This is a genomic window from Candidatus Thorarchaeota archaeon, from assembly GCA_013388835.1.
In the GTDB taxonomy this organism is placed as follows: Archaea; Asgardarchaeota; Thorarchaeia; order Thorarchaeales; family Thorarchaeaceae; genus JACAEL01.
Window position 1 is genome coordinate 57672 of record JACAEL010000026.1, and the last position, 57671, is coordinate 115342.

Below are 57671 nucleotides of genomic sequence, written 5' to 3' on the forward strand. Positions count from 1 at the left end.
CTGCTTTGCCCGTTCGATGTCGCGCTCTCTCTGTGTCAGACCATCGTCGGACTCCTCCTGTTGGTCAGACTCGACCGCCGCCAGTATGGCGTCTCTGACCTTCTCGGGCTCGGGGTCTGTTGCTTTCCGCTCTTCGTCCATAGTGGTTCACCAGCGTCTTTACGCCTCGACATATAAGCCTCCGCATCTACGAAGCCTGCATACGGGGACTCCGGCAGACCGCCACAACATCTGGCATGGAGAAGACTCTATCGACATGTCGTAGAGTGTCATGATGATGCAACGCCCTCGGGAGCGCATCGGGCTCCTCTGCGTGTTCGGTCACCAGACCTTCGAGTGCTAATGCGAGGTCGGCGTCCTCAGACAGGTAGGTCTCATATACCAGCGCATCAGCGACCTTCACAGCATGCACGAATTCCGAGTGCGCGTGGGGGTCATGCGAACCATTGACAGATGGTGCAAGAGTGCTAAGATAGTCAAATAGGCCTTCGAACACCGACGGCGTGCGCGGGTAGACGATGGGCAGCTCTTCCATGATGCCAGTGTTCAGACATGTGGTCAACTGCGAGTAGTTTGTGAGGTATCTCACACAGATGTACCGTATCATGAGCGAGTTCAAGATCACCCCGATGACCTTCGGGTTCATGCTGTCTTTGAGTTCAATTCGGACCACCCCTCCTCCGTGGAGTGTGCCGCGAGGCTTCATGACCACTCTTGGAAATGGGAGGTTCTTCGTGGCCACCAAGAACTGGGTGTTGAATGACTCGACAAGAATCCTGTTGTCAGTGAACGTCTCATCTGCGTACCTAAGGTGTTTCGGGTCTATCCAGTACTGCTTGATGCTGCGGCCTGTTGTGGCATAGTCCGTGCAGAATCGGTCTGTCCTCCGATTGCTTGTATGCGCTCTTGGAAGGTCGCTCCCTCGAGTGGCAGACAAGACACCTCTCCTGCCTCTCGCCTCGACCTCTTCCAGCAGCGAGTCCCTGTAGAGAGAGATGATTCCTCCACCTGAGGACTCTATCCTGACAGCGCCGTCCCTTGAGATGTCTGGTCTCTTGCTTGTCACAGTGGCCATGCCGCCCCCACTCTGCGTCTTCTCAGCGATGATGCTCACCATCTCCAGAGTGACGCCTCTGAATGGACTTCCCTCGTCAACAATCTCTCTGATGCTGGCCTTCTCGCGCAAGAGCTGTCGCACACCAGAGAACTGGGCGGTTCGAAGAACGCTGTTTGGCAGCAGCAGACCAATCCAGCCTCCGTCTGACGCCAACATGAGCGTTCGAGCAACGAAGAGCGCGGCGCAGTTCCAAGTGCCCTGACCGCGCTCTATAGTCTCTGCGGGATAGGTCTTACGAATCAGTCGTTTCTCTTCCTGCGACACAATGTTACCATAGGGGGGGTTGCCAACTATCACATCGAAACCACTGGGCTGCCTATTGAATACACCCGGGAATGACAGTGTCCAGTGGAACGTCTGTGGACGCGCGAGGTCTTGCCTGTCCAAACGGAGTGAGTCGAAGGAGTGAACGGGACTGCCGGGTGCGAGGCCAATCAGACTGTTTCCCAGGCGTAGTGAGTCGACGGAGATGTCACCTGGTGACCGAGTCCGACCTGATTCACCGGCCGCGCACCACCAGCGGAGCAGAGTCGCGCATGTGCGCAATGCTTGATCTGACAGGTCAACCCCATGGAGGTTGTTGACGACAATCCGCGTTCGACGTTCACTGTCGCTCTCCCTCCCTTCGAGGACTGTGTACAGACCGTCCAACCAGTTGGCTGCTGCCAGCAAGAACGCTCCCGCACCCATTGCAGGGTCAAGTATGCGAAGGTCTCTCAGAAGGGCCATGAGAGTCTTCCTCTGAGTCGCTGTCATGACATGATTTCGGATGGGTTCTGATGCGGGTAGTCCTATCCGGCTCCGGACCCATCCCGAGAGAGTCCTGCAGGTAATGTCATGCGCTATCTCCTCCGGAGTATAAGCAGTTCCAGTGGCGCGATTGCTCTTCCGTAGTCGAACAAGACTCACGGTAGTATCCCACTCGGCTTCACCGTCGAGTATCCCGTTCAGGTGCTCATTCATTGCGGCTAGCAGACTTGGCGTGGCAGAGTCGCGCTTTGCAGCCCATGGGTCCGCGCTCCAATGAGTGCCGAGGAGCACACTGACGAGACGTCCAAGGTCTTTCCTCAGTCTGTCTGTGCTGTTGGACAGTGCGGTCTGCCACGCTGAGTCAGAGTCTTCACACCACGAACAGGGGGGTCTCTCAGCAAGCGATATGCGGTGGTCCTGAGGCCACTCCCCCTCCTCTTTGGCATTCATGATGGCGCGGACCACTGCCTCGATGACAGGCCATTCCCGTGTGTTGCGGTCATCATTGACTGAACCGACGACAGCCACCCTCTCTGATGCGGGCAGAGTGAACCCGGAGAGCATGAGCTGTACTGAGCGGGACACGAGCCAGTGAGCTGCCCTGACCCTGAAATGTGAGTCCATTTCTGACGGCAGGCCTTCTGCCAAGCGAAGTGTCAGCTCAGTCAACTCAAGTGAGAGCCCCCCTAACCTCTGAGCATTGCTGAACAGCAGGGGCAGTGAGGAGTGACTGAGGTCCTCCAGAAGCGCTCTGCTGTGCGCGTCGGGCTGGACATCATCGACTGCAAAGACTCGAACGTCACCGTATGTCCTGAAGACATGTAGCGAACTTGGAGTGGTGATCCACACATAGTCCACCAGCATCTCCCTTCGAATGGCTCTGAAGATGTCCCAAGCCGAAAGAGAAGAACACTCGACGTATGTGAGTCTGGAGGAAGTGTCATACAGGTACCCAATGTCCAAGCCTCGGACTGTGACTGTCCCCTGCACCGGCCTTGGGGTGACTATCCCCTTATCGAGAAGAAAGGACCAGTCGTATCTCATGTCTGAAGTCACCCGGAGTCTGCTCACTAATCTTCCTTTCGGGTCCCGTACGGTGGGTGTCAACTTAGGCCCTTGATGAATCCCTCTTGAGAGAGATGGTAGCAGCTGACAAGGCTCTCTCTATACAACTGTTCTTGGGGGTCAGTAGAACTTCTCTCCCCCTCGGTCTTTCTAGCTTGACCTCCTCCCGGTCCGGATATGTCTAGCAGCACAGAAACACCACTCAGTCTCGTGTACCTCTGTGCGCCTGAAGCAGTCTGGGTCTAGTACGTGTCAGAACGGACTCGCCAACCTTCATAGTATCGAGACCTTCCACTGCCGTCTGACATTGTGGAATGCTGACAAAAGAAGAGGCAAGGGAGCTGTTGCTCCCTCTGGAATTGTACTACGCCGAGTGACTGACTAGCCTATCCTAGTGCCGCAGTTCGGGCAGAACTTGGCACCCTCAATCTTGGTACCGCAGTTCGGGCAGAACTTGGCACCAGCCGGAGCTGAGGCACCCTGTCCCTGTCCCGTGACCCCGCCCATTGCACCCATGAATCCCATTCCTGCGCCGAAACCAGCCCCGGGGCTGCGCCCCAGAGAGTCTGCTGCGCTCTTCATGGTCTCCATGCCTGCCAGCTGGCTTCCTCCGACTCCACCGGTCCTTAGCCAGAAGAGTCGTTCGCGGTACTTCTCATCCGTGTCGATACCTTCGAACTTCAGGTCGACCAGCTCAAGACCAATCCTCTCGAAGTTCATTCGGATGGCTGTCTTGACCTTCATTGAGGTCTCGTCCAGCTGTGTGAACACCGCCTGCAGGTCGTAGTGCGCGAACTCGTCGATTATCCGTTCGTTCATGAATGCGCGCAGATAATCGTTGACCTTCTTGGTCGAGAAGGCGTTCTGATTCCCGACTACCTCGTTCGTGAAGATCTTGACCTCTTTGACCCTGAACCAGAAGCTACCATGGAACATCAGTGGCGCAAGGTCACTTGTCTGTCCTCTTCCTCCAAACTTCCCCTGGAACTGTCCTCTTGAAACAAAGATACAGGTGGCCTCGAACACATCACCCTTGAGACCCTTCTGAATCCAGCCAACAAGACCTGGCATTGAGCTTGTTGTGAGCTTGTGACGGCCCGCGAGGAATGTGTCCAGTGCCTTTCCGTCTCTGTAGAAGATAGCAGCTTGGTTCTCCAAGACAATGAGCTGAGAACCCCACTTTATTCTATTGTCAGGATAGCGCCAGACAATCTCATCCGGTCCGGCATTTGTCCATTCAATTGCATCTGCCATGAAAATCATCTCGCAAATGTCACGAGTACTTGCGAGCTAATCGGTCCAGATGGTTTTAAGGATTCGCCTGTCGTGGTGGGCTCAGAGAATGACACGACTGCTCTTGCCCGAAAAGCCCCAGTTAATAGGTGCCGAGTCAAAGCCCATGAGAGGTCTTCATTTGGCTGAAGGAGTTCCAGGGAAAGAGACAGAACGGGATGATCGTGCCCATGTTGAACGACTGCCATTCAATCCGATGTTCAACTATGTCTACTTGGCCATCGCCATTGTCATCACGTACGGGTCTTACAGCCTCGCCGGTCTCGAAGCGCTTCTGATTGCTGCCACCTTCTTCATGGTGCTGCTCCTACGCGAGACCGCCCAGGTGTTGAATACCATCGAGTATGGTTTTGCAAGGAAGGCGTCCTATTACAATGCAGGTGTTGGATTGTCCTGCTTTGTGGTCCTCGTGCTCAACTCGTACTGGATCATCCAGTTTGGACTGCCACTTGTTCTGCCTCAGTTCGACGGGCTGACTCTCATTTGCCCAGTATTCATCCTCATGTCACTCTTCGGATGCCGGAACATTCGGATGATGTATGCTCCATCCAAGGCAGCGAGGGATTAGATGTCAATGGTCATCAGATCTTCGCCGAGCCTTACCGTACACTCTGATGTCCCCTTGACAATCGCCAGTGTCCTCTCGCCATCCTCGATGACCTCCGGATGCATGTGAGTCAGGACCACCGCCTTCGGCTTGGCGCGGTTCACCACGACACCGAGTTCAGTGGGGCTCGTGTGGACGTTCGGGGGATGATTGCCATCACACCACGTACACTCATGTATCAAGAGGTCGACTCCGGCCGCAAGCTGTGCCACTTCATCTGATGGGGCCGTGTCGGAAGAGAACACCAGCGACTTGCCCCCATGGTCGATTCGTATGGCTCTCCCGTTTGTTGTGCCATGAATGGTGCGGCAAGTTGAAACCGTTGCTTCGCCAATCTGTACCACATGACGGTCCGGCTCCTCCAACACCTGCACCTTCACCTTTGACCTGAGGTACGGATAGACCATGTCCATCAATTCATTGAACCATGCGATTATGCCGGGTGGACCGTATATGCTCAGCGTGTCATTGTAGTCCTGCATCCACGCAGTCTGAATCAATGGTGCTAGGTCAGAGCAGTGGTCTACGTGGGTATGGGTGATGAAGATGTGCTTGATGGACTTGACGGGGCACTGCATCTGATTGAGTCTGAAGAGCGTCCCAGAGCCCACGTCTAACATTATTGCTCCACTGGGTATCTGCACGAGAATGCCTGACTGCACCCTGTGCTGACTTGGAATTGATGTGCCTGTCCCGAGCAGTGTGACACGCATGGTTATCAGCTGCGGCTCTGGCGGTCAGGGTAATCAGTCTTGCCCTTCAGTCCTGAGGGCCCGCCCCTGCCGCCGAATGAGGCCTTGTTACGTTTTCTAGCAGATTGATCAGTAGCCGTATCTCTCGGAGCACACGCGGGTGTTTCATGATTGGCTCAGCAAGAAGCCCCCACAAGTCGGGTGCGTTGATGTACCTGACAGCACGGAGGACTTGGACCGAATCCACCACAACCGAGCCACTCTCGACTTCGCGCCATGTGTCAATGATGGCATGCATGAACTCGCGGTGCAGTCTGAGTATCGCCATGCGGTTGGTTCCCCTGTAGTAGTCCTCCTCAACAAGATGAGCTATCTCCCTGAGCTTGGCGAGAGCTCTCTGAGAGGACTGACACTGGACCTCAAGTTGGGAGGAGAACGTTGAGACTATCGCTCGTCCAGACAAGGGCTTCACGTAGATTCTTCTCACACTGCACTATATAAGCCGCCACAACATGCTACGACATGTTTCTGGGCACTTCTGGGCACTGCAAGTACTCCTCGCACGAGTGCAGTTCACAGCAAGAATGACTCCAGCTGTCTCATTAGCCCCTGTGCCTCAATGCAAGTCATGACTCCGGAAGATGACCTGAAAGAAGCTCTCGACCTGTTTGGAAGGCGCGAGTACAAGAAGGCTGCAAAGGCAGCAGAGAAGGCACAGAAGAAGTTTGAGAAGGATGGACTCCACGCGAGGGCCATAGAGGCACAACGAGTCATGGCAGACTCGCTTCTCAACGCAAGGGATCTGAAGGAGGCCAGCAGAGTCTACGAGTCAATGCTGAAGACTTCTCAAGCACGTTCGATGGTCTCTTACCAGGCCGCAGCGTGCTGGGGTCTTGGGGAGATTGCTGCATTCGGAATGGACTACGCAAAGGCGGTGTCGCACTTCAAACTGGGGCTCGACTTGGCGCGCAAGATAGCCGACAAGTGGTACACGGCATGGAATGGATTTGGTCTCGGGAAGGCCTACAGAGGGACAGGCAAACTGACGGAGGCAAGGGAGGTACTTACGGAAGCACGCGACCTGTTTCGAGAGCAGAACCAGTCGGTATATGCCGGATGGGTTGAGCATCTTCTGGGTGAGATTGGCGGCGAGGTGAGCTCAAGGAAGGGCGAAGCCAAGATCTGGCTCTGTCCAATGTGTGGCTCCAAGTATCCGGCCGAAACCGCGCAGAGGCTCTCCGCCGGCAAGATGGTCACATGCGAGTATTGCGGCACTACCGTGGGATGAGTCTCACGTGTGGTAGTCACACACCCCATCTCCACCACCCGAGCATAGTGGTGCCCGGTGGGATGAGTCTCACGTGTGGCAGTCACACCGCACGGACTCAAGGAACCACTCCTTGATGGCCTCCTCGGTTTCAGTTCGGCATGTCATGTCGTCGAGATTGTGTGTGGCCCCATCAACAACGAACATGCGTTTTGGTTCTCCTGCGAGGTCAAACAGACTCCTGACACCATTGAGATCAATGAGCGTGTCTGCAGTGCCCGTTGTCACAAAGAGGGGTCTCGGCGCAATGTCAGATATGTCATGGATGGGGTTGAACACTCTGGCATCGCTCAGCAGAGCTTCCGAGAGTGAGTCGATTGTCGCGCGTTCGTCGGCTTGACGGAATTGGCCGGCGCTGTACAGTGAGACCTCTTCCATGACGACACGAAGCAGTCCTGACTCAGCGAATCTGAGAGTGTCATATACCGGGGCGCGGACAGCCACAGCTCGCACTCTGCTGTCTCTGGCCGCCGAGCAGATAGCTACAGCCCCACCGAAGCTTGCGCCATAGACTCCGACCCATCCATTGCAAAGCTCCGAGTCGAGCAGAAAGGAGACCGAGTTCCTTGCGTCCTCAATCTGACCTCTGAGGCTGAACACTCCCTCGCTTCGTCTCACCCCTCTGAAGTCGAAGGTCAGGACTACAAAGCCTGCTTGAGCGAGTCTCGTCGCAATGCCGCTGACCTGGTCAGCAGAACCGGGAAGACCATGATACTTCACGATGCCCGGATGCGGTCCTGTGCCTGACGGAATGACGAGGTCTCCACGTACTCTCTGGCCAGCGCTCACAAACTCTACAGTCCTGAGACGCACGCCATCTGATGAAGACTCGGACATTGACCTGTGCTTCGAGTCTATGGTGGATATATGCGTCACGAGGTATGCAAAAGCTACCTACAGGTCTCACAATCTTGGACATCGCTTCGTGGTCCTGACATATTCCCGCTCGGAAACGCGGAGCTTGAGGGCGGCTCAGTAGTTGGTGAGACCTCGAGGAGTGACTACCGTACCGTATCTCGGGTGACAAGACTCCTGTGCCCAACTTGTCCACCTGAAGATGAAGGAATCGAAGAAGTCGGTAGGGGGACTGGTAAGCCTCTGGGATGTGATGCCGTACTATTCTCAGTCTCATGCCACGCAATGACGGGTGCTGGCTGGATGTCAGCACCCGCTAGCGGCAAGGATCCTACCATCGTTGATATCTTGGTCTCTCCGATAGGTATGCCAACAGCACAAGAAGCACGAAGGATACCAGCACTAACGCCGCGTTCTGGTATCCTGTCAGACCTTCTGCGAAGAACCAGAACCATGCGATGATCACGACAAACCAGAGGAATAGTAGTCCCAATGGTCTAGTGCCCTGGATTTTCTCATCACCAACGGTCACCTTCACGCTCCCGATGTTGACCAGCAGTAGTACCAGTATGAAGCCCATCATTATTGCGACATTGTGATATCCTGTGTGCCCGTCAGCAAAGAACCACAGCCAGACAACGACGAGAATCGACCACAGGACGAACATTGCTGCCACAGCTTGGACCCTCCCGGGGAGAAACACCACTGGCCCAGCGGTCATCCAGATTATGGGGATGACTGTCAGGAAGGAGAGGATGACTGCCGCAACCACAGCCCACCCCTGATAGTACCCGAAGTACTGAGAGATGAACGCGGGCCACATGATCAGGAACACAATCAGAAGCGTTGTGAGTCCAACTGTGGCCTTAATGCGCCATCTTGTTCGACCGAACTCTTGCCCTGAGTATACCACGGCGACAAGTCCAACATCCAAGAAGAATGAAGCGACAACCACCGCCGCGTTCTGCGCGAACTCGAAACCACTGGCATAGATCAGCAGCCAGAGCACCAAGAAGACAATCCATGCCAATAACGCTCCTCCTGCAGCATAGGCCTTCAACCGATTCCTGGCATGTCTACTGAGCCTTTTCTTCTTTACAGTTGTTGATTCATGTCCGTCTTCAGGAGTCTCATCAAACCGCTCGCTGCCGTTGTCATCCGATGCCATGACTCTATCACCTCTACGAAACCCTCTACTAGACAGAGTGGCCTGCTGGAATATCGACCGCTCTTCAGAAGGTCTCAGCCACTGCTTCATCTCTCGACTGCACATATAACCGAATGCCACGAGATGAGGTCACAAAATGAGTCCTCAACAGGTTACTCTCGGTCCTGCTGCAGTCCATGTCTGTCATGTCAGTCTCTGTCTGACTGGCACTGACCAGACTGTGAGTTCGAGAAAGATAAGCATGGGCCATGAGCCCGAGAAAAGGAAGAAGAACCCGGGGATCCTCGCCCCGGGTTTGGGATTCGACTATTCCTGGTATCCCTTCATGTAGCCCTCGCGCTGATTCCACTTCTCCTCGAGGCGCTGCATGATGGTCCACATGCGATAGGTGTATTTCCACGCGTCGTCGAACTTGCCCTGGTTCATCACATCGAGAAACTCCTCAACCACATCGTTGATCTCGCCGATGTCATCAATGATTACCGAATCGAACTCGTACATGCGGTCGAGCGCATCGTTGCCAATCTTCTCCTTGGAACCCCAAGCTGCATAGCCATAGTCTGCGTAGCGAATTGCGGACTCAATCTTGTCAGTAAGAGCCAGCATTCGGTCGAAGGTCTCCCATGTCTTCGTGAGGTTGTAGTCCACCACCATCATCTGGAGCTTCTCAAGGTCCTGCTTCACAAGCCTGAGCTGGTCCGCAAGAAACTCACGGAGCACCTTGTCCGCGGCACGTCGCTCTTCCTTCTCCTGATAGCCGTGCCATCCCGGGATGTAGTGTGTTATCTTTCCGAAGAAGCCGCCCTTGATGTCCTTGGCGGCCTTCATCCGGATACGCTTGGCGATTGGGTCTTTGATTTTTCCCATTGGATGTAGTCTCCTTAGCGTCAGCAACCCGATTAGTCTTGCATCTGGGTTGTACTGAGAGTCTTCTTGGATTGTCGCCTAATAAAACATCGCACCACAACTGGTTCGAAATTCGGGTGATGATTGGTGGTCACGGAACGAGCCGGTGACCATGCTGTCCATCCTGAGTTGTCTGAGGTTGTCAAGGGGGTGCGGAGACCGACTCACCTACAATCTTTGGATGCCTGCGATGGCGAGGAGACGTGACAAGCCCTCTGCACCGTTCATTCTCAGTTGGACCGAGTTGGACACAGGAGTCCTGTCACTCCGAGGAGACGGCACTGGGGTCACTCCTTGAGGTCTCGTGAGGTGTCGGACCGACCTCGAGCTCTCCGTTCCCACACGGAGGTATACATGCACCACGCAGCGATGTCCAAGGCCGTCCAACTTCTGGGCAGCTGCTGCTCACCCCTCGCGTGTCTCTTGCGGCGATGCACTGGTGACCGGAAGCCACAAATCTCAGCCGCATCCGGTCCTCCTCATGTACTATGGCGAGAAGGTCAAGCTGCGCGCACTGGAGATGACAGACCTGCCCATGATCATGGAGCATATCAATCACTGGGATACCCGCATGTTTCTGGGAAATGCGCTGCCGATCTCTGAGCGGGCTGAGGCAGAATGGCTACAGCGAGCGATGACTGCCACTCCATGGAAGGACGGCAACCTGTATCTCGCCATCGAGGACAAGAGGACCGGACTCTTCATAGGGACCACCGGCCTGCATGATATATCACCGCAGACCCGACATGCGGAGTTGGGCATCTTCATCCACAATCCTGACAACTGCGGGAAGGGATACGGGACAGATGCGGTACGAGTCATGCTATGGGTTGCATTTCACGTCTTGGGTATGGAGGCCGTCATGCTGCGCCATCTTGACATCAATGAGCGAGCGCGGAAGGCCTATCTCAAAGCTGGTTTCAAGCCCGTCGGAGTCATGAGGCGAACGGCATTCATCGGTGGTCAGTTCCACGACTTGGCAGTGATGGACATCACTCGGGAGGAGTTCCTTGAGCTATACCCGCCCGGTTCATTTGTGGGCAGCCCTAGCTGCGGTCGGACCGAATCCTAGAAGCAAGATGACATCGTCAGAATGAGACCGAGCAGATGCCTCCTGTCTCCCATCGGACGCTGACCATGGGAGTGGCCGGGCGCTGTGACAGCTCCCGGCGCTGCCTGGTCTACCACAGCTGATAGCGTCGCTTCACAAAGCCCTTCCAGAGGTCAGGCAATGTGTCAATCACTTCTCTTGCAATACTCTCAACAGAGGCCTTGACCGCACTCAGATTGCAGTCGCCGTACAGCTCGACGTTCACAGCCTGGGGCCGCGTGATGGGTGCCCCAATCTGACTGACGACATAGCAATAGACTTGGGTAAGGTCCGGGTGTTCCTTGGCGACTCGCTCGACTATCTCACGAGCCGCAACATTGTACGTCTTCCCGACGTGCGACACCGGGTTCTTCCCACCCGCAGCCTCCAGCGTCATTGGCCTGTATGGCGTGATGAGACCGTTGGCCCTGTTCCCACGACCGACTTGACCATCGTCTCCATGCTCGGCTGATGTGCCTGTCACCGTCAGATAGAACAGACCCTCTTCTGGGCAGTCGGCGGTGTTGACATCCACTTCAACTGGCAAATCCGTTATCTTAGGTGCGAGGTCCAGCAGCATGCTCTTTATGCCCTCCATCACATTCCCGTATTCGTGAGCATCCTTCGTCTCAGTCGAGATGATTGCCGCTGCCACCTGCAGGTGTATGTGGTCTCCCACGCGTGTCCCCATCACCTTGATGTCCTCACCAATCTGAGGCCACTTCTTCTTGGTCTTGGGGTCGTTGAGCAGATGCTCCGACTGCAGCACTAGCTGCTCAGTGGGTGACAGAGGCGCGTATGCGACACCAAAGCTTGTGTCGTTGCATCTGGGCACCTCCACGCCGACATCGAAGTTACCCACGAGGTCGGTGCTTCCGGATCGGATCTTGTAGTCGATGATTATGTCGCTGTTCACATCGAGATGAGGCAGGTCCTGACGAAGCCAGTCTCTTGTGTGATGAACTGCGAACTTGCCGACGGGAACCTGCTTCTCGAAGTCCTTGCCAACAACGTCAACCGCCCTGCCACTGAGTAGCAAGTATATCGGCTCAATGACATCGCCGCCACCGAAGCGTGCATTCGACTGTCCTCCTGCCAACAGCACCTTGTCGACGTTGTGGTGCAGCACTCTTCCGAAGGTTTCGAGGTAGTACTCAGAGAGCTTTATTGACAGCTCCTCTGCAGCCTTGTCGCAGAGCGTGTCTGGATGTCCCTTTCCCTTTCTCTCTACTATTTCCACCCTCCGTTGAATAACCGGAAGGCCTTCACCACGAGTGATCTCGATGTTCATGGTTCATAGCTCCTGTGCTTTTTCAGGTCGCGCCCGGTCGAACGTGTTATATACTTTGTTGTCGTTATTACCTGTAGTAATACTTGGTATCATCAGCGTGACCAGCAGTAATAGGATGATGAAGATGTACGTCAATCTCGAAGACCTTCCGCTCAGAAGAAAGAAGGCTCGCATGACGCAGAGCGAGCTTGCACACGCTGTCGGGGTCTCACAGGCCTACATAGCGCGTCTGGAACGGGGCACCATCGACCCCAAACTGTCAGTGGTGAGGCGGATATACTCATGTCTGGCTGCAGTCCAGCGCATCACCTGTGCCGAACTCATGACGCCCAATCCGGTCACCATAGACTCAAGGGAGCCCGCCTCGCTAGCGGTGGAGCTGATGATACGTCATGGGTTCTCCCAGCTGCCGGTTGTGAGGGGAGGTGTGGCAGTGGGGATGATCGAAGAGCGAGACATAATCCGGAGCCTAGACCGAGACCTGAGTGCCATGTCTGCCGGAGCCATCATGAGTCATGAGACCCCTCCGCGAGCAGATGAGACAAACAGCATCGAGTCAATCATACCGCTGTTTGAGAGCTTTCAGGCGGTCCTCATCGAGAAGAACGGCCGGCTCACAGGAATCATCACGCGGTCCGACCTTCTGCGTTTCAAGGGGACTCGTGTTTCAAGGCAACTCTTATAGCAGAGTCAAGGCTGGCCTGATGTGAAGGGAGATGTTCTAGAGTATATGCACCATCTGGATGAGACGCTTGCCACCATACTCAAGACGTTCGGGATAAGAGGTCTGAACGAAGTCCAACGGATGGCAGCCGAGAGCGGACTCTACGAAGGCACAGACAATCACGTCTTGGTATCCATGTCAAGAACGGGAAAGAGCTTCGCCGGGATTCTGTTCATCGCAAATGAGATGTTCAAGAGGGCAAGGGCTGCAAGTGAGGGAGCTGCGGAGGCAGGCGATGAGTGTCTTGCCCTTCTCGTCACACCATTCCATGCGTCAGCCAGGGAGACCTCGTCGGTACTCTCGCGCTACTTTGGTTGGTTTCTGAGACCATGTGTGCTTCTGACCGATGCTCGCTCACCGTCGACAGTGATTCGACTCACTGGGGAAGTGAGTCCCAATGTGATTGTCGCCACACCGGAGGCCATGAGAGACCTCTTGCGAAGCCCAGTCCTTCGGGAGTGGTTAGAGGGGCGCCAAGTTGTGTGCGCAGTATACGATGATGTTCACTCGATCATGCATGACCCATACAGAAGCGTTGCTCTTCTAGAGGTCTCAAGTTACCTTGCCAAGCTCCCCTCACATCCCCGTGTACTTGTCCTGTCTGCACAGTTTGATGGCAGTGACCGACTGTCGAAGGTCTTCGATGCCAAGATGACCGTTGACAAGACGGACTACGATACGCCCGATATCAATCTCGTGAACTACTCGTCCACGCAGGAGAAGGAGAAGGGGCTGTTCAAGGTCGTCACGGACATTGCAGAAGAGGGTGGCACGGCCCTCGTCTACATGCAGTCTATTGATGGCATTCACGAGTTCCTGGAGAAGAACGGGTCTGCGCTAGCCGCCAGTGCAGCGGGTGAGATGGACTCGATGATAAGGAGTCGCTTACAGAGGATTGCTAGGGTCTTGGGCGAGCTTGGCTACGAGCACTCAGACCTGCTAGCAGGTGGTGTCGCATACTATCACGGACTCCTTGACGAGACACAGCGATGGTTTGTCGAGTGGGCACTGCGAAGAAAGTACCTCCGATTCCTCTTCGGGACCGAGTCGCTTGGCTTCGGAGTGAATACGCCGGTCTCAGACGTTGTGATGGGTGCAACCGGCATTGACGAGGTCTTCCGGCAGTCCATGATGGCTCGTGCTGTCACGCTGCGACGCGGGAAGGTGAATGCCGGGAGATGCACCGTATTCGCCAAGTCCATCACGGATGTTTCAGACCTCAGACGAGTGTACACGAGTCCCAGGCTTCCCGTGAGGTTCATAAACAACGCCACTGTGTCCGCCGTGTTCATCGGGCTCATCGGGCTGGGAGTGATTCGCACGGACAAGGACCGCAGGAGTGTCTCGAAGGTCCTCGAGCTCTTCTACAAGAAGGGGTCGACTGAGAAGGCATTGGATGCGTTGATGAAGAGCGACCCACCACTCGTTGCAAAGAACGCTGGCGATGCGCTGTCCTTGACCGTTGCAGGGAACGTCGCCTTCGAGCTTGACATCTCCGGGTCGCAGCTGCTTGCGGCAGTCGAGGGTGTGAGGCTGCTCCTATCATGCGCAAAACATCCAACCGCGACCGATGCTCTCATGATCATGAGCTACTCTCTTCTTGCAGACACACAGAGGAGTTCCGACCTCAAGGAGCTCGACAGTGCGCTTCAGGCGCACTTTGTGACCGAGTATGACTCAGCACTGAAGGATGTTGTGATTGACACGGACCACGAGTTGTCATGGCACAAGGCTATCGAGTATTCCGTGCTCGTGCTCTCATGTACTCACGATGGTTCGCCCGTCCCCACCACGAGAAAGACCACTGAGCGGCTGGTCTATGAGCTGAGGCGATTCTATCCCCGATTTGTCGGAATCCTAGAGGGCATCGACGCAAGTGGGATGCTGGGTCCCTCCAAGAAGTCCCAGACCATGATGCAGACGCTTCTGAAGGTCACCGAAGAGGAGATCGGACTCAACACACTCTCGGTGTCCGAGTCGAAGCGTGAGCGCTTGAGCGGTTGGAACCTGGACTTTGTGGACTTTGCAGACATAGAGCGGTCCATCGATGGCGCCCTTGACTCGGACCTGAGCGCAGCTCACAAGATCCAACTGATCGAGCTTCTGGAGAACGTCCACACGACCACCTCCGCGCTCGTTGACCTCATGAGTCGCTCTCAGAACGACCCGGAGTCTCATCGGGTGCTTGAACTCATCTGTGAGCACAGCAAGGAGGGACAGCTCGGTGAGAACCTCACAAAGGCACTTGAGGAGGAGGGCTTGGTCAGGCCTGGCACAATCGGGCAGCTGTGGAAGCGGTTCTCTACAAGTGTGGAGCAGGTCAAGAAGAGGACAGACACTCCTTCGAAAGCGGCAGGCATACTCTTCTCCCTGTTCTCAGGCAACATCGTTGGTGCAGCGACAAGCAGCTATGAGGTACTGAGGGTCGCGCTGAGCAAATCGAAAGGCAAGGTTGACACATCCGGAGTGGTGTGAGGTGCGCGCACTTCCGGATGTCATATGAGAATGAGTTATAAACGTCAGTTCCCGAACTGAAGCTGGAGACCTAGATGTTGTCGCGCGAGCTGGAGATTCTTGAGGAGCTGAAAGAGGGCATCGACACGTTCATCGAACGGTGGGCCAAGATACAGCGTAACTCCGTGAAGTCTATACAGGCTGTCACCAACACACTTGTCCAGTTGGAGCATCTTGAGGGCTCGCTTGGAAAGCTTGACGGGTTCGCGAACATCCGTGAGAACACGCGCGGCAAGCTGCTTCTCATGCTCTACGACAGTCTTGTGCCAGAGCTAGAGGCCTCAATAAAGGAATTCATGAAACTGATGAAGATGTTCGAGGAGCTGCGGCAGAAGACCTCCACAGTCCAGACATTTGCAGAGTCACTGAGAGGCAGTCTCGGAGAGTCACCAGAACTGGAGGACCTCGCCGGGTTCCTAGAGCTCATCGTCATCAGCATAACCGACATACTCAACATGTACGAGGCCGAGTTCCTCATCAAGATCACCGTGTTCAGGGACCTCGAGGAAGGTGGGGTGGACGTCGGTGTGGTAAGCAACTACCTGACCGTCTGGACTGCAGAGCCCAACATTGAGCAGGCCACTCTGGACAAGCTGCTGAAAGACCTGACCGAACACTTCGAGCTTCTCCGAGATGTGTTCTCAGGCAAGACGAACATCCGAATACCTGACATCTACAAGAGAGCCTCACTCTAGGCACGTATCGCTGGCCGCTGCTAAGCAAGCTGCCAACCCAATCCATCTGAGCGGGCCTCCCCCTGTCTTCAGACCAGTCGCAGAAGACCGCCTCATGAAGTCACAATGTGCGGGGGTCGCAAGTCACTCTTCCAGTCAGGTCCACGTCAAGCACGGACAGCACGGTGTCGATGACTACCTCATGAGAACCAGCATACTTAATTGAGAAATGCTCTGCTAGCCAGCAGGCCCGATTTGCCAGTCCACAAGAGTTCAGGAGGTCAACTGATTGCCCGAAGATGAGATGGTCGTGACTCCCTGGGACGTGCGGGGAAAGATTGACTATGAACGGCTCATTGAGCAGTTCGGTACGCAGAGGATCGACGAGAATCTGAGGCAGCAGATCTACAAGCATACCGGCGAGCGGCACTTCATGCTCGACCGCGAGCTTGTCTACTCTCACAGGGATGTCGACTGGCTTCTGAAGCAGTACGCAAAGGGCGAGAAGTTCGTCATCTACACAGGCCGCGGACCAAGCGGGCAAGTCCACCTCGGCCATCTGGTACCGTGGATGTTCACAAAGTGGCTTCAGGACCGTTTCAAGGTGCGTCTCTACTTCCAACTCACCAACGATGAGAAGTTCTGGTTCGATGAGGAACTGAAGTACGATGACGTGCACCGTTTCACAAGAGAGAACGCAATTGACCTGCTGGCCCTCGGCTTCAAGCCCGAATCCACCTACCTGATTGACGACATCCGGCACATAGATGTCCTGTACGAACTTGCCGTGCAGGTCGCAAAGAAGGTCACGTTCTCAACAGCACGCGCAGTCTACGGGTTTGACAACAGCATGAACATCGGCGGCATCTTCTATCCAGCGCTGCAGGCCGTGCCCGCATTCCTCCACTCCTGGATCTACGGCCAGAACACCCCATGCCTCATACCTTGTGCCATTGACCAAGACCCTCACTGGAGAGTCACCCGCGACGTCGCTGACAGACTCGGCTTCTACAAGCCCGCCTCCATACAGAACAAGTTCGTCCCAGGTCTCGGCGAGGGCGGCAAAATGTCCGCCTCTGACCCCATGTCCGCTATATTCACCACCGACTCACCCCGCCTCGCAAAAAAGAAGATAATGAACGCCTTCACCGGCGGCCAGCCCTCCGCTGAAGAACAACGAAGACTCGGCGCCAACCCAGACGTCTGCTCCGTCTTCGCCTACTACAAGTTCGTCTTCGTACCCAGCGACCAAGAACTGGCAGCCATAGAGAAGCAGTGCCGAGGCGGTGAGATCCTATGCGGCGAGTGTAAGCAACGACTCCTTCCCATGGTCACCAACTTCCTTGAACAACATCAGGCCGCAAGAGACGAGGTCCGCGACCGCGTTGACGAGTACTCCGCTGCACGCCTGCGAGATGAGATCCGTAGGTAGTACTACCGTCACTGTGCTGGCTCGCACCACTCTCAGACCTCCACTACCGCCCACCGTGCGAGCCCAAGCACAAGCACACGCCATCATCTCCTGACTTTCTTTTTTTCGAAACGCCATGCATCACCGACGAGTTTCCAGACCTGCCTCCAAAAGCGACCACCATAATCCTTCTCTGGTAGAAATGAGCAAAAAAAAAACCTGCGGTTTCAATCAGACTAGAAGTAGGGTTGAGACCGCGCATCTGTCGTGCCTCCTCCTCGACCAGTAGCGCGTTCCAATCAGACTTGAAGTGGGGTTGCGACAGGTATATGTCACCGTAATCCATAATAGAAGTGGGATGGGTGAGTAGGAGGCGAAAGACTCAGGAGAGTTCTGGAATGGAGACCAAGTCTGATACAGCGGACGTATTCAAGTGTCCGGTGTGCAATGGCAACGTACGAGTTGGTCCTGACGACGTGGTGATCACATGTACATACTGTGGTAGTACGACCACGGACCAGGGCAAGGCGATTGGGAGCCATCTGATGGAGCCGGCGCGTGACAGGGATGAGAGAGTGAAGGGGCTCCGAGACTTTCTCAGGGCGAACAAGGGTATGAACAATGGTCTAGACCAAGCGGCTGAGGTTGTTGAGAACACTCTGTTGTACGTGCCGGTCTGGACGTCACGTGTGAAGGCAGACAGTTGGTACAAGGGGTACACGACTGTGCAGGTACCTGTACAGCGGACGAGGACTGTGAGGGATGCGAACGGTCACATGCGTACCGAAACATACACCACGTATGAGACCGGATACGTTCCTGTTCAGGATGAGATTCACACTGACACGGATGAGCGTCTTCTTGCGAGAAAGGGTGCGAGGTTCTATGGTCTGGAGGACTTTCTTGCGAAGGTGGACCTGAGGAAGACCGAGCCCTACAGTTTTGAGAAGATAAAGGACCTTGGGCCGACCATCCTGAATGCGGAGATTGGGCAGGAGGAGTACGAGAAGGCGATGCATGGCCGGGTGGCGGACCGACACAGGAACCAGGCCAAGTCGAAGGTGACGGAGTTATTCGACTGTAGGACAACCACTGAGGTTCGCGGGACGACCTATCTACAGGTGCCGTTTGCGCTTTTGCGTTACAAGTTTCAGGGTGCGCTGTACAAGTGTGCGGTGGATGGCAACACTGGGAAGGTGGTGCTTGGAGAGATACCGATTACGAAAGCCCAGCGGGTGATGTGGGCCTTCATTGGGCTGATAGGAATCACAATTGGCGGTGCGGGTGGCGAGTTCGCCTATCAAGGAATGATGAACGACATCGATAGTATGTTGATAGGCGGGATTTTCGCAGCCCTATTGGGTGCGATAATGGCGCTGTTCGGAATGAGAGTGTTACTGATGACTCAGCGGGAGAAGAAGGGGTGATATCAAGTGGCGAAGTGTGCGTTCTGTGATGCGAGTTTTGAGACCGGCCCTGGCGACATCCTGCTGGTATGCCCTTATTGTGGCACGGCCCAGACAGCCACCGGCGTGAAGTTCAAGGACCACTACATGATCAGAGTGCACTTCTCGGCCAGTGATGCTCAGAAGACACTCCTTGACTGGTGTTCGAAGCAGCTCGGTGCGCCTCAAGACCTATCTACCTCTGCCAAGTTCGTCAAGTCCGAGCTAATCTTCTATCCCTTCTGGATATCCCGAGTCGATGCCAGTTCACAGTACCAGGGCTTTGGCCGCGATGCGACGTTCCATGACGAGTGGCCTCAACGACGTGGCGCATACAAGAGGATCTCGTTCTTTGAGAAGCCCGAGTCTGGAAGTTTTGTACGACGACACGAGATCAGCATTCCCGGGTTCCCGGAGATTGACCCGGACATCAAGAACTTCCCCATCCCCACCAGAGCTAAGGAGTTCTTCAGTCATGCTCACGCGGAGGAACACAACGGGAAGGTGCTTCACAGCAAGATTGGTGAGGACGAAGCCAAGGCAACTGCAAAGAAGATCGCCTTCGACAACCAGACTGCGCTCATAATGAGTGAGGTTGTCAAGGTCTCGTCGAGGAGCGACAAGATTGATGTCGGGGAGACCTTCCTGATTCATGTTCCCATCTGGGAGATGGAGTATCGGTACGGCAATGGCAAGTACAAGGCGTCCGTCTCTGCTGCTACCGGATACGTCATAGAGAGCAAGTATCCTCGCTCCAAGAGCTTCAGAGCGATGGGCATAGGATTCGGCTGCCTGTCAGCTCTCGTGGGCATCGGTCTGCTCTTCCTTGCCTATCAGTTGGAGGTGTTAGTTGGAGGAGGCTATGTTGCAGGCTCGCTCCTGCTCATCATTGGGCTTGCGTTCTTGTACAAGGGTCTTTCGAGGAAAGAGGCAAAGGAGAAAATCTAGGCGGGAACTAGAGCGTTCCCCCCTTTCCTCTTCTCTTTCTTCTTTTTCTTCTCAGCTCTTCTATTTACTGAGCAGCAAGCATCTCAACCGAACGCACACCGTTCATTCTTAGCTGGACAGAGTTGGACACAGGAGTCTTGTCACTCCCAGGATACGGCACTGGGGTCACTCCTCGAGGTTTCATGAGGTGTCTAACCGACCTCGAGCTCTCAGCTCCCGCACGGAGGTGTATAGCATCACGCAGCGATGTCCAAAATCGTCCAACTTCTGGGCAGCTGCTGCTAACCCCTCAGTCGACTCTGCAGGTCCATTTGGCTGGTCCAACACTCTAGAGGAGGTGTGAGAAGGCCTTTCAGAGCTTCCAGAGCCTCGCCTGCAGAGTCCATGACCATTGGCTCACTGTTGGTGGCGTCCGCGACAGCTGCTCTCGTAATCCAAGGTGACAGCATCGAGTTCTCTGCTGCATTGGCAGAATGGAATATGACGACATGTCTTCTCACCTTCTCCCTGAGCAGTGCACGGTATGCGCCAAACCTTGCATAGGCTGCGCATAGTGTGGTCTTGGGGTCTGAGTTGGGCGACGAAGTGGAGTCCATGCTCTGAGCAGTGGACCGGCCTTGTGATGAGAACTCCATTCGGAGGTAGTCGACCTTCGGACCGCCTGGCCACGAGAACATGACAAGCCTCTCGCCGAGCGCACTGCCGGTCTGGATACTGAAGGAGTCGGTTGTGGGAGCCTCATTCAGTTCGCTGATCGCACGGGTTGTGAATGCGTCGATGACCGCTCTGTAGGCACCTCTGAGAGGTACGAGTCGGCGACTGGATAGTCGGCCGAGGAGTCCCACGGCAAACATACGTGCGACCTGGTCGAGCGAGTAGTCATATTCGAAGAGCTGCCACACGGCTTCTGAAGCTGGTATGTCGCGTTCTGATAGTCTGCTGGCAACTCTGCTGATCTCAGGTTCCGAGAGGAGTTCAAACGAACGGGTGTGTATCAGCGGTCCGGCGGGCAGGAGACCGAAGGAGGGTTCGAGGGTGCGTGGAGGCAGTGCAGATACCTCCACGCGTAGGGCCATAGGTGTGACGGACAGCGCGACTGTCTGTAGGACTCTGATGATGCTCTCTGGTTCTAGATCTCGAGCATTCACGGGTAGAACGAATCGATACAGGTTCCTGCGCATTGCAGCGATGGCTTCTCTATCCAGACCTCCCCACGAGTCACAGTGGTCGTAGACGGCCAGGTGCTCGTGGGCAGCGGTGCTGGCGAGCACCCCGGCGAGGAGTGTGGGGTATTTGGCAGACTCAACGACCAGTCCGGGAGGAGTGAAAACGGTCATGGGTCTCTGGTATGCCACAGGCTCCAGAGAGGCCTGGGTGGAGACAACCTGACTTGCTGCCGTTGTTATGACCCCCGATGTTATGCAATCAACCCTACTGGGTGTTCTCGGGCTAAGTCCGTATCTTGATGCGAGAGTGCACTCGCGTGTATGATGGGGGCTGGGAGAGAGATGGCCGAGACTATTCGGTGGTCTGTGAATCCTTGTCGTTGTCATCGTCGCAGACTATCGTCAGTCCTCACAAAGCGCCCGCACATGCAGACTGGTCACAGAGGCTGCGGTACGAAGTGGAGCAAGAGTAATATTCGCCACGCTGCAGTCCGAATGACGAGGCCAAGGAGAGGACGACTTGGAAGACCAGACATGTCTGGAGCAGCAGACATCCCCTGCCATGATGTTGCATGCAATGGTGTCACGGCTACGTGTCAGTCTCATCGCATTGCAACAGAGGAATGGTCGCAACGGCTTTCTCCTCCTGTGTGCTATTGTGGTGACTCTCTCATCCTCTGCACACTACCTTCTCACAATGATGAAGTGGACTGCTCCGGGCTTTGCACTGGATGACTCATGGATACACCTGAACTACGCTCGCACAATCTACGATGGCATTCCCTTCGAATACTCGCCCGGTTATCCCTCGACCGGATCAACCTCGCCGCTGTGGTCCCTGATCCTCTCGGCACTCTTCTTGGTCACGTATGACCCTTCAGCCATCGTAGTTGGCACGCTAGCCATCGCCACATCCTTCTACTGCGCCACTTCACTGCTGGTCGGTCTCATTGTGTATGAACACACTCGCAGGACTCTCTTTGCGTCCCTCTCGATTCTGACCTATGTCCTTGTACCGAAGAACACATGGCTAATGCTCTCCGGGATGGAGACTCCTCTCTTCATGACAACTGTTCTGTTGGGGCTGCTTCTCCTGCACAAGAACGAGCCGAAATACGACATTCCCCTCGGTGTGGTTCTGGGACTGGCATACCTATCGCGACCAGAAGGGGTCCTGTTGATGGTACTCTTCCCTCTCAGAGTCATCGCCGTCTTCAAGACGCGCCAGCTCAGCACGAGGCGACTCGTGACGCTCCTTGCAATCCCGTTCCTTGCACTTGCGGTGGCTGCGCCTTGGATACTTCACTGTCTGCATGTCACAGGACTTCCTCTACCCGACACGGTCTATGCCAAGGCGCATGTAGTGATGCCAGCCGAGTACGAGCTCTGGGCCTCATGGTGGCTCTTTTGGTTTTGCACCATGCCCTTTCTCATCCTTGGCTTCATCTCGGGACCCGCTCTAGTCATCAAGGGCAGACCGCATGTGTGGCTCTATGCGATTCTCCTCTTCATCCTCTATGCCCTGACCACACCATTTCACGCACTCATAAACAACTCCCGATATCTGGTACCCATCTTCACGCTCATGATGGTTTCCGCAGTCATTGCTCTCACACTGGCGGTTGGTAGGTTGTGGAAGCATGCGGCATACAACCGGGAGCGAGATGCCGTGGTCGTCGCAATGACAGTACTGCTCCTGATAGTCCCCATTCTGCCTGAGTACTCGTTTCAGGCGGACCTCTACGGCAACTCCGTGAAGAACATAAACGAGCAGCAAGTACACATAGGATACTGGCTGAAAGATAACACTCCTGCCGACGCAGTCCTTGCCATACATGATGCAGGAGCACTCAGATTCATCTCTGGGAGATCGGTCATAGACCTTGCGGGTCTGGTGAGCCCGGACATACTCCACGGCAACATGACTGATGACCAGAAGATCAGGTATCTCAGAGACCATGGCTGTGACTACTTTGTGTTCTTTGACGAGCTCTTTCAGTACTGGGCCTACCGACTTGAAGGCGGATATGAGAAGCTCTACACAGTCCATCTGACAGACAACGTGATCTCGGGGCGGGACACAATGTCAGTCTGGCACATTGACTGGGACTTGACTGCGTACAGAGGTACTTGAGACTCTCCGGCAGCAGTTTTAAGCAACTACGCAGTGAGAGAAGTCGAGAGAACAATGGCCGAAGTGAAGTCACAGATAGAGGACTACCTTTCCCTCATGAAGATGAAGTACACTTGGGATGAGAAGGCAGGTGCGTTTCAGCTTCTGTTCACAGAGAGGAAGGATGCAAGACCCGTAAGCCCCTCGGACATGGAGCAGAAGGACACATTCAGATATGTGGTCACGGTCAAGCCTTTCGGCAAGTGGGTTCAGATACGGGCGGATGTGTATCCCCTCGAAATGATTCCTCAGGAGAAGCTCGCTCAGGTACTCATGGACCTTCTCACCGCCAACTTGAAGTATCCGGAGGTCTGCTTCGACTTGGACCAGGAGAGAGGCATCATTGGCACTTCTCAAGAGATGATGACACAGGGTCTCAACTTCGACGGCTTCAGAGAGGAGTTCTTCGCAGTGCCTTGGGCGGTGAAGAGATTCTGGGCCGAGATTGCCCCCAAGCACGGGCTCAGCTGACTCTGGCCAGCTCGACCAGTCTGTCTCTAGCGAGTCTGATGATTCTGTCATAGAGTGCCGTCGGGTCCGTCACGTTGACGAACCCGCCCGTGAAGACCTCTCCGCCGCCGCCCTTCCCCCCTGAGGTGACCACAATCTCTTTCATTATCTCCGCTGCTGGAACTGGCAGCTCATTGCCAATCGCGATGATACTGGACTTGACCCCGGGTATGAATAGTAGGAGTAGATACGGGCCTTCGATGGGTATGCGGTCTACGAGGTGCCGGAGTCTCCCCGGCTCGAACCCGGGCAGACACTCGTGTGCAAACATGACCCCTCCTACTGGTTCGAAGTGCAGTGACCGGACCAGCATCTCCTGACACTTGTCCAGCAGAAGCGCATACTGCTCACTGAGGGTCTTGGCCTTGTCGAGCACAGGACCCAGCTGGGCGTACTCGATGGGGTGGGTGTGCCGACGGATGAGGACCGTGTTGAAGAGACGCGAGGTCTCTGCGATTGCCCTTGCGCCCGTCACAAACTCGACTCGCAGGCTGCCTCCGTCTTCACTTACATCTACAACCTTGAAGTGGCCTATGTCTCCGGTGTGGAGGACGTGAGTGCCTGAGCATGCCGAACTGTCAAAGTCGCCAAAAGACACCACTCGGATACGATCATGTTTCTGTGTGACTCCCTCCCTTGCTCTTACATCGCTACGCACCTCTCCGGGAGCAACCACAGCCGTGCTCGTCTGGATGTCCTCAAGAATCAGGTTCTGCACCATACCTTCGGCCTTGATGACATCCTCGACTGTCAGTCCTGGAGCTGACACATCTACTGTCCCATGTTCTCCATCAATCCATATGTATCCAAGTCTCACCTGAGGCCGAATCCTCTTCAGAGAGGCCACAAAGAGGTGTTCGCTACTGTGGTTGCGCATCATTGCTCGCCTCCAACCCATGTCTATCTCAAGCAACCACCTCGTTCCAGCAGGTACGTCCTCCTCGGTGACGAGGCAGACCTTCCCGTCGGAGTCCACCGTGTTCACAAACGGAATGTTGCGAGTTCCAATGACGAGGACACCCCTGTCTCCTGCCTGCCCACCACCCTCAGGTCTCACTACTGCTTCCAGAATCTGAACCTGATACTGTCGGTCAGCCCTCTCTGAACCGGAGATGGTCACCTCAAAACGACTCTCGAGAGGACTTGTCCAGTAGGGCGGTAGTGACATGGAGCTCACCTTGGCCGAAAGCGATAAAACACGCTGACTTTGTCCTATTCTAACTTGTCGGAAACTGGAGTGAAGCCGCTTGTTCAAGTTCCTCAAACGAGACCCGGTCGAACAGGCCAAGAAGCACATCGAGAAGGCTCTAGACGAGCTTGAGCACGGTTACGCAGACTACGCGTCCGCCGAGTATGAACGGGCAGCGCAGATGTTCAAGGACGCAGACCAGGCGGACTTTGCAATCAAATACTTCCGTGAGGCAGCATACTGTGCCCTTGAACGGGATGACCACACACGAGCGGCGGAGATGAAGATCCGGGCAGCAGAAGTACTGGTTGGGGAGGGCCGGTTCGAGGAGGCGAGCGGTCTCTACTCTGAAGCCTCGGACCACTACTTCAGACAGAAGAACACGCAGGAGTCGTCGCGTGCCTTGTCAATGGCTGTCTTCTCAAGCCTTGCGGCCAGAAGCTTTGACACGGCCACGAACATCTGCAGAAAGGGTGAGAAGCGGTCTACCGGTCCGAAGTCCTCAGATCGAGGTGTACATGAGCTCGCTGAGGTCTGCGTGCGGATACTCTGCGAGGGGGCGACCCTGACAGAGAGTGAGCTGCAGTCTGCGCTTGACAGATTCAGACCGAGGGACTCGGAGGCGCCGCTGATTGACTTCGTCACCACATCAGTCCGACTGGCACTGAAGACGGAGGTCTCTCTGGAGTGGGCTGGTCCCAAAGCAGAGAGAGCCATGGTAAAGACTCCTCTTGAGTTTGAGTTCAGGTATCGTTGTCCAGTGCCAGTGAGAGTGGTCGCGCACAAGTATGCTCTGTCGAATGGGCTAAAGCTGACCAGCGAGCCATTCCTGACGAAAGAGCCCACACCCGAGGACTCATGGCTGATTGGTGTGCTTCCTGTCCTCAGTGGAGAGGGACAGGTGGGTCCATTCAGCATAACTCTGGAGGGCGAGAGGGTCCTGGTCAACAAGCAGTCCAACGTCATCAGGTTCACTATCGCCGACGCTCCAGCCAAGTTGTCGGTCGATATCTCCCCCGCGCGCCTGAAGAGCAATCTGAACGATGAGATGGTATTTGATGTCACTCTGTCGAACAGCGGAAACGGACCCGCGGCGAGTCTGACTGTTTCGTTGATGATGACTCCGGGACTGGCAATGTCCGTTGGTACATCGGAGAAGGTCATCCAGTCCCTTGGTGTTGGGGAGAAGATGAGAATCCAGTTCTTCGTGAAGGGCGTTGCAGCAGGGAATGAGCGGTTAACGGTCTGGGTCCGTGATGACTCAGGAGTAGTGGACACAAAGGTCTCAGCGGAGATCCAAGTTGTCTAGTGATGACTACGCTTTCCTCTTCTGTGCTCTCTCTCTCTCCTCAAGTATGTTCAAGCAAGCACCCATGACCTCTCTGATGGTCTCTTCAGCATTGAACGATTTCAGGAGGTCCTCCGCATCGTCGAGTCTGTTGTCCGCAAGGGCCTCACTGAACGAGAGAAGGACCGGTAGCCACTCCCAGCGAGTCTTGTCTACAATCCTCTTTGCCTTCTCAATCCGCTCTCGTGCATCTGCGCTCATCTGAATCGTGGAAAGGCCTATGGCTGCCAGAGACAGGTCGATCATTGCACGTTCCGCCTTTCCCTCTTCTAACGCCTTGTCCGCAGCCTGACTGTACAGCTTTGCCATGTTCTCTGCACAGGTCAAGAAGTAGTCCGAGTTGTTAAGCTTGTGACATGAGTAGGCGGCCCAGAGGTAGGCCTGTGCGGCAGTCTCGGTGAGTCCCGCTTCAAGGGCTTGGTCTGCAGAGTTCTCGAAGAGTGTGAGCGCAGTGTCGAACTCACTCACCTGTTTGTATTGTGTGGCTGCCTCGAAGTAGGCCGTGGCCGCAGTCTTGTGGTCATCAGACTCCGCACTTGCCTCTGCAAAGATGTGATAGTTTTCCGCTGCCTTTCTGGTCATCTCCACTACTTTGTCCAGATAACACGCAGCTGCCTGTTTGTACTGGTTGGCAGCCTGATAGAACTTGTCACTCTCTGCAAACTCGCCAGCGAGCCGTTCCCACTGACTGCATTCGTGTTCCATTACTCTCTACCTCTTCAGAGCACACACTCTAGGCGCTAGACCTATCATCTGACAGCCTACTTATGCCTGTGTTGCACAAATACCTTATGCCGACAGACCGGATTCGATTATTCGCAAGGTCACTTGGACCTGCCAGACCTTGCCAGCTCGTCTAGGATCTCCTTGGCGCGTTCCACTTTGACCACCCCTTCCTTGACCATCATCTCCGCGACAAGGTCAATCATCTCGCCTCTTGCACCAGCGGTGGTGGCAACGTTGCGAGCATGCAGTGCCATGTGCCCCTTCTGGATGCCCTCAGCGGCAAGCGCTCTCAGTGCGGCCAGGTTCTGTGCCAGACCGACGCTGGCGATGACATGCCCGAGCTCAGACGCGGTCCTCACACCGAGTATCTTTACACATGCTCTGGCGACAGGATGAATCTTGGTGGCTCCACCAACAAGGCCTACTGCCATCGGTATCTCGATGGACCCAATGAGATTTCCGTCCGTGTCTCTCTCATATTTCGTGAGTGAGTGATATCCTCCGACCGAGGCATAGCTGTGTCCACCTGCTTCTATTGCCCTGAAGTCGTTTCCAGTCGCTATGACAACTGCATCGATGCCGTTCATTATTCCCTTGTTATGCGTGGCACAACGGTAGGGGTCCGCCTCCGCAAAGGCCCAAGCGGCGATGATACCGTCAACCACATCGTCCCCGCCGAGCAACTCCCTGTCGAACTTGGCCCGTGCTCGCACGAGTCTTAGGTCAGCCAAGTTGGACAGTATTCGCAGAAGGACTCTGCCGCGGGTCAGCTCCTGTATCCTTGGTGCAAGTGCTTCCGCCATTGTGTTGACCGCATTGGCCCCCATCGCATCGCGTGTGTCTACTATCAGTTCGGAGATCACCATCGGCCCGACCGACGAGTCAATCACTCGGACACGCAGGTCCTTTGCTCCTCCTCCAAACTTGACAAGAATCGGGTCCTTATCGTTCGCCATCCTGAGCAGTTCTTCCTTTGCCTCGAGGACCCTGAGCTTCGCCTCAAATGGCGCAGGGACGCTGACCGCCTGTATCTGAGCTATCATCACTGGTCCCGTGTCCGTGGCGGTGAATCCTCCATGCACTCTGGCAATCCTTGCGGCATTGCTGGCTGCAGCGACAACAGATGGTTCTTCGATTGCCATTGGGACCAGGTAGTCCTTGCCATCTATCAGGAAGTTAGTCGCGATACCTAGCGGCAGAGGCATTGCACCGACGACATTCTCTATCATGTGGTCGAGTATGGACATGTCCACCTTGCCGGGGTCAGTGAGCGGACCGATGTCCTCTTCCGTCACTCCAGTGGCTTCCTTGAGCATCCGAATGCGTTCTTCTCGCTCCAGCTTGTAGAATCCTGACAGTCTCGAGTCCCTGACCATGTTTCATCAACTGAGCCTACATCCGTGCACCTCTAATAAGACTGATGGGTGCGGGATGTGGACTGCGCAAAACGACAGTGCAGGACGAGTCGTGACCATAGGTTTAAGTCCGCCTCGACAGGCGAGGTGGTGATTCGGTTATGCCTTCAGAGCAGGACTTCAGTGAGACCATATACGGCCTCTGTAAGAAGAGAGGATTCTTCTGGGGGCCGTCTCCAGAGATATATGGCGGCAGTGCGGGTCTCTATGACCTTGGTCCCCTTGGCAAGCTCCTGAAGAACAGACTGGAGAACGTCATCAGGGCCTCCTTTGTCAAGGCAGGGTTTTGGGAAGTCGAGTGTCCCACCGTGTCTCCAGCGGTGGTCTGGAAGGCATCGGGTCATGAGGATGGTTTTGTTGACCCTGTCACAGAGTGTACAAAGTGTGGCCAGGCCTACCGGGCTGACAACCTGATTGAGGAGCAAGCCCCAACAGCCAATATCAGGGGTCTCTCCATTGACGAACTCACGGCGAAGATACGGGAACTGGACATAAGGTGTCCCTCTTGCAAGTCCGAACTTGGAGCGGTCCGCAGGTACAATCTGATGCTTCGCACAAAGCTCGGACTCGGTCAGGATGCGTACATGCGACCCGAGACTGCAACTACAACCTATCTTCTCTTCAAGCGGCTGTTGACATTCTTCAGGGACAGACTGCCAGCCATGGTCTTCCAGATTGGAAAGGCGTACCGGAACGAGATATCACCCAGACAGGGAATGCTGCGGCTCAGGGAGTTCACACAGGTAGAAGGGCAGATCTTCCTTCAGGACCCTGACGAGGTGCAGTGGCCTAAGTTCGAGTCGATTGAGAATGAGCAGTTGCCTCTTCTCCCATACACCACACAGGAGAAGAAGAGCGACAAGGTGGACTCAATCAAGATGAAGGATGCGTTGAAGAAGGGCCACTTTCAGACCCCAGCCTATGCATGGTGTGTCCACCTCGCCTACAGCATATTCCGCAGTATGGGCTTCTCGCCTGAGCACCTCCGTCTAAGACAACATCTTCCAAGCGAGAGAGCTCACTATGCAGCAGACGCGTGGGACATCGAAGTCCTGACCCGGAGCTTCGGTTGGGTCGAGTGCTGTGGCGTGCATGACAGAGGAAACTATGACCTGGGGCGTCACCAGGAGTTCAGCAAGGAGAAGATGACCACCAAGGTGGATGGCAAGGACACTGTACCCAATGTACTTGAGATAGCATTTGGAGTGGAGCGTCCTATGTTCTGCCAGATTGACAATGCGTACGACGAGGACCCCGAGCGGACTTGGTTGAGGTTTCCGCCCCCTATAGCCCCCGTGCAGGTCGCGGTCTTCCCACTGATGGACAAGGAGGAGCTCACTGGTCCTGCCAGTCGAATACACGGTGATGTGTCGGAGTCAGGTCTGATCAGCTACTATGACACGAGCGGCTCAATCGGCCGCAGGTACAGGAGACAAGACGAGATAGGCACGCCTTACTGTGTCACCGTCGACTATCAGACCATTGATGACGCCACTGTCACTGTGCGTGACCGCGACTCGATGGAACAGGTGCGGATACGGACCGATGACCTTCTGAGCACACTCAGAAGGCTGGTCTCTGGTAGAGTGAGCTTCGAGTCGCTGAAGAGTCAGGGTTAGCAGCAGCTGCCCAGAAGTTGGACGGTCTTGGACATCGCTGCGTGGTGCATGTATGACTCCGTGCGGGAACGGAGAGCTCGAGGTCGGCTCGACACATCATGAGACCTCGAGGAGTGACCCCAGTGCCGTATCCTGGGAGTGACAAGACTCCTGTGTCCAACTCTGTCCAGCTAAGAATGAACGGTGCCTAAGAGAGAGGTCCGTGCTTCCTGGCGCCGGGAAAGAGCTCTTGCAGCGCATCCATGATCGACGCCTTCTGGACTGTAACGCCCTTGCGCCTCAGGGCACCGTGGATCTCTTCGGTGATGTCGTCAATGCTCTTTCCCTTGAAGGGAATCTTGTCTGTGGTCTTGCCTGCACTCTTAATCTCGATTTCCTCGGTCTTCTTTTCTATGGTGTACTGTGTGCCAGTGATTCTCAATACGATGCCTCCGTATATTGGCCTAGTGAGTCATTTGCGAAATGTAGTATTAAACGCATCTGGCATTACAGAGCTGAGCATGGATTGGACCGCTGTCTGAGTGCGGGCTTGGACACGCTCTATGGCAAGGGCACGGTATGCGCGACGAACGCAGAGATGGTGACATGAATCCAGAGCGCTCAAGTTACTGTAGAAAGAGAGAAATAGTGAGCAGTCATCCGGGTATCAGGAATGCCATAGTGAGCGAGAGCCAATCAAGAGTCCAGATAAAGAGAATCCTTGCAGCAGTGGACGGTTCGGAGTATTCCGACAAGGCGGTGAAGTATGCGTGCGCAATCGCAGGGCCCCTGTCAGCTGAGGTCTATCTGCTCTATGTGGTGGCGATGCTAGTGAACGCGACCCCGTACGGCGATGCAGTGACCGACCAGCCGTTTCTAGCTCTGCAGAAGGTGGGAGAGGACGTATTGGCAAGGGCAAAGAGAGTGGCTCGTGACAACGGATGCGAGGCTGTGGACTTGATCAGTTACGGCGATGCCGCTGCCCAGATAATCGAAGTCGCTCAGGCAAAGAGTGTGGACCTGATTGTGATGGGCACACGCGGAATTGGCGGTATCAAGAGGCTCTTCGTTGGCTCCACCAGTGACAGGGTCATCCGACAGGCGAGTTGTCCGGTGATGGTCGTAAGATAGTCTGGTTCGAATGCTGAGGTCAGCTGTTTGACTCCGGGCGGCGAACTTGGGATTGCAGTCGACCTTGGCTCTTCGAGTATCAATGTGAGCGTGTTGAGTCTTGACTCAGGAGAGCAGGTCGGTAGCGCAGTCGTGAGCAATCCGCTCCTATCGGAGGGCCCCGAGGTCGTCTCAATGCTGCGTTCTTATGTGTCCAGCGAGCCAGAGTCGCAGCGGCTGAGGCAGCGCCTCACTCAGGCAGTTGTGCTCGCCACGAGGCATGCGTGTTCTTCTGGTGCGACCGACCTCCGCAAGGTGAAGAGTGCTGTAGTTGCAGGGAACAGTGTCACTCGGGGCATCTTCTTCGGACGGACACTCGACGAGCTGACCCGGCCTCCCTACACACTGGGTGACCGTGGCGCCATACTTCAAGGCGCAGGTGACCCCACCATCCCGGGATTTCCAGACGTGACGTGGTACTCTCCTCCGTGCATTGAGTCATTTGTTGGTTCCGATGCAGTCTGTGTCCTCCTGTATGCATTGAATAGAGATGACAGGGTACCGCTGCTGGTTGTCGACATAGGAACGAACACGGAGGTCTCTGTGTGCAGAGACGATTGCGTATGGACAGCGTCTGCTGCCTCAGGTCCAGCCTTCGAGGGGATGGCGATGGAGTGCGGTATGCCTGCAACTGTCGGAGCGATATGGCGGGTGAGGATTCCGTCAGCAAGCTCTCCCCCCCTCGTGGACACGATTGACGGCGGTCTTCCTCAAGGGCTATGTGGCACCGGAGCTGTTTCGCTGCTTGGCGAGCTGCGCCTGCATGGCATCATGAATGCTGAGGGGTCGATTGTACGGTCCTCGTCTCCAAGAGTGAGTGTTGTCGGCGGGATAGTACGTTATGCAGTGGTGGAGTCGCAGCAACATGGGGTCTACATCACGCAGCCGGACATCAGAATGCTGCAGCTGTCCAAGGCTGCAATCGCCGCTGCAGTCCTGAGAGTCCTAGACGTGTCAGAGACACAGCTCTCTCAGGTCGCCAGGGTACTCCTGACTGGTGCGTTCGGATTGCAGCTTGACCTTGACGCTGCCTACCGCATTGGGCTGCTCCCCCACATGAAAGATGCAGTCACAGTCCAGGTGGAGAATGCCGCACTACGCGGGGCAGAGATGATCCTGACGGAATCAGGTCTTCGCCGCGAGGCCGAGGAGATTGTAGCAAGGGCGAGATATGTGTGTCTCATGGACGACATGCTGTTCGACGAGATGGTCTCCGCGTTGAGGCGATTCGACAGGATTCAGTAGACGAGGTCTGTGGGGTCAAAGTCCTCCCCTGCCCTGCGCCGAGATGAAGACAGTGGGCGTCCGTCTGATGTCCTGACACGAGGCACGACAACTATGTGGAACGGCCTGAGTCTGTTTCTGCGCCTGAGTTCATTGATTCGGAAGGCGTTCTCAACAACACTCAACTCGTCAGAGACCACGAGGGCCTCAAGACCCTGCATCCGGTCCGCCCCACCCTCGGGCGTATCAATCGGGAATATCTGACATCTGTGGTTGGCGCCCTCAGCGCTGAGGAACTGGTTCAGGGCCTCCAGTCTCTCACTGAAGGACTGCATCTTGTGACGGTCGCTCTTGCCTTCGAGCATCACGTCCTTTGTGATTCCGATTCCCACCGTGTCTCCTAGTGCCAGAGCTGTTCGTAGCAGGTGTCTGTGGCCCTCGTGAAGGTGGTCAAAGGTGCCGGCAAAGACGACCATCTTGTAGGGTCGTTCAGTTTTTGATGACAACTCACACATCCCGCGTTTCAATTAAGCCAAGTTCTCTCATGTCATCCACAATCTTGGACAGTGTGCTGGGATCGGTGTACCCGAACTGGAAGCATATGCGGTCCCAGACCTCGGTCAGTGACCTCCATTCCGCAGAGAGATTGAGCAGTTCGTCAACCCGACTCATAAAGTGCTGGTCCTTCTGGAGGAGCGTCAGATACCTGCTCCGGGACTCGGGTCTTGCCTTCATAATATAAGAGGGCCTCAGTGCATATTGGACCTTTCGACGCACTTCCATCTGGAACGCGCTTGGGTCAATCTTGATTTGTCCCTCTTCCTTGGGCTCCAGTCCGCTGCCCACACACGCGCCCTCGTATGCTTTGCGCAGGACCATCATCTCCGAGGTGTAGGCCATCTCCAGGCTGGCTCTGAGTGCGTTTGCAAGAGCCCTCTGGACTGTGATGAGCGGCCACTCCTGAATGGCTCTCTCCAGGGTCTTTCTGCCGAGTTCATAGGCATATCCGAGCCACCTCATGTATTTGGGATACAGCTTCTCCGGGTCGTCCTTGCAGCTGGAGAGCTCGTCGACGCCCTCCATCCCAACCCTTGTCATCAGTTCAATCATCTCATTCCTGGTTGCTGTGAGCAGACTCTCCTTGCACACTAGTGCCGGATAGGCGAGCGTGACGGCTGACAGGACAAGTGCACGGGACACATAGGCCATCTGTCGAACGTCCAGCTTGTCGGTGCTGTCGCAGGACGTGTGGTAGAATCTGTCCGGATCCTGATTCAGCATGACGGCTGGAATTGACAGCGTGGAGTCAGTGAACATGAAGTGGTCTGAACCCGCACTGTATGCGTGGTACTCGTAGGGCAGCGGACACATGGTGCCGCCCATAGCTGGGTCTCTCTGTGTCGCCGACTCTGTGCGCAGCCAATAGTCCAGCACATTGTTCAGTGTACTGGGCAGGGAATGTGGTGTGCGATACAGTTTGAGTGTGGAGCCGGCCTTTGCAGGGTCTGCTCCCACCATGTCCACGTTGATGACTGCAAGTGCCCGATTGACCAACTCTCTATCGCCATGTATCAGCCTGATAGTGCCATGCCACTCCGGCACCCAGACAAACCGGATGGAGTATTGTGGGGTCTCAAGCTGTCCTTCTGCGATGAGCCGCGTAACAACCCTCAGAACCTCCATGATTGCTCCTGCACCTGAAGCATTGTCATTTGCGCCGGGGTGTGGATGGCATATGTGAGCCATGAGCCAGACCTCCTTTGAGGAGTCCTTTCCGGGTATGACCGCGGAGAGGACCTCCTCAGGTCCCGACTTTAGCTCTGCGTCAACAGTTGCTCTGACTCGGACCCTCTTTCCTTCCGCCAGCATCTTCTGGATCTTCACGCCATCGGCCTGACGGAGCGCAAAACCGAATCCGGTCCTGCTGGCTTCTCCCGGGTCGGGCCAGAGCGCCTCATACCTTCGCAGGCTGGCAATCTCATCAACTCCTGACGGTGGGACATATGTCAGAATCCCTGCTGCGCCCATCTCTATGCATGCTATCTTGTGAACGAGTGAGGCGCGGCTCTCAGTGAGCACTATCTTGCCCCGAACATCCTTGTTCGTGTAGTCCTCCCGAGTCAGTCCCTTTCCAACGTACACTACGTCGGCCTCTATATCTGCAGACACCGAGTGAGCGGCCAGCGATATGGGCTCTGTCTGGAAGTCAGCCAGTCTGCGACTCTCAGGTTCTATCAGTTGTAGCGTTCCAGTCTTCGGATACCAGGCATATAGGGAGTCCCAAGTGGAGATAGACCCCTCGCCTGTGGCTGTGTACTGGTGGATGGTGACCTGAGCTTCTGAAACCCTCTCAATTTGGTCCTTGATGCACAGGATTGCCTGGTGGATTCCCGGACTAGCCTGTATTCGGTGAAAACGAGACAGGTCAATCACATAGTCGAGGGCTCTAACACCAGAGACTGTGTCCGCAATAGCGGTCCTGACGTTTGAAGGGAGCATTTGTCACACTCCCCCGGATGGCAGTCCATCCTCCATAAGTATCTTTCACAAGATGTCTGACATGGGAGTCTAGCTGCTCACATCACATGACACCGGATTCAGACTCAGAGGTGAGCTGTTCATCACAAGAATCCGCAATCAGCGTGCTTCAGTCCGGACATGGTGCTGCATACACGACTAGAATGCCGCAACTTGTGCAGACACTACAGGCATCAGGAATCAATAAGGAAGACCCGGAGGGCTTGATGACCCCCTCCGGTCAGTCTACACATAGTGGCATCAGTTCTAGTCCTTGTTAGACTCAGAAGGTGCTGGCCCGGCAGGCTTTCGTCCCCCAAGTCTGGCGTCTATGTGCAACAGAGCAGGAATCGAGTCCTTTGCCATCTTGATCAGGTCCCGGTTCTCTGTCGCGTTCTTCTCTTCCTCCACTTGTTCGTTGTAGAACCAGCGGAGGAATGACTGTGTGGCCCTGTCGCCCAGCCGCTCGGCAATCTCGCCTATCTTGTATATGCGCTCAGTCACGGTCCTCTCATGGTTGAGTGCGTCCTCGAAGACCTCCAGAGGTGAACCCCATTCTGTTCTTGGTGTCCGAATCTCCTTCAGCAGGGTCCTGCCTCCCCTTTCCGTGACGTGTCGATGGAATCTGATGGCATGGTTGTATTCCTCGTCAGCCTGGACCTCCATCCAGTGTGCCATCCCTCTCAGGTTTCTGCTTTCAAACCAAGTTGCCATCGAGAGGTATATGTAACCACTATACAGCTCAAAGTTGATCTGGTCGTTTATTGCATCGACCAGCTCTTTAGATATCTCCAGATTCATTTCCTCCGTTGGGTTTCTTGTGAGAGTTAACCGTAAGAGGTGATTAACTATATTTAAGCGCTTTGGTGTGGCACTGCCGTATGTGCGACGAACCTTTTTGTACACGACTTCACCTAGTCGATGACGCGCACAGAGGTGTTGTCTTGTGGCCGAGCTGAACACACTCACTGTAATTATTGAATTCATTCCGCCTATCGTAGTCACGTTGGTCTATCTCATCGGACTGAGGCATCAGAGAAATCGCTACATCGAGGCATTTCTGCTTCTGATGTACATCAAGACTGTGACCTTCTTTCTAATGTTGATGGCTCGCGCTGCTCTCGTCGTGAGTGGCTTCAATCCACAAGTCGATTCATCGACACTGGCATCGGTTCTCCTGACCGACTTCGTCTTCCAGTTCATGTACGCATTGCAAGAGCTACTGACATGGGTGATGGTGTCATTTATTGCAGTGCTGTTTGGTATGTTCGTGCTTGGAGTGAAGATGGCGTTTCAGGACCCACTGAAGATGCGTTTTGCAAACCTGATTCGTCGGATCACTGGCAAGACCCCCGAGAGTGACGGATTCAGTGGGTTCAGAGATAGGCTTAGTAACCTGAGATTCGAAGGCCTTCCTGAACATCCGTTGGACCCGGCAGTGCAGTCACACGTATGGAGAGACTCTTGGAGAGACTACCTCATCATCGGGCTAGCAACTCTGCTGCCATCAATACCCGCCTACATCGGCTCCTACCAGGACTACGTTTCAGGTGTCACCACCGCATCAGCTTATGCATCTGGTGTCTTTGTCCTCCTGACATGGATGTACCGTTTCGGGTATCCGTCGTCCAACCGCTTGGCAAAGGCTGCTGGGCTCAGACTGGGAGACCGAGACGTGGGCGGAGAGATGATGAGGGGGGTTCTTGGTTGGTTCTTTAGGTTCAACATCCTGCTCACACTGTTCTTCATCGGTCAGGATATCCATAGGGCGGTCTTCGCGCCACAGAGTGCTGATGCCCTGAACAAGCTCGTCGATTACTACGTGCTGGGTGTGACTCAGGCCGCTCCGCCCATTCTATTTGCAATCATCGTGCTCCCACTGGCCGAGAAGTTCGCGGTCATCATGTATAAGAGCCTCTTCGAGTGGCTGTACGGCTTCAAAGCGCGCATGACCCAACTGCATCTGCGAGCAAGGGCGGTCAGTCTGGCGGGCTCTCTGACTACGGGTGGTGTTGCCACCCTTGGCTTCCTAGGTGCTATCGCGGGTGTGACACTGTTCACTGCATACAGCATCGGAGTCGGCTACGTATTCAGACCCGGCTTGATAACAACTGATGTTGAGAAGCTGCTAGAGACCGCTGCCACGAATGCACAGCTGATAGTGCCGTTGAACTTCGTCATGCTAGTGTTTTCGATTCCAATGGCCTTCATGATATTCACCGGAGTCGTTGGTCACTATGTGCGAAGCCGAACCGGCGGTAGTGTTGTGTCCTTCGGGGTCGTCGCTGCGGCTCTAGTCAGCATAATCCCCTACTTTGTGTTTCCGAACCTGGACTACATACTCGGGCCTGCGGTCAACGAAGTCGTATTCGAGGGCACCTCATTCTACAGAGTGCGGTGGCTTGTGTATGTCGCAACGGAAGATCTCCTCCTATCGAGGTACGCGTTCCAGTTCCTAGTGAATGTGCCGATATGGCTATCCTCTGCGATATTTGTCATGTACTACCTTGAGTATCGCAAGCGATGGCAGGTCAAGTGCGGAGTGACACTCCGACCGCTGCTAAGCGTCTGCGCCGAGGATGTCCGACATGTCGTGACGATGTTTGTCGTGGGACTTGCAGTGGCAGCCGCCGGCGTGATATGCCTGTCCTTCCTAGTGGCACCCGTGGTGCTGATCCATCTAATAGAATCGCTCATTGCCGAAATAGGCCTGCCCGATGGTCTAGAGGCGGCCCTTGCAATGCCGGGAGTTATGCCACTGCTTCTGATGGAACACAACTTGATCCGGACTCTCTTGATGCTGGTCATAGGCCCGGTCTTTTGGACACTGATACTCTGGGTTGTTGCGGTGAAGCAGAAGACCCAATCGGAGAGGACTGTTGCACTACTTGGTATTGTGATGATAGTCTACTGTGGGATAATCGCCATAGTTCTGACGATGCTATACCCGAACCCCTTCGGACCGCAGCCGTGGGTATCGCCACAAGCGGTCTTGGGATACCATGCACTGAGAGTGTACAGTGTCCTCTTTGGTGCTTGTCTATTGGTACTGCTGGTCCGGAGAGTTGCTGGTCTAAACAGTGGAGGCTGGTGGTTCCCACCACTTGCCACTCTCTTCGTGACGGAATACCTTGTCTATGATGACCAGTTCACACTCATAGCTCTGATTGTGCTTCCCTTCGTACTCGCACCTGCGATGAGAGTGCTTGAGAGGGACAAGACCCATGATGATGAGGACTTCTTACTCACGTACATCCGAGTGAGTCTCATGTCTGTGGCGATTGCGGAGGTGCTGTCAACAGCTCTCTGGGTGGCCGGCATCGGCACACTCGCATTCATGTATGGTAATGGCCTCTCGTATCTCGCAAGCATACTCCCTCACGGTGTCATCGAGATACCTGCATTCCTGTTCGCCGCGGCAGCCTCGCTCACAATAGCAAGGGAGCTGGGTCCATCAGTGACAAGAGAAGAATGGGACGCCATTCCGTCGAAGACAAGGTCTCTGTTGACTGATGCCCGACTCTGGAGGACGTTCATCCTGATAGCGTTCTTCCTGTTCATCGGGGCGATGATTGAGGCCTATGTGACTCCTCTGGTGTCTCAGATGGTGGAGTACGGATTCCTGTGAGTCGTCCGTGCTTCCCATCTGAGGGAAGACTGTCAGTTGTCTAACAGACACAGTTGGATGCAGGAGTCTTGCCACCGTAAGGAGACCATATTGGAGTAATTCTTCGAGGTCCGCCTTGGTGGTGAGTTGACCTCAGTTTAGGTATCTCTGCACCGGGATAAGCATACTCGTGTGCTATCTCCGCGAGTGTCCAGCTTCTGGACGGCTATTGCCAACCCGTTGAGAACCGGATGCTGACCACGATTGCATCTAGGAGATGACATTCGGTGGCCAATGAATGCCAATGCACACTCTATGATCTGAGAATTGATCCGGTAGTGGTATTCGCGTAAGCCGAGTAGGCTGTATTAGACTCGTTCGAAGTGATATGGCCTGTTACAATGACCGTGACTCGTCCATCTCTGCTTCTAGCTGCAGGTTCATGATTGATGGCATTGCGACAACATCCGGTCTATGAGTGATACAGCATGAAGAGGGGCTGTACCGGACGGCAGTATCTGGATCGATTGAGGTGTCGGTGCAGACAATCGAGGCGTCAACAGCGCCTGACAAGACTGAAGGTGATGTGATAGGTCCGGAACACCAACGACTGCCATGACTCGTCTAGCTGAAACGTCGTGGCGACACCATAAGCGGCATCTGCAGGTGGCTTCAAGAAACACTGCTCTTGTCCGTGCATGCTGTGATCCTCTCATTCAGATCGAAAGCAAGCGTCATGCTTGCCGGCTTGAAGTCATTTCCATACTGTCCAACCACAACTTCCGCACATGGAATTCACCATGAAGTAAGCTTATAACGTTTCCAACGGATATGACTCTATTGTTAATGGCCATCACCGATGAAGGTTTCGCGCTTGTGGACTGCCAACTGTTGTGACACACTCCTTAGCAGTGCGAGACAGTCAGCGACTGATGGGCATCCGCTCAGAGGTGACCCTTCTTGAGGTTGAGAACAAGCAGCACTCCTCTAGTACTCCCATGTCTACTACTCACTCTGCTGATGATTCTGCCAGTCGTCCCGACAATACCGAGCGGGGCTGAATCTCTTGCTCCTGTCACGGTGTTGGGGCCACCGACTGGACCGAGCATGCGAGCAGATTATCCTTACAACTACACGCATGTTGTCTGGGAACAGGGAACAAGAAGCGAGTCTTACAGCGACTCTTACGCGTTCCAGGACTGGCAGTTTGGCCCCGCGATAAGATGGCAGATCAAGAATGCCACCACAGGGGCTTCCATAACAGTCATGGATACGCTAGTGATTGACGGTTGGTTCGACTTGGAGGTACAGACTCCAAAGGCCTCTCTGCGAGGGCAGCTGCCATACGCAGTCGGTGTCATGGGCACATACTTCAACGTGACAGAGATGGCGACTGGGGAATTCTCATCAAATACCATCGCCATGATTGCGGTGTATATTGTGCCCCAGAACCGCTGGGAGTTCTACTCCTCATGGAATGCGACATGGGCAGAGCCTATCGAGTCCGGTGGTTTCAAGGAGAGTCCTGTCGAGGCGACTGACCTGCCCCCAGACTGGAGCTTTGAGGATGAGTTCGGTCCTGCAGTCAACCCCTTCCTTGAGCAGGACAAGACTGCCAGTCAGTACTACATTGGTCCAGATGATGTCTGGACAAGCTTTCGGTTCAAGCTGAACGAAAGCTCACCACGAGGGGTCTTCAGCTTTGGAGCAATGGCACTAGACAGCAACCTGAATCCACTGGCCGAGAGCATAGCCACAGAAGAGAGCGCAAGGACCGTGGGCATGACGCTCCACGAGGTCTTGGCCGAAGCCACTGGTGGTTACTACGAGTTGAGCCGCCTTGATGATGACGGCAACACGGTCTACTCGGCGACTCGGGGCGTTGACTTCAATGTGACACTTCGAATTGGAGGTTTTAACCTCGACAATGCGACTGTCTTCTTCGAGCTGCCGTGGCAGGTCCTCCGAGAGGAGTTGGTCGAAGGTCCCTACCAAGAGCACATTCAACGAACCGGCGGATGGGTGTTTGACGTGAGCGCGGGCACCTATGTCTGGAACGCGTCTCTGGTGGTCGATACTGTTGAAGTCCGATATGGCCTTCATTGGGAGACGCATCCGGTGTACATCGATTCGGGAACAACGTACTCTGTCTGGGATGACGACCTCGGGCAATATGTGGATGTCTGGACCCCTGGCTATGTCGCTCTGGTTTACTGGTTCGAGAACAACTCCTTCTCGACGATGTACGGATACATGGTTGATGGTTACAAGTGGGTTGTCGAAGGCCTAGACGCGCACCCTAACCTGCCGCTGTCGTTCATTCTTAACACAACCTCAAGCATACACTACTATGCTGATGGGCACGACTACGTGGTCTTCAGAGGACACGTCAGTGAAGACATGTTGCCCACCGGCGGTGCTAGTTGGCAAGCAATGCATATGGATGTCCAAGTCCTGACAGAAGACGACAAGCGACTGATACCCTTCGCAAGCCTGCCATTTGCAGATGAGAGTGACATCGCAATGGATCAGATGCTGAGGGTACTCGCCGTAGAGAGTCCTGTTTCCGTTGTTGAGTTGACTCGGAAAGAGGAAGAGTATCGATCCAACTGGTTATTCGCAGTTGACAGAGGTGACACCTTCACAGTGCGCGCGCGACTCCAAGGCGGCGCCGATGTGGCCGGTGAGATTGATGGTGTGGCGTTCGTGCTTAGCTCCTATGAGCATGAATGGGGGACTGACGCCTTCGGTGACTGGTCACAAGAAGAGTCCGTGGAGCTGTGGATTCGTGCTTCACCTGCAGGTCAGTTCGAAGTGAAGACCTACAACACTACGAGGAGGGTGTCCTATGAATATGGCACATACTGGGAGTGGCAGTACATTGAGGTCTTCGACGGCTTCTGGGACTGGCAACTTGTAGAGATCACCGGATATGGCTGGCATGAGAAGTGGTGGAACTTTACGTCGGGCACTTGGACTGACATACCTCTGTACAGATTCGCTCCTGAGACCGTGATGCCAGTGACATTTGCTGAGGCTGGGAACCTCACCTACGAGTTGGTTGGCAATGACCTTCGAGTCGCATTTGATGTGACTGTTACCCAGTCGATGCCTGAGACCAGTTGGGACTGGCAGTTCTTCTATGGCGACCTTCAGATGGTGATTGACTACGAGTCTGGTTGGGGGTACCATGAGCTCTTGGGTTGGAAGTACGACTTGGTATACAGCTACCAGGATGGCCCGGATCGCCTATATGCAGAACGGCCGTATCGCGGGCATACAATGCGGAACAATGACACAGACGAGCTTTACCATGCAGACTGGAGTGCCTACATATCCATCGGTGGCACGAATCACACTGTGAGAAAGTTCGTGGAGCAGTATCCGGATGGTCTTGTCTATGAGCGTTTCATCTACGAGGAGTGGGACCCCACTGCGTACGACCCGTGGACTGGAGGTTATACAGGCAATTGGGTGCGGTACTACGTATTGGATAACGGTACACGCATAGACGTTCTTGAAGGACACGAGTCCGAGATATACAATATCACCGTGCAGTCCGGAGAGTGGTTCCTAGCGCTTCACGACGCACCTTGGGGGGTGCCCTATATGCCGGGTCTACAGAGGCTGATGCTGGCGAACGGAACGGTGCTGATAGAACCTGACGCCTATTGGGCAGGCTTCGGAGCTACCCCACTTGGCACTGTCCCCGTTGCGAAGATTGGACGTTACTCGCTGCTGAATGCTTCCATCTCCGTCTACTGGGCTGTGGACCCCGTTTGGATGGGTGACCACTATACATTCTATGTCAATGGTACCAATGCGCCGGTAGATGTGTGGTACGGTTATGCGCCCGATATCGATTTCGAGGGCTACTTCTACTTCAACTCCACTGACGGCAGTACGTACTGGTTCCTCGACGGACTCTGGCCAGTCGACATCTATAGAGGAGAGCATGGAGGCAAGGCGGTCATCGCACCTGAAGCACTTGCCTACTACTTTGCATATACTGACATCAGGGGAGTGAAGGATGAGCTACCGTATCCCGGTGCTGTGCTCTATGGGCCCGAAGACCTAGAGTATGTGACCCCGGTGGCGCTCCAAGTACACATCAATGGTCACTACCGTCCAACATGGCAAGCGGGCAGTTACCACTACTTCAATGCGACAGAGGGTCTTGACTACTGGTATCAGTTCTATCATGCAGACGTCGAGGGTGTCATCTATAACCTCACGCTCTTTGGACTGAACCCGAACAGTCCGTGGAGTCCGACCTACGAATGGGACTTCCCATGGGTGACCACGGGCAATGGGACCCAACACTTCCCGTCCCTCGACTTTGCCGGATGGAGACTGGCTTACGGGCATCGTGATGCCCAGACCTACGAGTTTGTCATTGATGGCTTCCTTGAGTTGACGAGCGGCTACTACGATGACACGTACAGTGCTGACTTTCTGGTCTACAATGGCTCCTCAGGTCACTACGAGGCCAGGACAAGGGATGGGTGGGTGTTGGCCCTCAATGATACCACAGGCGAACTCACAAGCGTGCGAGGGTACTTCTACAATCTAACCTTCACGAACGGCACCAGTGTGTACACATCGTATCCATACGTGAACGCGTATGAGGTCTATGACCCCGTCAGAGGCATGTATGACCTGGAGTGGTTATACACATGGGACCTCGATGGAGACGTCGTCAGTTGGAGTCTCGAAGACACCTACACCACTCGCATCGTGCAAGTCACCATCATTGACATTGGTTCTGTCTACTACTTCGAAGTCGAAGGAGTACTCAGAGAGTGCCAGTCATACATGTTGGTAAGTCGGTGGGACTTCTCAGGCCAGTCTTGGATTGAGTTCAACATCCCAAGTCCGAATCTCGAGTACCCAACACTGTTGTATGACGTTACCAATTCCAGCGTCGTGTATGAGGTGATGCCCATGTATGCCAACGAGATGACGGAAGTCAACTACACGTATCACATTCCGGTCTTTCATGCGGGCCCAACCAACTTCACTGGCAATTGGGAGATGATCCACAGACTGTTCACTTTCTGGGGATACGGAATGAAGATGGACTATGTTCCTCTGCCAGTGACGGTCATTCGCAGTCAGTGGACGATAGTTGTCGGCGTCCCCAAGTTCGGTCTCTGGGGTATCCAGTCTTGGGCAATAGACTTGTCCACTGGAGCGCTTGACCTTGACGGAGACCTCGGCACGACTGATGACCAGTACTATGTGCTCCACTCTTACGAGAGCACGGACACATACAGGGTGGATGAAGAGTACCTCCGAGTGCACATCAAGTGGGAGCCCAACTCCACTGTGTCTGGCGACGAGGTCTATGTGGACTCATACACAGGCCTCCGAACGGTCAATTGGAGCTACGACTGGGCAGACAACTTCTACTGGCGGAGAGCAGACACTGGAGAGCCACTCACTCCTGCAGAGTGGACGCAGGTCACTGACACAATCTATGACAGCCAAGGTATGCCAAGACCCGGCTACTGGGACATTGCTTTTCTCAGCAGGAACTTCACTTCCGATGACCTCAGGCAGCAGGCCGCTGAGGAGGGTTGGGACTGGGCCGCCAGTGAGTCGCAGGAGTGGAGCTGGATCTGGTGGGAGCTCTCTGAACACTACGTGACGGAGCTGCCAAATGCGACAGCTGTGTCTGTGACCGTCTCATATCAGTACGCGGGAGCGTTTGCGTGGAATGACACCAACCGCAACAACTACACAGACATAGACCCGATGAACATTGAGAGTTCAGAGGTCACACACTACTGGCTTCCTGTGAGCGTGGACGATGTGTCATTTATCACCCCGAACGGTTCTCTGTCCGGTGACATTATGTGGTCGCTCGACGCCGCCGTGCCCTTTGGGGTCACATTCACCAATGTGACTGGTGCTGCGTTTCCCTTCGGAGACCGCTCTTACTGGGACTGGTACGCGCAGCAGCAGACTGGCAGCAACTTCGCAACATTTGATGAGCGGCCGACACTGACTGAAGTCAGCAGTTTCGGCATCGGGGTGTCATTCACAGGCGAGGTGAGCGAACCGGACAACACGGCGTCTGTGAAGTTCAACATGACTGTTGGTGACTGGATGGTCGACGCACCCGGTGGGCGCAGCCTCCTGACCAACAGGTCTCTCGGACTGGCATTCTTCACCGACGTCGAGCTCTATTCGGAGACCGGTGAACCAATCCTGCCTCAGTACACAGACGACCTCGGCAATCCGTTGTTCAACAACGAGACCGTCGCGTCTGAGAACTTCACACTATCGACCGGGTTGTCCAGCTACGGCTCGATGAACATGGGTGACTCACCCTATGTCTGGTCCAAGAACAGAAGTGCGACCTACACGCGGGTGAACTCCCAGACTGTTCCGCTCAGTGTATTCGAGGCTGCCTACATATCGGACAGCGGTATCACTGCGACCTCTTTTGACATCTCATCCAGTCAGTTCTACACCCTTGTCAACTTCAAGTGGTGGGACGGCTATGCAGTGTCTGTTGATCCGGTCTTCATCAGCTATGTCTCGGGACAAGGCGTCACAGACAATACAGCTCCGTCGATAAGCAACGTCGAGACAGAGGTGCTCTTCGTCAATGGAAAGGAGCGGCTCTACTACACTGTGACTGTGACCGACACAGGTGGATCGGGTCTGGCAAGCGTTCGCATTGTGAATCTGGATGACCTTGGCAGCAATGTCTCGCTGACGTATCGCGGAGACATTCAGGCATGGGTCGGATATGTGGAGATGCAGGGGACCACTCCATACACCTTCAACTCCACGATTGCTGCAGTTGACTATGCCAGCAACGAAGCAACCAGCGATGAGATTCACCACACGTTCTACAACGACCCCACACCACCCGAGATCTCGAACGTGGGGAGTCAGTCAATTGGCCCACAGCAGAGCTATGTTCTGATCAGTGCCACGGTCATCGATGTGGGCGCTTCGGGAACCGACCATGTTGACATCTATCTCGTTAACACGGAGCAGACGGTCTCCATGAGCTACAACGCGTCGATTGACAAGTGGCAGGCATATGTAGCTAGAACTAGCGGTTCTGCATACACACTGGCTTACAGAGTGCTTGCGTATGACAGGGCTGGCAACCTGAAACAGAGTTCGCAGTTCACATATGCGTTCAAGGACGCCATCGCGCCGTCCGTGAGTGCAGTCAGTGCAGTCACCGTCTACCCGGCGGGCCAGGAAGCATTGTACGTTAGTGCCTCTGTGGGTGATACTGGTGGCTCAGGACTCGCGTCCGTACAGCTGACCTACACGATAAGTGGTAACCCCACCACCGTGGCAATGAGCTACAATGCGTCCACTGCTCGGTACCAGCACACGGTTCCCAACCAAGCGCCGGGCACCTACGTGTTCTACACGATAACGGCGACTGACAATGCCGGCAACTCGTTCACGACGACGGAGCGTGTATACAGGTTCTCGACATCGGGGGACACTCCACCCGGAATAGGTTCGCTAAACCTGAACCCACAGGAGCCCTCCTCTTCGCAGGCCGTCAACGTGTCGGTGACCATCCTAGATGAGGGGTCCATTCTGAATGCAACCCTCTACTACAGGGTAAACGGAGGGCCCTATACTGGCCTTGCAATGACCCACACCGGTGATGTCTACTCTGCAGTCATTCCTGCGCAGCCACACGGCTCTATCGTGGAGTGCTATGTTGTCGCCTTCGACAATCTGGAGCAGAGGTCGGAGTCATCGGTCACTTCCTACACTGTCAACGACGATGTGACTGCTCCTGTCATAACCGGCCTGAGCATAGACAAGTCGACAGTCACTTCTGCGGACTCTGTCGTTGTGAGTGCAACAATAACCGATGATGTTGCGGTCAAGAATGCAACCCTGTACTACAAAGTGGGGACGGGCAGCTGGATTGCAGTGGTGATGACACATGTGGGAGATGTGTACAGTGCCACAATCCCGCCACAGGCTGATGGCTCTGTGGTGACCTACTATGTCCGCGCATACGACACATCGGACAGACACAGCGACTCGGCTGAGCAGTCCTACACCGTACAGGACGCAACAGGAACTACGACGACATCTCCGGTGTCACCTCTGCCAGAGATGACCATCATAGTTGTCCTGGGTGGTGCCGGCGCCGCAGTGGTCGCGATTCTACTAGTGCTCCGGTTGCGAAAGAAGAACTAGAAATCGGTGCGGGCCGCGAGCCCGCTCCACCCTTTTTCCTCTCTTTCTTGCTTGCACTCACTATCTCCTCAGAGTGCCATATTGAAGGCACATTCACACGAGTCCTGATCAGTCTCGGGACATTCGTCTGAGATCATGTTGACGACCGCAGACGTTTCGTAACTCTGGCATGCCGACATGAGCAGTATGTGCTGCAGGTGGCAGTCACGCCTCCTCGGAGCCCCTTTACACGAATCATACATCGAAGTTTTCCTTATATGGATTGGCGGTAGCATCCTACTAGTAGACTTGAGCGCCACAGGTCTACCTGGTTATGTACGCTAAGTCACTGCACTGTACAAGACCATGCTAGACCTGATGCGCATTTACAGGAGTTCAGTCAACATGCGAGCGAGATTGATAAGTCGCCAACTCCTCTCAGTTGCAGCAGTCTGTCTCTTCCTGTTCTCGATGCTGTCTTTGGATGCAGCTCCCCAAGCTGACAATATGACCATCCAACCAAAGACAGAGACATCAACAGTGTCCCAGAGTCCGCATGGCAGTGGGACATATGTGAACTGGAACCAGGATAGCGGCAACAGCAGCAATGAGTGGACTTGGAGCAATACAAACTGGCTCTTCGGACCCAGACCAACCTTCAAGATATACCATCAGAACGGTTCTGAGCTCACGAAGGACAGTTATGCAGAGATTAACGAGAACCTCACCTTCCAGGTGACCGTTCCCAAGAATGTGTTCACTCATGGAGGCGTTCTGGGCCGGGTGAGCTTCTATGGCTATTACATGAGCTCAAACATGAACTTCAGCGCCAGCTTCAGCATGGAGTTCAATGCCTACAGCTACGAGCCATGGTATGCATACAGCTGGGCGTACAACTCTAGCGAGGGCCCATCTCCGCCCAGTCCGAGCTTCCTTGATATCCTACCATTGTTGTGCTCGAACAGTTCCGACGCGAACAGATACTATGTGAACTTCGTCGTGAGGTTCACAGCCGAGTCACCGATTGGACTCTTTGGCATCGACATGACTGTTTCCGACAACAACTACAACACAATTGGGACCTACAACTATGGCTCCGGATGGGAGTTCAACGGGATTGCAGTGGGCATACCTCCGAACCAGGCATGGTCATTCTCCTACGGCGGAACCTACACCCTCCAGAAGCTCGACCTAGAAGGAGATCCCCTCTATTCTGTAAGCAGAGGCCGGGACTTCATCATGCGGTTCAATGTGAGTGGTCCTGAACCAGAGTATGTGCAACTCGGTCTGCAGATACCGCCCATGATGCAGGTCGCGGTCGAAAAGACTGGTATGCACCGGGAGATGAAGGTCTCAACCGGTGGCTGGGTCTACGACACCACCATGCAGACCTACATATGGAATGCAACAGTCGAGGTGAGCTACTACGAAGACGTGTACGGTCCATATCAGTCGTATGAGTATGTCGATGTTGGCATATACAAGGAGGTGCAAGTGTATCGTCTCTATGAGGTCTGGGACCCGGAGCTGAGCCAGTTCAACCGCACGGTCGTTCTTGAGAACACCTGGGCTTACCGGTACATGATGTTCATCTACAACAGCTCACTGGGCTTTGAGACGAGACTTGGTTATACCTACTATGGCTATCCGTGGGACCACTATGTCGATGGTGAGTACAACCGGATTATCACTGTCTATGAGCCCATACCCTCTGACTATCCTGTCTTCTACGAACTCAACATGGGTCTGTGCTCTGTCAGTACCTTGGGCATTGACCTCACCGTGGATTTCGTCGGGCACTTCACTCAACTCATGCAGCAGAGCGGTGCCTACGATTACTTCTCGTTTGAACCGCTGGTCATGGGTCCCGATAACGCAGTCTATCAGCCCTCGACGTATGGCCAAGCTCCAAGACAGACACCATCCGACTTCGAAATGGCCAAGAGGATCACGATTGAGCGCCCGGTGACCATTGCGCGCCTCCTCAAAGAGGATGGGACCGAGCCACGAGGCTGGCTCTTCCAGGTCAATCAGGGTCAGAACTTCATGGTCAAGGGAAGGCTTCAGGGCGGTGGGTCATTGGCGTCCGACATAGATGGCGCGGCCCTGGAACTTGAGGCCTATTCTGGTTCATGGACAGCTAACGAGTCCATATCCTCGCATGTCACATACGACATCGTCATGGACATGCATGGAAACCCAACGCTGCAGGCGTTCAATCACACTCAGAAGTACAACTACACCTATGGCAAGTACATGGACTACGTGTACACCAACATCACAGGCTGGCACTACGAGTACAACAGCTCGACCAGCACATGGGAGTGGGTGAACAGCATGTACTGGGAGTGGCGCTGGATGGAAGTCGAAGGTTGGCACTGGCAGTGGTGGTACTACAACCAACTCACAGGCGAGTGGCAACAGAACGGCTTTGACTACCGAAGTTCTGAGGCGAAGGTATCAGACGACTTTGCTCGAGTCACAGGCTTTGCATCATGGGTTGACAGTGGAGACCTGTTCGTGACCTTCCTCGTCAACATGAGCGAGAGCGTGCCGTCCACAAGCTACTGGTGGGACTTTGCGTTCCTGAACAACACGTGGTATGAAGACTATTCCAGTGGCTATGGCTTGCATCAGGTGCTCACATGGGACCGCGAATGGGTCTACAGCTTCGATATGGGTGGTGACAAGGTCTATGTGGATCCATTCAAACAGAATCAGCTGGCATTCCTCAACACAACGCTGAGCCCAGACTTCATGAGAGGAGAAGAAACTCCCTACATAGTGAAGGATGGTGTCCAGTACACCGTGAAGGTCATCAAGAGCTATGACCCGTGGTCCGGAACGGAGAATGAGGAGTTCTTCTTCTACGACCACTACGACCCGGAGGAAGGCAAAGACTACTACTACTATCTCCTGCCCAACACCACGAAGGTCCTCGTCACATACACAGATGCGAAGTACATATACAATGTGACGGTGAATGACGCTGAGTGGTTCCTGACCAGCATGGAGTGGCCGAACTACTGGTACGACTATGGCTCAAGCAGCAATTACGCATGGTGGCTCGATCTCTATGGAGCTGTGCACTACTATCCTGACCCCGTCTCCTATGCAGCCGTATATCATGACAAGGTGGAATTGGAAAACCGTCATGAATACATGTACCTCAGGTACGGTCTGGACGGTGTCCTGAACATCAGTCAGTTCTGGTGGGAGAGCCGCGATGGGTGTTACTATGCCACTGACATGTCCGGCAGTCTGTACAGGTTGGACTTCAACTATACGACCGGTGAATACCAAGCCATCATCAACTCCGTCCTTCAGAGCGTCCGCGGACCAATGTACTACTTCATAGGCGAGTACGAAGGCAATGACGTCGTGCTGGCTGGCTGGGGAACCCAGAGGTTCTACTACACCGAGGACAACGGCGTCAGACATGAGATGCCTTATCCGGGGGCCAATGCGCAGTGGCACATGGACCTGAGCAGGACCGATAACTCTGGAGGCAAGGTACCGACCACCAAGTCGGTGATCTACAATGGCAACGTCTATCCTGTCTACAACATCTCCGCAGAACACTATGTGGACATAGGTGGCCAGACGTACCGGCTTGATATGCAGACAGCAGTCTATGGGTCTGCTAATGGAACCGACATCTGGAACCCCACAGTACTTGGGTACTATGGGGAATACGGTGTGTTTGATGACAATATGTTTCTGAAGAACGGTACGGTCACCTACAACTCCGGCATGGACGGCTGGGTGGATAGCTACTGGGACGGCGAGGCCTACCAATACTACGCTGACCTTGTCAACGGCACAAGGTGGTTGCTGAACAGAACGGGCTTCCTCACAGTCTTTGAGCGCAACTACAATGGCTCATCCCTGTTCACAACCAGAACTTATCCAGAGTTCAGATCTGTAGGAAACGAGACATGGTACGAGTATGTGGCCCTCAACGGGTCATTGTACAACTCGTCCGAATACCGTATCCTCGATGTGTTGAACTCGTTCACCGTGGAGGCATACAACAACGGCTCGGCAGATGTCTTTGAGTTCATGGGTGATGTGTACGTGGTGGACGCCTATGTGCCGGTCTTCTGGAGCTGGAAGATAACCAACTCCAACTCGACAGGCGGTCCCTACTTCTTCATGAACTCCAACAGACCAGTCTACGAGTTCCAGTACCGGAGTACGACAGTGACTGCGGCCCCCAACTTCGAGAACATCTACAGGGTCAGAAACAGATGGGGCTACGCGTCTGTGTACGGACCAGCGCCTATTGCTAGCAGTGTCTACAAGAACTTCTACAACCTGATAATCGGAATGCCCGATTGGGGCATGTGGGGACTGAAGAATTGGGACACGAATCCGGACAATGGCGCACTGGACCTTGATGGCAACCTTGACACGGTTGACGACCAGTACTTTGTTGAACAGGAGTACTCCTCAAGGAGCACCTCGACCCACGAGTGGGACTTTATGAGCGTCTGGCTTGACTGGGATCCCAATTCAACCCTGCCGGGTGACGAGATGCACATCAACTCCTACCTGGGTCTGAGTTCATTCACATGGTCGTACGAGTGGAACCAGACGTTCTACTGGTACCACGCTGCCGACATCACTCCACTCAACGCTTCCGAGATGCAGGACGTCAAGGACATAGTCCTCAGCAGTTCGGGTACTCCAATGCCCGGTTACTGGGACATTGCGTGGATGTGCAAGAACGTCACTTGGGCTGACCTGGTCGCCGAGGCTATCGCCAACGGGTGGGACTGGATGACCTCCAACACACAGACTTGGACTTGGCTGACCTTCGCCATCAACCAAGACTATGGGACCTCATACCAGGAGTCCGGGGTGGACTACTGGATGAATGTCGGCCTCCACTATGAGTTCAGTGGTCTGATGCTGTGGGAGGACGAGAACAACGACGGTCTGATGAATGTCGACCTCAACAACCCATCCAGCGGAGAGCTCACGCACTACCTCATCCCTGACCATGTCGACAGTGTCAGCTTCGTGACTCCCGGTGCGGCGTACGGCAACCTGAACGCATCCGGGTCCATCGTCGCTGGAGTGGAAGATGAGCTGACATATGGAATCTCGTTCAGAGGAGTGAACGGCACTGTCTATCCGTTCAACCTCTACGGATACTGGGGATGGTACGACCGGCAGGTGACCGGTGCGGATCTGAGGACGTTTGATGAGCGACCGACCAAAGTGACCATTGACGAGCTGTCCTTCCTAGTCCACTTCCAGGGACATCTCAACAGCACGAGTCTGAACAATTACGCGACCATCAAGGTGGACAACTACGTGGGGAACTGGGATGTGGATATGCTGGGCGGACGGTCCAACCTCGTGAACAAGTCACTGGCACTCAACTATCTGGCGGATATCCGGATGTCGAGCTTTGCATTCAAGGCAAACGGCTCGTTCACAGGGTCCGAGAGCACCGTCAGCAGCGATGTCTTCGAGATGGAGACGGCTGGTGCAAAGTTCGCTGAGATGGTCATGGGCGGCACAACATACGACTGGAGCAAGAACACGAGCGCTCCGTACGAAGTTGTGAGTCAGACGACTCCCATGGGCACGTTCAGGACCGCGTTCGAGTCTGAGAGCGGACAGTCTGCGACGGCGTGGAGCTTCACGTCTAGCATGTACTACGTGACCATCGGCTTCCCAGAGTGGCAGGGCTACAGCGTCTATCAGGACCCTGTCTTCATCAGCTATGTCTCCGGCCTTGGAACGTCAAGCATACCCAGTCCTGTGACATTCAGTCAGTTCAGTCAGAGCCCAATGACACCGGGAGCGGACGACTACGTCGAGATTGGTGTGGACATAGACTCACAGTACCCAATCAGTTCTGTCCGACTTGAGTACTGGACCAGTGGGTCAGCGCATCAGAGCGTGCCGATGAACAATGTGCACGACATGCACTGGTCTGGTCAGATACCCGCGCACCCGCTGGGAACAACCGTGTTCTACAAGGTGATAGTCGAGACAGAGTCTGGTCCATACGAGTCCTCGACTAGATCTTATGTGGTCGGCGGGACAACCACCTCTACTTCACCGTGGGTGCCAGGTCCGGGAGTCCCTCTTGACGTACTTGTCATGGTCGTGGGTGTTGCGTCTGCAGCTCTGATCATCGTTCTCCTTGTGCTGAGACGACGTAAGTAGAACAGTGCGAAGGGGTGCAAGCCCCTTCCTCATTCTTTTTTCTCTTCCCTCTCCTCTTCTGCTTCACTTTCCCTCTCCCTATCTCTTTGTGTATCATTCTCTATTGCTGACTGTTGCTGCTGGAGCGACTATACGACGGACTTGCGGGCTGAATCCCCAGCGCATGCAGTCTCTGTGATGGCCTGTTCCTTCGGGTCGTGTCTGTGTCAAGCAGTCTCCAAGGACACCTGTGAGGAATCCTTCTGCCCCGCACACGCTAGACGGTCTGTGACTGAGTGAAGCCTCGACAGCTCGTCATGCATACCATGCGTTCCGTGACAGGCATGTCTCCGGGAGACGCCCTCTCGATACTACTCCTTTGGAGAGATGAGTGGGAAGAGTTTGTTGTGGAAGAACTTAATGCCGGTCATGTGTGCCTCATAGATGGCACTGAATGCATCATAAGATATGCCAGTGATGGGAATTGCGTTAGTCAGCACTATGTAGGACTTCTTGTCAACACCGAAGCTGACACCCACGAGACTGGCATTAGTCTTCAACAGCGTCTCGTAGATCGTTCTTCGACTCTTCAATGGTGTCTTCGAGAGGTCGTGAAGTCGAGTGGTGAGCGTTATCCAACTGGCCTCTGGGAACACCTCGATCTCTTCGGTCTTGGTGGGTCCGTGTGGAAATAGGCTGAAGGTCTTCTTCTCTTTCTCCTCGAACTCGACCTCCAGTCGTTTGAGGTACTCCTTTGCCAAGAACCATGTGGTGCTCACCGTAGACTCACCAGAAACACACACTGACGCAGTGCGAAGAGACTCATCGGTCTAATCAACTATCAGCAAATACCTAGTAAAACTCTTCGCTTTTTGTTGTTCTAGGTAGTTGCTGGGCAAATCATTCCCTACTGGCACTATCTCAGAGCAGTCTCTTGAAACGCATGTCGAGCTCCTCCTGAGTGACCTTGATGAGGGTGGGCCTGCCATGCGGACAGTTGTATCTGTCGGGTGTCTTGGCCATGTCTTCAAGGAGTGCTCGAACCTCACCGATACTGAGAGGCTGACCTGCTCTGATTGCGGAGTGACAGGCAGTCACTTTGACTATCTCGTCCATGAAGTGCTCGCGTGCATGGTCCGTACCGGTTGAGAGAATGTCGTCGACAAGGGACACAATCTCCTTCTCTGATACCTGTCTGCCAAGGACTGCTGGCACCGATGAGACAAGGATCTCGTTACCGCCAAAGGAGCTTATTGAGAATCCGACAATGTCGAGCTGGTCAGTGAGAAGAAGCACGTCCTCCACATCTCTTGGGTCAAGACGAAGCACGATTGGCTCAAGGAGTTCCTGCGAGTATGCCTTGCCCTCGTTCACCTGTCTTCTGAGCCGCTCATACATGACACGTTCATGTGCTGCGTGCTGGTCCACTATGACGAGACCATCTTCGAACTCCAAGAGCAAGTATACGTTATTCATCTGTCCGATGATTCTGAAGAGCCCTCCCAAGTTCGGGATGTTCATGGTGGCCTCGTCAGGACTCGGTGGCGGTGTCTCCAAGACCGTCTTCTCCACCAGTGGCCATGTGGGAGTCCGCCTTGCCGGACCGGGAGCCGGTCTGTGGTGGGGGTAGTGTGATGGTGTTTCATCGGACTGATGAAGGAAGTCCTCGAGCGTACCAGCAGGCTCGTATGGGGTCTCTTTCGTGATTGCGCGGTTGACGGACTCGTAGATGAGCTGGGTGACAAGGTCAATGTCCTGCAGACGAATCTCCTTCTTCGTGGGGTGGACATTGGGATCGACACTTCTCTTGTCCACAGTCACGTCGATGCAGCAGAGAGGGTGTCTGCCTCTCATGAGCAGGTTCTCGTAGGCAGCCTCGACTGCGCTGCTCATGCGCTCGTCGCATATGGGTCGTCTGAGGACAGAGAAGAGCATCCTCGACCGGTTGCCTCTTGTGATGTTCGGCCTGACAGCGAAGCCTTTCACCCTGACTCCGCTTCTCTCACCGTCTATTTCCACCAGGGAGCGGGCAATGTCAGAGCCCCAGAGGCTCACGACCCTGTCAACAGGACTCTGACCGGCTGGACATTCAATGATTGTCGTCCTATCACGACTGAGCCTGAAACCGATGTCATTCCTGACTACTGCATGTGCTATGACGACATCGACAATCCTCTGCGCTTCGGTCTTGGGCTCTGCAAGGTGTTTTCTCCGGGCAGGGAACAGAGCGAACAACTCGGTGACATCCACTGTGGTCCCTGGTGGACGGCTCGCCTCGGACACGGACACCTCTCCACCAGGACGTGAGACCAGCCTGGAGCCAGTCTGCTCTTCCCGAGCACGAGTCGTGATTATCAGATTGGCCACCGCCGCTATGCTTGCCAGTGCCTCGCCTCTGAAGCCATAAGTGGCAATAGCGTCGATATCACTTCTTGTCGCAATCTTGCTGGTGGAGTGACGTTCTATGCATATGGGAAGGTCTTCCTTCAGTATGCCACACCCGTTGTCAGCCACAACAATCTGGTCGATACCACCATTGGAAATGGAGATGTCTATGTGCGTCGCCCCGGCATCCAGTGAGTTCTCAACCAGTTCCTTGACTATAGATGCGGGGTTGTCAATCACCTCCCCGGCCGATATCAGGGCCACGACATCACTAGGCAAGACTCGAACTCTGCCCATCTGGGCTCACCTGTTCTTCGCAACGGAGAACTCCTCGATGCCGCCAACAAATGTGTTCTCCACCACGATGTCCTTTATGCAGCTCGGGCTTGTTCGCAGAATGTTGTCCGACAGCACAACGAAGTCTGCGCGCTTGCCCACTGTGATGCTACCCGCGATGCGCTCCATGAAGGAGGCGTAGGCGCCCACAACAGTGTAGCATCGCAAAGCTTCTTCCACACTCAGTCTGACCTTTGGGTTCGGGTGCGTGGCGGCGGCCCATATGCCATAGAGCGGTCCGTACGGCATACCGTCCGAACCAAAGCACACCCTTGCCCCATTGTCAAGCGCCACCCGGAACATGTTCATGCAGTCGACTCTATCATCTTCGAAGCGGTCGTAGTAGAGTCCGCCTTCAAGCTGCCACGGAACGACGAAGTTGGGCTGCATGGAGAGGATGAGTCCCAGTGCTGTGGCACGGCGAATCTGGTCCTCGCTTATCATCTCCGCATGCTCAATCCTGTGGCGCTGTGCTCTCATGAGTGACCTCTCATCGTCGCTCAGTGACTCGAATGTAGCAATGAGCATCTCAATGGCAGCATCGCCTATGGCATGGATGGCCGTCTGAAGTCCACCATGGACTGCGGTAGTGACCAGTCGCTTCAAGGCTCTGGGAGTAGTGAGAAGACGGCCCTTGTTCTTCCTGTCATCCTTGTAGGGCTCCGACACGGCCGCGGTGCGCGCGCCTATGGAACCGTCAATGAAGCTCTTGACACCACCAATTCGGACCATTGGACTGCCCATCCCAGATGTGATGCCCAGCTTGATCAGGTGCTCCATCTGCTTGTCCCTGATGTTGACGACCAGTCTTGCCGTCAACTCGTTGCTCGTCTCACATTCACGGATGAGCCGCAGTGTGCCAGGTTGAATGTTGTCAACCGCAGTGGTGATGCCATGCACATTCGCAATACGTGTGGCTGCAACAACCCCTCTTCTGACCTCATCAGCGGTGGGATAGAGGGCCTTGTGTACGTCTGCCACGTCCCGATAGACCCCGATAGGGCGCCCCTTGGCGTCCTTCAACACGCCCTCTTGGTCCGGTATCGCCATCTGCTGCATAGCTGTGGTGTTTACTGATGTCAGGTGCATGTCAACGCGGTCCACTGCTATGGGATGATCTCTTGACACAGCATCCAAGTCGGATGCAGTGATGTAGCGCTTTTCTGACCAGCGACTCTCGTCCCATCCATATCCTCGAATCCATTGGCCGGGAGCGTGCCGTGGCACAGCTTCTCTCAGGAGCGCTTGAACCTCCGCAATTGACTTTGCGTCGCTCAGTCTTACGTGGGACGCTCGTATGCCTTCGACAGTGATATGAGTATGAGCATCCACAAAGCCGGGTAGTGCGGTCTTGCCCCCAAGGTCGATGACCCGTCTGGCGGTGGGGAGAAGGTCTTCGATGTGTTCGTCCTTGCCGACAGCTAGGAACTTGAAGTTCTTGATTGCAAGGGTCGTAGCCATGGGCTGGGCTGGGTCCATGGTTATGATGTTGCCATTGAAGACCACGAGGTCTGCCTCAATCTTCATGGGCTATCACATCTCTACCCGAGAATACGAATATAGACTTAGTGAGCTTCTTGAACGAGCTGCGTACATCACTTGTCCTTGACTTTCTCCCAGTCCTTGAGAAACCTCTCGATACCAATGTCTGTCAGGGGATGGCTTATCATCTTGCTCAAGACATCCGGTGGGATTGTGACTATGTCGGCGCCGAGGAGGGCAGCCTCATGCACATGTATCGGATGTCTTACACTGGCAACAATCACCTCGGTCTCAAAGCCATAGTTGCCATAGATCTGTACGATGTCCTCTATGAGTGACATGCCCACATGGCCGACATCATCAAGCCTGCCGATGAATGGTGATACAAAGGTGGCACCTGCCTTGGCTGCCATTATCGCCTGATTTGCACTGAAACACAGTGTGACGTTCGTCTTGATGTCCTCTGAGGCAAGGACACGGACTGCCTTCAGTCCCTCCCACGTCAGGGGAATCTTGATGGCGGCATTCCCTATCCAGCTGTTGAGTTCTCTGGCCTCCTTGACCATCTCGACGGCGTTCTCAGCCACCACTTCGAGACTGATAGG

Annotated in this window: 39 protein-coding genes (2 of these 39 cut by a window edge); 18 read left to right on the forward strand and 21 right to left on the reverse strand. The window is 54.7% G+C overall.

Going from position 1 to position 57671, the window contains the following annotated elements:
* From HXY34_05275 to HXY34_05285, 3 genes are all read right to left on the reverse strand, one after another.
* On the reverse strand, positions 1–141 hold the start of the coding sequence (locus HXY34_05275; protein NWF95531.1) for a hypothetical protein. It extends 468 nt beyond the left edge of the window; only the first 141 of its 609 coding nucleotides appear in the window; its start codon is at positions 139–141; its stop codon lies beyond the left edge, outside the window.
* A gap of 46 nt (positions 142–187) precedes the next feature.
* Entirely contained in the window at positions 188–2911 is a 2724-nt protein-coding gene (locus HXY34_05280; protein ID NWF95532.1) for a hypothetical protein, read from the reverse strand.
* 402 nt (positions 2912–3313) lie between these two features.
* Positions 3314–4186 (reverse strand): SPFH domain-containing protein, encoded by an 873-nt coding sequence (locus HXY34_05285; protein NWF95533.1) that lies wholly within the window; start codon positions 4184–4186, stop codon positions 3314–3316.
* Between the two features lie 160 nt (positions 4187–4346).
* Here HXY34_05285 and HXY34_05290 point away from each other — a divergent pair, with 160 nt between their 5' ends.
* A complete protein-coding gene (locus tag HXY34_05290) occupies positions 4347–4793 on the forward strand; it encodes a hypothetical protein (GenBank protein NWF95534.1) in 447 nt (148 codons plus the stop codon).
* Here the strand turns inward: HXY34_05290 and HXY34_05295 are convergent.
* Both HXY34_05295 and HXY34_05300 read right to left on the reverse strand, forming a co-directional pair.
* Positions 4790–5545, reverse strand: a complete 756-nt coding sequence (locus tag HXY34_05295) for an MBL fold metallo-hydrolase (protein ID NWF95535.1) — start codon at positions 5543–5545, stop codon at positions 4790–4792. The two genes, HXY34_05290 and HXY34_05295, sit on opposite strands and share 4 nt — an antisense overlap.
* Positions 5546–5591: 46 nt before the next feature.
* Complete coding sequence (locus tag HXY34_05300; protein ID NWF95536.1) at positions 5592–5987, reverse strand: hypothetical protein; 396 nt, start codon at positions 5985–5987, stop codon at positions 5592–5594.
* Positions 5988–6152: 165 nt separating this feature from the next.
* On the opposite strand from HXY34_05300, the gene HXY34_05305 reads away from it, so the two are divergent.
* Positions 6153–6812: a tetratricopeptide repeat protein gene (locus HXY34_05305; protein NWF95537.1), complete on the forward strand. Its 660-nt coding sequence runs from the start codon at positions 6153–6155 to the stop codon at positions 6810–6812.
* A 69-nt stretch (positions 6813–6881) separates the two neighbouring features.
* On the opposite strand, the gene HXY34_05310 is transcribed toward HXY34_05305, so the two are convergent.
* The 3 genes from HXY34_05310 to HXY34_05320 form a co-directional block, all read right to left on the reverse strand.
* Positions 6882–7688: an alpha/beta fold hydrolase gene (locus HXY34_05310; GenBank protein ID NWF95538.1), complete on the reverse strand. Its 807-nt coding sequence runs from the start codon at positions 7686–7688 to the stop codon at positions 6882–6884.
* 349 nt (positions 7689–8037) lie between these two features.
* Positions 8038–8874 (reverse strand): hypothetical protein, encoded by an 837-nt coding sequence (locus HXY34_05315; GenBank protein NWF95539.1) that lies wholly within the window; start codon positions 8872–8874, stop codon positions 8038–8040.
* 306 nt (positions 8875–9180) lie between these two features.
* Positions 9181–9741 carry a hypothetical protein gene (locus HXY34_05320; protein NWF95540.1) on the reverse strand — a complete coding sequence of 187 codons (561 nt, stop codon included), beginning with the start codon at positions 9739–9741 and terminating at the stop codon, positions 9181–9183.
* Positions 9742–10261: 520 nt separating this feature from the next.
* Between HXY34_05320 and HXY34_05325 the strand changes: the two genes are divergently transcribed.
* The gene (locus tag HXY34_05325) at positions 10262–10852 is read left to right on the forward strand and encodes a GNAT family N-acetyltransferase (protein ID NWF95541.1); all 591 of its coding nucleotides are present in this window, start codon (positions 10262–10264) and stop codon (positions 10850–10852) included.
* A 109-nt stretch (positions 10853–10961) separates the two neighbouring features.
* Here HXY34_05325 and HXY34_05330 read toward each other — a convergent pair whose 3' ends face one another.
* A complete protein-coding gene (locus HXY34_05330; GenBank protein NWF95542.1) occupies positions 10962–12161 on the reverse strand; it encodes a methionine adenosyltransferase in 1200 nt (399 codons plus the stop codon).
* Between the two features lie 115 nt (positions 12162–12276).
* On the opposite strand from HXY34_05330, the gene HXY34_05335 reads away from it, so the two are divergent.
* From HXY34_05335 to HXY34_05360, 6 genes are all read left to right on the forward strand, one after another.
* Positions 12277–12846 (forward strand): CBS domain-containing protein, encoded by a 570-nt coding sequence (locus HXY34_05335; GenBank protein ID NWF95543.1) that lies wholly within the window; start codon positions 12277–12279, stop codon positions 12844–12846.
* Between the two features lie 21 nt (positions 12847–12867).
* Positions 12868–15360, forward strand: coding sequence for a hypothetical protein (locus tag HXY34_05340; protein ID NWF95544.1), 2493 nt, complete (start codon positions 12868–12870; stop codon positions 15358–15360).
* Between the two features lie 74 nt (positions 15361–15434).
* Positions 15435–16094 (forward strand): hypothetical protein, encoded by a 660-nt coding sequence (locus tag HXY34_05345; protein ID NWF95545.1) that lies wholly within the window; start codon positions 15435–15437, stop codon positions 16092–16094.
* Positions 16095–16377: 283 nt separating this feature from the next.
* A complete protein-coding gene (locus HXY34_05350; protein ID NWF95546.1) occupies positions 16378–17505 on the forward strand; it encodes a tryptophan--tRNA ligase in 1128 nt (375 codons plus the stop codon).
* A gap of 377 nt (positions 17506–17882) precedes the next feature.
* Complete coding sequence (locus tag HXY34_05355; GenBank protein ID NWF95547.1) at positions 17883–18911, forward strand: hypothetical protein; 1029 nt, start codon at positions 17883–17885, stop codon at positions 18909–18911.
* Between the two features lie 6 nt (positions 18912–18917).
* Positions 18918–19877, forward strand: a complete 960-nt coding sequence (locus HXY34_05360) for a hypothetical protein (protein ID NWF95548.1) — start codon at positions 18918–18920, stop codon at positions 19875–19877.
* 281 nt (positions 19878–20158) lie between these two features.
* Here HXY34_05360 and HXY34_05365 read toward each other — a convergent pair whose 3' ends face one another.
* Positions 20159–21214 carry a hypothetical protein gene (locus HXY34_05365; GenBank protein ID NWF95549.1) on the reverse strand — a complete coding sequence of 352 codons (1056 nt, stop codon included), beginning with the start codon at positions 21212–21214 and terminating at the stop codon, positions 20159–20161.
* A gap of 349 nt (positions 21215–21563) precedes the next feature.
* On the opposite strand from HXY34_05365, the gene HXY34_05370 reads away from it, so the two are divergent.
* Together HXY34_05370 and HXY34_05375 are read left to right on the forward strand one after the other, a co-directional pair.
* Entirely contained in the window at positions 21564–23177 is a 1614-nt protein-coding gene (locus HXY34_05370) for a hypothetical protein (GenBank protein ID NWF95550.1), read from the forward strand.
* 54 nt (positions 23178–23231) lie between these two features.
* Positions 23232–23687 (forward strand): hypothetical protein, encoded by a 456-nt coding sequence (locus tag HXY34_05375; protein ID NWF95551.1) that lies wholly within the window; start codon positions 23232–23234, stop codon positions 23685–23687.
* Here HXY34_05375 and HXY34_05380 read toward each other — a convergent pair.
* Positions 23680–24894 carry a hypothetical protein gene (locus tag HXY34_05380; protein NWF95552.1) on the reverse strand — a complete coding sequence of 405 codons (1215 nt, stop codon included), beginning with the start codon at positions 24892–24894 and terminating at the stop codon, positions 23680–23682. The genes HXY34_05375 and HXY34_05380 overlap by 8 nt on opposite strands.
* A gap of 79 nt (positions 24895–24973) precedes the next feature.
* Here HXY34_05380 and HXY34_05385 point away from each other — a divergent pair, with 79 nt between their 5' ends.
* Positions 24974–26224, forward strand: coding sequence for a hypothetical protein (locus tag HXY34_05385; GenBank protein NWF95553.1), 1251 nt, complete (start codon positions 24974–24976; stop codon positions 26222–26224).
* A gap of 6 nt (positions 26225–26230) precedes the next feature.
* Here the strand turns inward: HXY34_05385 and HXY34_05390 are convergent, their stop codons facing one another.
* Positions 26231–26968 carry a hypothetical protein gene (locus HXY34_05390; protein NWF95554.1) on the reverse strand — a complete coding sequence of 246 codons (738 nt, stop codon included), beginning with the start codon at positions 26966–26968 and terminating at the stop codon, positions 26231–26233.
* Between the two features lie 119 nt (positions 26969–27087).
* On the reverse strand, positions 27088–28365 hold the full coding sequence (locus tag HXY34_05395) for a hydroxymethylglutaryl-CoA reductase, degradative (protein ID NWF95555.1): 1278 nt from the start codon (positions 28363–28365) through the stop codon (positions 27088–27090).
* Between the two features lie 140 nt (positions 28366–28505).
* Here HXY34_05395 and glyS point away from each other — a divergent pair, with 140 nt between their 5' ends.
* The gene (glyS, locus tag HXY34_05400; GenBank protein ID NWF95556.1) at positions 28506–30023 is read left to right on the forward strand and encodes a glycine--tRNA ligase; all 1518 of its coding nucleotides are present in this window, start codon (positions 28506–28508) and stop codon (positions 30021–30023) included.
* Between the two features lie 187 nt (positions 30024–30210).
* Here glyS and HXY34_05405 read toward each other — a convergent pair whose 3' ends face one another.
* Positions 30211–30444, reverse strand: a complete 234-nt coding sequence (locus HXY34_05405; protein NWF95557.1) for a hypothetical protein — start codon at positions 30442–30444, stop codon at positions 30211–30213.
* Positions 30445–30608: 164 nt separating this feature from the next.
* On the opposite strand from HXY34_05405, the gene HXY34_05410 reads away from it, so the two are divergent.
* Both HXY34_05410 and HXY34_05415 read left to right on the forward strand, forming a co-directional pair.
* Positions 30609–31133: a universal stress protein gene (locus HXY34_05410; GenBank protein NWF95558.1), complete on the forward strand. Its 525-nt coding sequence runs from the start codon at positions 30609–30611 to the stop codon at positions 31131–31133.
* Positions 31134–31160: 27 nt separating this feature from the next.
* Positions 31161–32417 carry a DUF4445 domain-containing protein gene (locus HXY34_05415; GenBank protein NWF95559.1) on the forward strand — a complete coding sequence of 419 codons (1257 nt, stop codon included), beginning with the start codon at positions 31161–31163 and terminating at the stop codon, positions 32415–32417.
* Here HXY34_05415 and HXY34_05420 read toward each other — a convergent pair.
* The 3 genes from HXY34_05420 to HXY34_05430 all read right to left on the reverse strand — a co-directional run bounded on the left by HXY34_05420 (position 32411) and on the right by HXY34_05430 (position 35714).
* Positions 32411–32902 carry a pantetheine-phosphate adenylyltransferase gene (locus HXY34_05420; GenBank protein ID NWF95560.1) on the reverse strand — a complete coding sequence of 164 codons (492 nt, stop codon included), beginning with the start codon at positions 32900–32902 and terminating at the stop codon, positions 32411–32413. The genes HXY34_05415 and HXY34_05420 overlap by 7 nt on opposite strands.
* 1 nt (position 32903) lies before the next feature.
* The gene (locus HXY34_05425; GenBank protein ID NWF95561.1) at positions 32904–34895 is read right to left on the reverse strand and encodes a DUF4910 domain-containing protein; all 1992 of its coding nucleotides are present in this window, start codon (positions 34893–34895) and stop codon (positions 32904–32906) included.
* 285 nt (positions 34896–35180) lie between these two features.
* Positions 35181–35714, reverse strand: a complete 534-nt coding sequence (locus HXY34_05430; GenBank protein ID NWF95562.1) for a ferritin — start codon at positions 35712–35714, stop codon at positions 35181–35183.
* Positions 35715–35859: 145 nt separating this feature from the next.
* Here HXY34_05430 and HXY34_05435 point away from each other — a divergent pair, with 145 nt between their 5' ends.
* The 3 genes from HXY34_05435 (at position 35860) to HXY34_05445 (ending at position 52884) form a co-directional block, all read left to right on the forward strand.
* Positions 35860–38541, forward strand: coding sequence for a stage II sporulation protein M (locus HXY34_05435; protein ID NWF95563.1), 2682 nt, complete (start codon positions 35860–35862; stop codon positions 38539–38541).
* A gap of 939 nt (positions 38542–39480) precedes the next feature.
* On the forward strand, positions 39481–46719 hold the full coding sequence (locus HXY34_05440; protein ID NWF95564.1) for a hypothetical protein: 7239 nt from the start codon (positions 39481–39483) through the stop codon (positions 46717–46719).
* A gap of 384 nt (positions 46720–47103) precedes the next feature.
* Positions 47104–52884 carry a hypothetical protein gene (locus HXY34_05445; protein NWF95565.1) on the forward strand — a complete coding sequence of 1927 codons (5781 nt, stop codon included), beginning with the start codon at positions 47104–47106 and terminating at the stop codon, positions 52882–52884.
* Positions 52885–53234: 350 nt separating this feature from the next.
* Here HXY34_05445 and HXY34_05450 read toward each other — a convergent pair whose 3' ends face one another.
* The 4 genes from HXY34_05450 to fsa all read right to left on the reverse strand — a co-directional run.
* Positions 53235–53642, reverse strand: a complete 408-nt coding sequence (locus tag HXY34_05450; GenBank protein NWF95566.1) for a type III secretion system chaperone — start codon at positions 53640–53642, stop codon at positions 53235–53237.
* A 142-nt stretch (positions 53643–53784) separates the two neighbouring features.
* Positions 53785–55545, reverse strand: coding sequence for a DNA mismatch repair endonuclease MutL (gene mutL, locus HXY34_05455; protein NWF95567.1), 1761 nt, complete (start codon positions 55543–55545; stop codon positions 53785–53787).
* 6 nt (positions 55546–55551) lie between these two features.
* Entirely contained in the window at positions 55552–57111 is a 1560-nt protein-coding gene (locus tag HXY34_05460) for an amidohydrolase (protein ID NWF95568.1), read from the reverse strand.
* Between the two features lie 68 nt (positions 57112–57179).
* Positions 57180–57671, reverse strand: partial view of a fructose-6-phosphate aldolase gene (fsa, locus tag HXY34_05465; GenBank protein ID NWF95569.1) — the 3' portion only. 156 nt of this gene lie beyond the right edge of the window; only the last 492 of its 648 coding nucleotides appear in the window; the start codon falls outside the window, past its right edge — the gene reads right to left on this strand; the stop codon is at positions 57180–57182.

What these genes read in the sequence shown, in the direction of transcription:
- HXY34_05285 (NWF95533.1), bottom strand. Translation starts at nt 4,186, where the DNA reads ATGGCAGATGCAATTGAATGGACAAATGCCGGACCGGATGAGATTGTC.
- HXY34_05380 (NWF95552.1), bottom strand. Translation starts at nt 24,894, where the DNA reads ATGTCACTACCGCCCTACTGGACAAGTCCTCTCGAGAGTCGTTTTGAG.
- mutL (NWF95567.1), bottom strand. Translation starts at nt 55,545, where the DNA reads ATGGGCAGAGTTCGAGTCTTGCCTAGTGATGTCGTGGCCCTGATATCG.
- HXY34_05425 (NWF95561.1), bottom strand. Translation starts at nt 34,895, where the DNA reads ATGCTCCCTTCAAACGTCAGGACCGCTATTGCGGACACAGTCTCTGGT.
- HXY34_05335 (NWF95543.1), top strand. Translation starts at nt 12,277, where the DNA reads ATGATGAAGATGTACGTCAATCTCGAAGACCTTCCGCTCAGAAGAAAG.
- HXY34_05460 (NWF95568.1), bottom strand. Translation starts at nt 57,111, where the DNA reads ATGAAGATTGAGGCAGACCTCGTGGTCTTCAATGGCAACATCATAACC.
- HXY34_05295 (NWF95535.1), bottom strand. Translation starts at nt 5,545, where the DNA reads ATGCGTGTCACACTGCTCGGGACAGGCACATCAATTCCAAGTCAGCAC.
- HXY34_05430 (NWF95562.1), bottom strand. Translation starts at nt 35,714, where the DNA reads ATGAATCTGGAGATATCTAAAGAGCTGGTCGATGCAATAAACGACCAG.
- HXY34_05330 (NWF95542.1), bottom strand. Translation starts at nt 12,161, where the DNA reads ATGAACATCGAGATCACTCGTGGTGAAGGCCTTCCGGTTATTCAACGG.
- HXY34_05345 (NWF95545.1), top strand. Translation starts at nt 15,435, where the DNA reads ATGTTGTCGCGCGAGCTGGAGATTCTTGAGGAGCTGAAAGAGGGCATC.
- HXY34_05325 (NWF95541.1), top strand. Translation starts at nt 10,262, where the DNA reads ATGTACTATGGCGAGAAGGTCAAGCTGCGCGCACTGGAGATGACAGAC.
- HXY34_05355 (NWF95547.1), top strand. Translation starts at nt 17,883, where the DNA reads ATGGAGACCAAGTCTGATACAGCGGACGTATTCAAGTGTCCGGTGTGC.
- HXY34_05350 (NWF95546.1), top strand. Translation starts at nt 16,378, where the DNA reads ATGGTCGTGACTCCCTGGGACGTGCGGGGAAAGATTGACTATGAACGG.
- HXY34_05390 (NWF95554.1), bottom strand. Translation starts at nt 26,968, where the DNA reads ATGGAACACGAATGCAGTCAGTGGGAACGGCTCGCTGGCGAGTTTGCA.
- HXY34_05365 (NWF95549.1), bottom strand. Translation starts at nt 21,214, where the DNA reads ATGACCGTTTTCACTCCTCCCGGACTGGTCGTTGAGTCTGCCAAATAC.
- HXY34_05375 (NWF95551.1), top strand. Translation starts at nt 23,232, where the DNA reads ATGGCCGAAGTGAAGTCACAGATAGAGGACTACCTTTCCCTCATGAAG.
- HXY34_05310 (NWF95538.1), bottom strand. Translation starts at nt 7,688, where the DNA reads ATGTCCGAGTCTTCATCAGATGGCGTGCGTCTCAGGACTGTAGAGTTT.
- HXY34_05280 (NWF95532.1), bottom strand. Translation starts at nt 2,911, where the DNA reads ATGAGATACGACTGGTCCTTTCTTCTCGATAAGGGGATAGTCACCCCA.
- HXY34_05320 (NWF95540.1), bottom strand. Translation starts at nt 9,741, where the DNA reads ATGGGAAAAATCAAAGACCCAATCGCCAAGCGTATCCGGATGAAGGCC.
- HXY34_05315 (NWF95539.1), bottom strand. Translation starts at nt 8,874, where the DNA reads ATGGCATCGGATGACAACGGCAGCGAGCGGTTTGATGAGACTCCTGAA.
- HXY34_05395 (NWF95555.1), bottom strand. Translation starts at nt 28,365, where the DNA reads ATGGTCAGGGACTCGAGACTGTCAGGATTCTACAAGCTGGAGCGAGAA.
- glyS (NWF95556.1), top strand. Translation starts at nt 28,506, where the DNA reads ATGCCTTCAGAGCAGGACTTCAGTGAGACCATATACGGCCTCTGTAAG.
- HXY34_05410 (NWF95558.1), top strand. Translation starts at nt 30,609, where the DNA reads ATGAATCCAGAGCGCTCAAGTTACTGTAGAAAGAGAGAAATAGTGAGC.
- HXY34_05445 (NWF95565.1), top strand. Translation starts at nt 47,104, where the DNA reads ATGCGAGCGAGATTGATAAGTCGCCAACTCCTCTCAGTTGCAGCAGTC.
- HXY34_05305 (NWF95537.1), top strand. Translation starts at nt 6,153, where the DNA reads ATGACTCCGGAAGATGACCTGAAAGAAGCTCTCGACCTGTTTGGAAGG.